Annotated in this window: 60 protein-coding genes (1 of these 60 only partly in view); 30 read left to right on the top strand and 30 right to left on the bottom strand. The window is 62.2% G+C overall.

Annotated features, from left to right (window positions below):
* Nucleotides 1-140, bottom strand: partial view of a helix-turn-helix transcriptional regulator gene (locus RIF72_RS05570; protein ID WP_309073864.1) — the start only. Its footprint begins 301 nt before the window's first position; the window shows 140 of its 441 coding nt (coding positions 1-140); it begins with the start codon at nucleotides 138-140; its stop codon lies off the left edge, out of view.
* A 26-nt stretch (nucleotides 141-166) separates the two neighbouring features.
* On the opposite strand from RIF72_RS05570, the gene RIF72_RS05565 reads away from it, so the two are divergent.
* From RIF72_RS05565 to RIF72_RS05550, 4 genes are all read left to right on the top strand, one after another.
* Complete coding sequence (locus RIF72_RS05565; RefSeq protein WP_309073863.1) at nucleotides 167-784, top strand: phospholipase; 618 nt, start codon at nucleotides 167-169, stop codon at nucleotides 782-784.
* 186 nt (nucleotides 785-970) lie between these two features.
* On the top strand, nucleotides 971-1,318 hold the full coding sequence (locus tag RIF72_RS05560) for a hypothetical protein (RefSeq protein ID WP_309073862.1): 348 nt from the start codon (nucleotides 971-973) through the stop codon (nucleotides 1,316-1,318).
* A 91-nt stretch (nucleotides 1,319-1,409) separates the two neighbouring features.
* Complete coding sequence (locus RIF72_RS05555) at nucleotides 1,410-2,141, top strand: HAD-IA family hydrolase (protein WP_309073861.1); 732 nt, start codon at nucleotides 1,410-1,412, stop codon at nucleotides 2,139-2,141.
* Between the two features lie 30 nt (nucleotides 2,142-2,171).
* Complete coding sequence (locus tag RIF72_RS05550; RefSeq protein WP_309073860.1) at nucleotides 2,172-4,526, top strand: glycosyl hydrolase family 65 protein; 2,355 nt, start codon at nucleotides 2,172-2,174, stop codon at nucleotides 4,524-4,526.
* A gap of 22 nt (nucleotides 4,527-4,548) precedes the next feature.
* Here the strand turns inward: RIF72_RS05550 and RIF72_RS05545 are convergent, their stop codons facing one another.
* Both RIF72_RS05545 and RIF72_RS05540 read right to left on the bottom strand, forming a co-directional pair.
* Complete coding sequence (locus RIF72_RS05545) at nucleotides 4,549-4,740, bottom strand: hypothetical protein (protein ID WP_309073859.1); 192 nt, start codon at nucleotides 4,738-4,740, stop codon at nucleotides 4,549-4,551.
* Nucleotides 4,741-5,019, bottom strand: a complete 279-nt coding sequence (locus RIF72_RS05540; RefSeq protein WP_309073858.1) for a hypothetical protein — start codon at nucleotides 5,017-5,019, stop codon at nucleotides 4,741-4,743.
* A gap of 263 nt (nucleotides 5,020-5,282) precedes the next feature.
* On the opposite strand from RIF72_RS05540, the gene RIF72_RS05535 reads away from it, so the two are divergent.
* Complete coding sequence (locus tag RIF72_RS05535) at nucleotides 5,283-5,618, top strand: hypothetical protein (protein ID WP_309073857.1); 336 nt, start codon at nucleotides 5,283-5,285, stop codon at nucleotides 5,616-5,618.
* A 96-nt stretch (nucleotides 5,619-5,714) separates the two neighbouring features.
* Here the strand turns inward: RIF72_RS05535 and RIF72_RS05530 are convergent, their stop codons facing one another.
* Both RIF72_RS05530 and RIF72_RS05525 read right to left on the bottom strand, forming a co-directional pair.
* Nucleotides 5,715-7,097 (bottom strand): HNH endonuclease, encoded by a 1,383-nt coding sequence (locus RIF72_RS05530; RefSeq protein ID WP_309073856.1) that lies wholly within the window; start codon nucleotides 7,095-7,097, stop codon nucleotides 5,715-5,717.
* Between the two features lie 90 nt (nucleotides 7,098-7,187).
* The gene (locus RIF72_RS05525; RefSeq protein ID WP_309073855.1) at nucleotides 7,188-7,979 is read right to left on the bottom strand and encodes a TspO/MBR family protein; all 792 of its coding nucleotides are present in this window, start codon (nucleotides 7,977-7,979) and stop codon (nucleotides 7,188-7,190) included.
* A gap of 111 nt (nucleotides 7,980-8,090) precedes the next feature.
* Between RIF72_RS05525 and RIF72_RS05520 the strand changes: the two genes are divergently transcribed.
* The gene (locus RIF72_RS05520; RefSeq protein ID WP_309073854.1) at nucleotides 8,091-8,630 is read left to right on the top strand and encodes a MarR family transcriptional regulator; all 540 of its coding nucleotides are present in this window, start codon (nucleotides 8,091-8,093) and stop codon (nucleotides 8,628-8,630) included.
* Here the strand turns inward: RIF72_RS05520 and RIF72_RS05515 are convergent.
* Genes RIF72_RS05515 through idi form a run of 6 tightly spaced genes read right to left on the bottom strand, consistent with a single transcriptional unit; the run spans nucleotide 8,625 to nucleotide 14,442 of the window.
* Entirely contained in the window at nucleotides 8,625-9,824 is a 1,200-nt protein-coding gene (locus tag RIF72_RS05515; RefSeq protein WP_309073853.1) for a prenyltransferase, read from the bottom strand. The genes RIF72_RS05520 and RIF72_RS05515 overlap by 6 nt on opposite strands.
* Nucleotides 9,821-10,171, bottom strand: coding sequence for a lycopene cyclase domain-containing protein (locus RIF72_RS05510; protein WP_309073852.1), 351 nt, complete (start codon nucleotides 10,169-10,171; stop codon nucleotides 9,821-9,823). The genes RIF72_RS05515 and RIF72_RS05510 overlap by 4 nt, the downstream gene beginning before the upstream one ends.
* Entirely contained in the window at nucleotides 10,171-11,823 is a 1,653-nt protein-coding gene (gene crtI / locus RIF72_RS05505) for a phytoene desaturase family protein (protein WP_309073851.1), read from the bottom strand. Before crtI ends, RIF72_RS05510 begins: the two co-directional genes overlap by 1 nt.
* The gene (locus RIF72_RS05500) at nucleotides 11,820-12,755 is read right to left on the bottom strand and encodes a squalene/phytoene synthase family protein (protein ID WP_309073850.1); all 936 of its coding nucleotides are present in this window, start codon (nucleotides 12,753-12,755) and stop codon (nucleotides 11,820-11,822) included. Before RIF72_RS05500 ends, crtI begins: the two co-directional genes overlap by 4 nt.
* Entirely contained in the window at nucleotides 12,752-13,891 is a 1,140-nt protein-coding gene (locus RIF72_RS05495) for a polyprenyl synthetase family protein (protein ID WP_309073849.1), read from the bottom strand. The genes RIF72_RS05500 and RIF72_RS05495 overlap by 4 nt, the downstream gene beginning before the upstream one ends.
* A complete protein-coding gene (gene idi, locus RIF72_RS05490; RefSeq protein WP_309073848.1) occupies nucleotides 13,888-14,442 on the bottom strand; it encodes an isopentenyl-diphosphate Delta-isomerase in 555 nt (184 codons plus the stop codon). Before idi ends, RIF72_RS05495 begins: the two co-directional genes overlap by 4 nt.
* Nucleotides 14,443-14,545: 103 nt before the next feature.
* Between idi and RIF72_RS05485 the strand changes: the two genes are divergently transcribed.
* On the top strand, nucleotides 14,546-15,133 hold the full coding sequence (locus RIF72_RS05485; RefSeq protein ID WP_309073847.1) for a MarR family transcriptional regulator: 588 nt from the start codon (nucleotides 14,546-14,548) through the stop codon (nucleotides 15,131-15,133).
* Nucleotides 15,134-15,155: 22 nt separating this feature from the next.
* Here the strand turns inward: RIF72_RS05485 and RIF72_RS05480 are convergent, their stop codons facing one another.
* Nucleotides 15,156-15,974 (bottom strand): CPBP family intramembrane glutamic endopeptidase, encoded by an 819-nt coding sequence (locus RIF72_RS05480; RefSeq protein WP_309073846.1) that lies wholly within the window; start codon nucleotides 15,972-15,974, stop codon nucleotides 15,156-15,158.
* A 174-nt stretch (nucleotides 15,975-16,148) separates the two neighbouring features.
* On the opposite strand from RIF72_RS05480, the gene RIF72_RS05475 reads away from it, so the two are divergent.
* The 3 genes from RIF72_RS05475 (at nucleotide 16,149) to RIF72_RS05465 (ending at nucleotide 19,984) form a co-directional block, all read left to right on the top strand.
* The gene (locus RIF72_RS05475; protein ID WP_309073845.1) at nucleotides 16,149-17,267 is read left to right on the top strand and encodes an EAL domain-containing protein; all 1,119 of its coding nucleotides are present in this window, start codon (nucleotides 16,149-16,151) and stop codon (nucleotides 17,265-17,267) included.
* Between the two features lie 115 nt (nucleotides 17,268-17,382).
* Nucleotides 17,383-18,687: a glycosyltransferase family 87 protein gene (locus RIF72_RS05470; RefSeq protein ID WP_309073844.1), complete on the top strand. Its 1,305-nt coding sequence runs from the start codon at nucleotides 17,383-17,385 to the stop codon at nucleotides 18,685-18,687.
* Between the two features lie 109 nt (nucleotides 18,688-18,796).
* Nucleotides 18,797-19,984: a glycosyltransferase 87 family protein gene (locus tag RIF72_RS05465; protein ID WP_309073843.1), complete on the top strand. Its 1,188-nt coding sequence runs from the start codon at nucleotides 18,797-18,799 to the stop codon at nucleotides 19,982-19,984.
* Between the two features lie 16 nt (nucleotides 19,985-20,000).
* On the opposite strand, the gene mptB is transcribed toward RIF72_RS05465, so the two are convergent.
* Both mptB and RIF72_RS05455 read right to left on the bottom strand, forming a co-directional pair.
* Entirely contained in the window at nucleotides 20,001-21,599 is a 1,599-nt protein-coding gene (mptB, locus tag RIF72_RS05460) for a polyprenol phosphomannose-dependent alpha 1,6 mannosyltransferase MptB (protein WP_309073842.1), read from the bottom strand.
* 175 nt (nucleotides 21,600-21,774) lie between these two features.
* Nucleotides 21,775-22,662 carry a GDSL-type esterase/lipase family protein gene (locus RIF72_RS05455; protein WP_309073841.1) on the bottom strand — a complete coding sequence of 296 codons (888 nt, stop codon included), beginning with the start codon at nucleotides 22,660-22,662 and terminating at the stop codon, nucleotides 21,775-21,777.
* A gap of 218 nt (nucleotides 22,663-22,880) precedes the next feature.
* Between RIF72_RS05455 and RIF72_RS05450 the strand changes: the two genes are divergently transcribed.
* Nucleotides 22,881-24,164 (top strand): MFS transporter, encoded by a 1,284-nt coding sequence (locus RIF72_RS05450; protein WP_309073840.1) that lies wholly within the window; start codon nucleotides 22,881-22,883, stop codon nucleotides 24,162-24,164.
* Between the two features lie 74 nt (nucleotides 24,165-24,238).
* Nucleotides 24,239-25,348: a DNA alkylation repair protein gene (locus RIF72_RS05445; protein WP_309073839.1), complete on the top strand. Its 1,110-nt coding sequence runs from the start codon at nucleotides 24,239-24,241 to the stop codon at nucleotides 25,346-25,348.
* A gap of 31 nt (nucleotides 25,349-25,379) precedes the next feature.
* Here RIF72_RS05445 and RIF72_RS05440 read toward each other — a convergent pair whose 3' ends face one another.
* A complete protein-coding gene (locus RIF72_RS05440) occupies nucleotides 25,380-26,207 on the bottom strand; it encodes a helix-turn-helix transcriptional regulator (protein WP_309073838.1) in 828 nt (275 codons plus the stop codon).
* Nucleotides 26,208-26,293: 86 nt separating this feature from the next.
* On the opposite strand from RIF72_RS05440, the gene ilvD reads away from it, so the two are divergent.
* Nucleotides 26,294-28,156 (top strand): dihydroxy-acid dehydratase, encoded by a 1,863-nt coding sequence (gene ilvD, locus RIF72_RS05435; protein WP_309073837.1) that lies wholly within the window; start codon nucleotides 26,294-26,296, stop codon nucleotides 28,154-28,156.
* Here the strand turns inward: ilvD and RIF72_RS05430 are convergent.
* The 3 genes from RIF72_RS05430 to RIF72_RS05420 all read right to left on the bottom strand — a co-directional run bounded on the left by RIF72_RS05430 (nucleotide 28,153) and on the right by RIF72_RS05420 (nucleotide 30,822).
* Nucleotides 28,153-29,961: a thiamine pyrophosphate-requiring protein gene (locus RIF72_RS05430; protein ID WP_309073836.1), complete on the bottom strand. Its 1,809-nt coding sequence runs from the start codon at nucleotides 29,959-29,961 to the stop codon at nucleotides 28,153-28,155. The genes ilvD and RIF72_RS05430 overlap by 4 nt on opposite strands.
* Before the next feature lie 88 nt (nucleotides 29,962-30,049).
* Nucleotides 30,050-30,547, bottom strand: a complete 498-nt coding sequence (locus RIF72_RS05425; protein WP_309073835.1) for a hypothetical protein — start codon at nucleotides 30,545-30,547, stop codon at nucleotides 30,050-30,052.
* Between the two features lie 65 nt (nucleotides 30,548-30,612).
* Nucleotides 30,613-30,822 (bottom strand): hypothetical protein, encoded by a 210-nt coding sequence (locus RIF72_RS05420; RefSeq protein ID WP_309073834.1) that lies wholly within the window; start codon nucleotides 30,820-30,822, stop codon nucleotides 30,613-30,615.
* 135 nt (nucleotides 30,823-30,957) lie between these two features.
* Here RIF72_RS05420 and RIF72_RS05415 point away from each other — a divergent pair, with 135 nt between their 5' ends.
* Complete coding sequence (locus RIF72_RS05415; RefSeq protein ID WP_309073833.1) at nucleotides 30,958-31,695, top strand: GAF and ANTAR domain-containing protein; 738 nt, start codon at nucleotides 30,958-30,960, stop codon at nucleotides 31,693-31,695.
* A gap of 415 nt (nucleotides 31,696-32,110) precedes the next feature.
* A complete protein-coding gene (locus RIF72_RS05410; RefSeq protein ID WP_309073832.1) occupies nucleotides 32,111-32,416 on the top strand; it encodes an META domain-containing protein in 306 nt (101 codons plus the stop codon).
* Here RIF72_RS05410 and RIF72_RS05405 read toward each other — a convergent pair whose 3' ends face one another.
* The 3 genes from RIF72_RS05405 to RIF72_RS05395 all read right to left on the bottom strand — a co-directional run bounded on the left by RIF72_RS05405 (nucleotide 32,417) and on the right by RIF72_RS05395 (nucleotide 34,460).
* Nucleotides 32,417-32,824 carry a DUF6855 family protein gene (locus RIF72_RS05405; protein WP_309073831.1) on the bottom strand — a complete coding sequence of 136 codons (408 nt, stop codon included), beginning with the start codon at nucleotides 32,822-32,824 and terminating at the stop codon, nucleotides 32,417-32,419.
* A gap of 30 nt (nucleotides 32,825-32,854) precedes the next feature.
* The gene (locus RIF72_RS05400) at nucleotides 32,855-34,159 is read right to left on the bottom strand and encodes an MFS transporter (protein WP_309073830.1); all 1,305 of its coding nucleotides are present in this window, start codon (nucleotides 34,157-34,159) and stop codon (nucleotides 32,855-32,857) included.
* A 136-nt stretch (nucleotides 34,160-34,295) separates the two neighbouring features.
* Nucleotides 34,296-34,460 (bottom strand): hypothetical protein, encoded by a 165-nt coding sequence (locus RIF72_RS05395; protein WP_309073829.1) that lies wholly within the window; start codon nucleotides 34,458-34,460, stop codon nucleotides 34,296-34,298.
* A gap of 199 nt (nucleotides 34,461-34,659) precedes the next feature.
* Here RIF72_RS05395 and RIF72_RS05390 point away from each other — a divergent pair, with 199 nt between their 5' ends.
* From RIF72_RS05390 to RIF72_RS05375, 4 genes are read left to right on the top strand one after another with little or no spacing between them, the layout of a single operon-like run.
* Complete coding sequence (locus RIF72_RS05390) at nucleotides 34,660-35,478, top strand: hypothetical protein (RefSeq protein WP_309073828.1); 819 nt, start codon at nucleotides 34,660-34,662, stop codon at nucleotides 35,476-35,478.
* Nucleotides 35,462-36,211 carry a 5-oxoprolinase subunit PxpA gene (locus RIF72_RS05385; protein ID WP_309073827.1) on the top strand — a complete coding sequence of 250 codons (750 nt, stop codon included), beginning with the start codon at nucleotides 35,462-35,464 and terminating at the stop codon, nucleotides 36,209-36,211. Before RIF72_RS05390 ends, RIF72_RS05385 begins: the two co-directional genes overlap by 17 nt.
* 21 nt (nucleotides 36,212-36,232) lie before the next feature.
* Complete coding sequence (locus RIF72_RS05380; RefSeq protein ID WP_309073826.1) at nucleotides 36,233-37,027, top strand: biotin-dependent carboxyltransferase family protein; 795 nt, start codon at nucleotides 36,233-36,235, stop codon at nucleotides 37,025-37,027.
* Nucleotides 37,028-37,079: 52 nt separating this feature from the next.
* Nucleotides 37,080-37,514 (top strand): hypothetical protein, encoded by a 435-nt coding sequence (locus tag RIF72_RS05375; protein WP_309073825.1) that lies wholly within the window; start codon nucleotides 37,080-37,082, stop codon nucleotides 37,512-37,514.
* 1 nt (nucleotide 37,515) lies between these two features.
* On the opposite strand, the gene RIF72_RS05370 is transcribed toward RIF72_RS05375, so the two are convergent.
* The 3 genes from RIF72_RS05370 to RIF72_RS05360 are packed head-to-tail and all read right to left on the bottom strand — an operon-like array spanning nucleotide 37,516 to nucleotide 40,157.
* A complete protein-coding gene (locus RIF72_RS05370) occupies nucleotides 37,516-38,325 on the bottom strand; it encodes an MBL fold metallo-hydrolase (RefSeq protein ID WP_309073824.1) in 810 nt (269 codons plus the stop codon).
* Between the two features lie 11 nt (nucleotides 38,326-38,336).
* Entirely contained in the window at nucleotides 38,337-38,765 is a 429-nt protein-coding gene (locus RIF72_RS05365; protein ID WP_309073823.1) for a VOC family protein, read from the bottom strand.
* Nucleotides 38,766-38,810: 45 nt separating this feature from the next.
* On the bottom strand, nucleotides 38,811-40,157 hold the full coding sequence (locus RIF72_RS05360) for a DUF445 domain-containing protein (RefSeq protein WP_309073822.1): 1,347 nt from the start codon (nucleotides 40,155-40,157) through the stop codon (nucleotides 38,811-38,813).
* A gap of 50 nt (nucleotides 40,158-40,207) precedes the next feature.
* Between RIF72_RS05360 and RIF72_RS05355 the strand changes: the two genes are divergently transcribed.
* From RIF72_RS05355 to RIF72_RS05340, 4 genes are all read left to right on the top strand, one after another.
* Entirely contained in the window at nucleotides 40,208-41,095 is an 888-nt protein-coding gene (locus RIF72_RS05355; RefSeq protein ID WP_309073821.1) for a glycerophosphodiester phosphodiesterase family protein, read from the top strand.
* 98 nt (nucleotides 41,096-41,193) lie between these two features.
* Nucleotides 41,194-41,628, top strand: a complete 435-nt coding sequence (locus RIF72_RS05350) for a hypothetical protein (RefSeq protein WP_309073820.1) — start codon at nucleotides 41,194-41,196, stop codon at nucleotides 41,626-41,628.
* Complete coding sequence (locus RIF72_RS05345; RefSeq protein ID WP_309073819.1) at nucleotides 41,625-42,383, top strand: AzlC family ABC transporter permease; 759 nt, start codon at nucleotides 41,625-41,627, stop codon at nucleotides 42,381-42,383. The genes RIF72_RS05350 and RIF72_RS05345 overlap by 4 nt, the downstream gene beginning before the upstream one ends.
* Nucleotides 42,380-42,691, top strand: coding sequence for an AzlD domain-containing protein (locus RIF72_RS05340; protein ID WP_309073818.1), 312 nt, complete (start codon nucleotides 42,380-42,382; stop codon nucleotides 42,689-42,691). Before RIF72_RS05345 ends, RIF72_RS05340 begins: the two co-directional genes overlap by 4 nt.
* Here RIF72_RS05340 and RIF72_RS05335 read toward each other — a convergent pair.
* Entirely contained in the window at nucleotides 42,688-43,317 is a 630-nt protein-coding gene (locus RIF72_RS05335; protein ID WP_309073817.1) for a helix-turn-helix domain-containing protein, read from the bottom strand. The genes RIF72_RS05340 and RIF72_RS05335 overlap by 4 nt on opposite strands.
* 92 nt (nucleotides 43,318-43,409) lie before the next feature.
* Between RIF72_RS05335 and RIF72_RS05330 the strand changes: the two genes are divergently transcribed.
* The 6 genes from RIF72_RS05330 (at nucleotide 43,410) to RIF72_RS05305 (ending at nucleotide 47,633) form a co-directional block, all read left to right on the top strand.
* Nucleotides 43,410-43,742, top strand: a complete 333-nt coding sequence (locus RIF72_RS05330) for a thiamine-binding protein (RefSeq protein ID WP_309073816.1) — start codon at nucleotides 43,410-43,412, stop codon at nucleotides 43,740-43,742.
* Between the two features lie 39 nt (nucleotides 43,743-43,781).
* The gene (locus tag RIF72_RS05325; RefSeq protein ID WP_309073815.1) at nucleotides 43,782-44,453 is read left to right on the top strand and encodes an O-methyltransferase; all 672 of its coding nucleotides are present in this window, start codon (nucleotides 43,782-43,784) and stop codon (nucleotides 44,451-44,453) included.
* Nucleotides 44,454-44,957 (top strand): GNAT family N-acetyltransferase, encoded by a 504-nt coding sequence (locus RIF72_RS05320; protein WP_309073814.1) that lies wholly within the window; start codon nucleotides 44,454-44,456, stop codon nucleotides 44,955-44,957.
* 145 nt (nucleotides 44,958-45,102) lie between these two features.
* The gene (locus tag RIF72_RS05315) at nucleotides 45,103-45,456 is read left to right on the top strand and encodes a hypothetical protein (RefSeq protein WP_309073813.1); all 354 of its coding nucleotides are present in this window, start codon (nucleotides 45,103-45,105) and stop codon (nucleotides 45,454-45,456) included.
* 2 nt (nucleotides 45,457-45,458) lie between these two features.
* Entirely contained in the window at nucleotides 45,459-46,664 is a 1,206-nt protein-coding gene (locus tag RIF72_RS05310) for a JmjC domain-containing protein (RefSeq protein ID WP_309073812.1), read from the top strand.
* Between the two features lie 114 nt (nucleotides 46,665-46,778).
* Nucleotides 46,779-47,633 (top strand): sucrase ferredoxin, encoded by an 855-nt coding sequence (locus RIF72_RS05305; protein ID WP_309073973.1) that lies wholly within the window; start codon nucleotides 46,779-46,781, stop codon nucleotides 47,631-47,633.
* Between the two features lie 32 nt (nucleotides 47,634-47,665).
* Here the strand turns inward: RIF72_RS05305 and RIF72_RS05300 are convergent, their stop codons facing one another.
* Nucleotides 47,666-47,851 carry a hypothetical protein gene (locus tag RIF72_RS05300; RefSeq protein WP_309073811.1) on the bottom strand — a complete coding sequence of 62 codons (186 nt, stop codon included), beginning with the start codon at nucleotides 47,849-47,851 and terminating at the stop codon, nucleotides 47,666-47,668.
* A 118-nt stretch (nucleotides 47,852-47,969) separates the two neighbouring features.
* Here RIF72_RS05300 and RIF72_RS05295 point away from each other — a divergent pair, with 118 nt between their 5' ends.
* Complete coding sequence (locus tag RIF72_RS05295; RefSeq protein ID WP_309073810.1) at nucleotides 47,970-48,890, top strand: fused MFS/spermidine synthase; 921 nt, start codon at nucleotides 47,970-47,972, stop codon at nucleotides 48,888-48,890.
* On the opposite strand, the gene RIF72_RS05290 is transcribed toward RIF72_RS05295, so the two are convergent.
* The 4 genes from RIF72_RS05290 to RIF72_RS05275 all read right to left on the bottom strand — a co-directional run.
* Nucleotides 48,873-50,627: an ABC transporter ATP-binding protein gene (locus tag RIF72_RS05290; RefSeq protein WP_309073809.1), complete on the bottom strand. Its 1,755-nt coding sequence runs from the start codon at nucleotides 50,625-50,627 to the stop codon at nucleotides 48,873-48,875. The two genes, RIF72_RS05295 and RIF72_RS05290, sit on opposite strands and share 18 nt — an antisense overlap.
* On the bottom strand, nucleotides 50,624-52,393 hold the full coding sequence (locus RIF72_RS05285) for an ABC transporter ATP-binding protein (protein WP_309073808.1): 1,770 nt from the start codon (nucleotides 52,391-52,393) through the stop codon (nucleotides 50,624-50,626). The genes RIF72_RS05290 and RIF72_RS05285 overlap by 4 nt, the downstream gene beginning before the upstream one ends.
* A 112-nt stretch (nucleotides 52,394-52,505) precedes the next feature.
* Nucleotides 52,506-53,402 carry an Ltp family lipoprotein gene (locus RIF72_RS05280; protein ID WP_309073807.1) on the bottom strand — a complete coding sequence of 299 codons (897 nt, stop codon included), beginning with the start codon at nucleotides 53,400-53,402 and terminating at the stop codon, nucleotides 52,506-52,508.
* A 251-nt stretch (nucleotides 53,403-53,653) separates the two neighbouring features.
* The coding region (locus RIF72_RS05275) for a LysR substrate-binding domain-containing protein (protein WP_309073806.1) at nucleotides 53,654-54,126 on the bottom strand (473 nt) is incomplete at its 5' end.

Raw genomic sequence — 54,126 nt, 5'->3', positions numbered from 1 at the left:
AATTGGCGGGAGAAATGCGCGGGGGACATCAGTGCGCCGGCTGCCATGGTGGGCACGTCCAGGGGACGCGCGTATTCGCGATCGATGAAGTCGCGGGCGCGCCGCAGATGGGCCAGGTTGGCCAGGTCCTGCGGAGTCATGGGCACAGTCTACTAGGCTCGTCCCCATGGAATCAGTGGTGTGGTCGAAGCCCGAAAACCAGCGCAAGGGCACGCCGTTGCTGGTGATGATGCACGGGTATGGCACCAGCGAGCAGCGTATGGTTGACCTATTTCCGCACCTTCCCGGCGAGTTCACTTGCGCGGCACTTCGCGGCCCCAAGATCATTGGTGACCACTACGGCTGGTTCCTGCTGGATTACTTCCTGACCAACGACTTCGCCGACGTCATTGCGTCCACCAACTCCGTGTTCAACTGGATCAACTCCGTCAAGGACCACCACAGCAGCGTCAGCTTGCTGGGCTATTCGCAGGGTATGGCCATGGCCAGCACGCTCCTCCGTCTGCGGCCCAACGTCTTTAAGGCAACCGTCGGCCTGTCCGGGTTCGTCCTGGACAACGATCTCCTGGCACTGAGTGAGTCCTTCGATGCTCCGCCACCCTTCTTCTGGGGGCGGGACAAGGCTGATCCCGTGATCAATGAATACGCCATAGCCCACACCGAGGAGTGGTTGAACGCCAACGTGGCACTGACGGCGCGGACCTATCCGGGGATGGGACATAGGATCGAACCTCCCGAATTGGTGGATGTGAGCGCGTTCCTGAAGTACTACGTCCTGGGTTAAGCCCCAAGGATTAGAAGGCATCCAGGCCTCGGAATCAAGCATTCCGCGAGATTCGCGTCACAATATCGGATTCGACTGCACTCTATTGAATGACAAAATTGTAAGCGCTTACACTTTTGGCTGTGTCCCCGTCCGGGCTCACGACAAGGCGTCAGACGAGGATGGAAAGGGTTAAGGCCGTCTTTCATGGTTAGGACTCAGAACCTCCGCACCAAGTCCAGCGTGGGCATGCGAAATGTTCCGTGGGACAATATAGGTATCGATGACGAACACGCAGCCTGGCAGGCTACCCAACACCTGCTGGGGCTGGGCCATTGGGACTTGGCCGTCCTCTCGAGCAATGAACACTCCGTTGTGACCGAGACTCCACGGTTCCGTGGCTTCAAGCGTGCGCTGGATGATCACCTCCAAGAACCTGTCCGTGATCGGCCTGGGCGATCCCCCATGAGCTGGTTCCTTGGCCTGAGCACCGTGGCGCAACCGTCGCCGACCAACGTGCCTTCGCAGCGAATCTGTTGTGTGAACGCCCGCTGAATACTGAAAACCCCCATCAACCCTCCAACCACCTGCTCGATACCAAGCTCATCGAACGCAAGACCACGCGCCACAAGCGCTGAACGGAACAATGCACATGACTGATCTTCGTAACGCCTGGACTGGCGCCTCAGCGATGTTGTTCGACCTCGACGGCGTGCTGACGCCCACTGCCGTGGTGCATGAGCAGGCGTGGCAGGAACTTTTCGACGGCTACCTGGCCGCAACGGGCCACCCCCAGGGCTACCAGGAGAGCGACTACTTCGATCACATCGATGGCAAGCCTCGCTTCGACGGCGTCCGTGATTTCCTGACATCCCGCGGCATTACGCTGCCCGAAGGCCCGGTTCATGACCACCCGGACAACGAGACCGTGCAGGGCCTGGGCAACCGCAAGAACGCGATTTTCAACGAGATCGTGAACTCCCGCGGCGTTGAGCCGTATGAGGGCTCGGTCAAGTTCATCAACGCCGCAGTGGAACTGGGTCTCAAGGTGGCGGTGGTGTCCTCCTCGAGAAACGCGCCTGCGGTTCTGAAGGCCGCCGGGCTCGACCACCACTTTGAGGTGGTCGTCGACGGTCAGGTTGCTGCCGGCGTCGGACTTCCCGGCAAGCCGGACCCGGCCACCTACGTCTATGGAGCAAGCCTGCTGGGCGTGCCTGTGGAGGAATGCATCGTGGTTGAGGACGCAGTGTCAGGCGTCCAGGCCGGCGCGGGTGCACCCTTTTACGCCGTAATCGGCGTGGACCGCGGGGCAGGCCGAAAAACCTTGCTCGACGCCGGCGCCACGCTGGTGGTGGACGACCTCAACGATCTTCTCTGACCCTACTTTTTCGAAGGACTTCAACAGCCCATGGCACTCATCAGCTCCGATCGGCTTCGCTTCCCCTGCGAGCCCTGGAAGCTCGTGGAGAATATCCACGTCCCCGGTGACGAGGGAACGCTGGAGACGCTGTTCGCGCTTGGCAACGGCCACCTTGGTATTCGTGGCTCGCATTCAACGGCCGGGGACGGCGAACTTCCTGGCACGTTCGTCAACGGCTTCCATGAGATTTGGGACATCAAGCACGCCGAGAATGCTTATGGTTTTGCCCGGACCGGCCAGCGGATTGTCTATGTGCCGGACGCGAACAACTTCACCGTCTCTATTGACGGCGAGGCCCTGAGCCTGGCCGAATCCACGGTGCTGGACTATCGCCGAAGCGTGGACTTTTCCACAGGCGTCTACGAGGAAAGCATCACCTGGGCCTGCCGTTCGGGCGCTACCGTCACCACGGTGGAGCGTCGCGCTGTAGGCTTCGACTCCCGCGGGTGTCTGGGCCTGGAACTGTCGCTGACAGCTGACCGCGACGTATCCGCGGACATCACCTCCGGCGTCGTCAACCGCCAGGACCAACCTGTTGAGGACCACTCGGTCCACGACCCCCGTCGCTCGGGCCGGCACGCTGGCCGGGTCCTGCTGCCGCTGCACCTCCAAGGCGCGGACGGCTCGCTTCGGCTGGCATGGGAAACGTCCGAGTCCCGCCAGCGCGTCGCCATGGCCGTGGACCATTGGATTTCGGCTGAAGGCCAGCCGTTCGAGACCTTGGTGGCGGAGGACGAATCGTCCGTCCGCTACGTTTTGGCCATTCACGACGGCGACACTTTCCGTTTGGAGAAGTCGGTCAGTTACGTGGTTGCCGGCTCCTCCGACGCTGAAGACCGTGGTGAAAGCCTTACGGCCGAAGCCGAAGCGAACCTGGTGTCCTTCTCAGACATCCTGGCCCAGAGCAAGGCCCACTACGACGAATACTGGACCACGGCGGACATCTCAATCGGAGGTCAGCCAGAGATGCAGCAGGCCGTGCGGTGGGGGTTGTTCCAGCTGGCGCAGGCCACTGCCCGGGCGGGAGTTGCGGGTATTCCGGCAAAGGGGGTAAGTGGTTCCGGCTACGAGGGCCACTACTTCTGGGACCAGGAGGTCTACCTCCTGCCATACCTGACCTACACCAATCCTTGCGGTGCACGGAAGGTGCTGGAGTCCCGGCATGCGATGCTGCCGGATGCGCGCGTCCGAGCCAAGGAACTCAGCGTGGACGGTGCTCTTTTCCCGTGGCGGACCATCAACGGCCTCGAAGCCAGCGCCTACTACGCAGCCGGTACTGCCCAGTTCCACATTGCCGCGGCCATCGCCTTCGCAGCCAACCGATACCAGTGGGCCAGCGGCGATGACACCTTCAGCGGCGAACTCGGTGCCGACCTGCTGATTGAGACAGCACGAATGTGGGCCTCGCTGGGCTTCTTCGGCAAGGACGGAATGTTCCACATCCACGGCGTCACCGGCCCGGATGAGTACACGGCGGTGGTTAACGACAACTTGTACACCAACGTCATGGCGCGCTTCAATCTGCGGGCAGCCGCCGCGCTGGAGCATGAAGGGATTGCCGAAACCGAGCGCATGGTGTGGCGGCAGGCGGCCGAGCGGATGTCGCTACCCTACGACCCTCACCTGGAGGTCTTCAGCCAGGACAACGACTTCATGACGCTGGAGCCGTGGGACTGGAACACACCCAAGTCCAAGTACCCGTTGCTGCTGAACTTCCACCCTTTGGTGATCTACCGGCACCAGGTCCTCAAGCAGGCTGACACCGTGCTGGCCATGTTCCTGCAGTGGCAGGATTTCACGGCCGAGGAAAAGCAGCGCGCTTTCGACTTCTACGATCCCATCACCACCGGCGACTCCACCCTATCCGCCTGTGTGCAGGGCATCATGGCGGCCGAGGTTGGGTACGGAGACGTTGCACTGAAGCACTTCACCGAGGCACTGTTCATTGACCTCGACAACTCCCATGGCAACACCATCGACGGCGTCCACATCGCCTCCACTGGCGGCATCTGGAGCTCCTTGGTGTGCGGTTTCGCAGGAATGCGGGACCAGGGCGAGGTGCTGCGCTTTGATCCTCGCCTGCCCTCGGAGTGGGACGGCCTGTCCTTCCGGCTCAAAGTGCAGGGACGCCTGCTGGCCGTGGATCTGTCACAGGGTTCCATTGCCCTGACGCTCGTATCCGGGCCGGATTACAGTGACGAGCCGCTGCGGATTGATGTGCGGGGTTACGACGTCACTGTTGGCGCGGAATCCGTGACTCTGCCGCTGGACACCGTACCCGTCCCGCCGCCGTCGATCTTCCCCAGCGTCTTCCCGACGGCGGGCCTTCCGATCATCCGCTAAGTCGCCGGTGCCGCGGCGCTGCTCAGGATGCCCGCGACGTGTGGTCCTCTATCAGGCCACTCGCCGCGATCTCCCGTAACGAGTAGATGGCCTTGGCTGCCGAGTCCTTGTCGTTGAAACAGATGGAGAGAGCGAGTTCCGTCCCGTCGCCATCGACGAGTCGAACCCGGCAATCACCTCCGGATTCTTCGAACAACTCAAAGTGGCCAGCCATCTATGCGGCGCCCCGTTCCGGGACGCCTGCGGGTGCCTTTGCCCCGGGTGTCCCTTGCGGAGCTGCGGCGTTTTGACGCCGTTCCAACTCGCAGTTGATCAGTTCCAACAGCGCTTGCGCCGGCTCTGACAGGTGGTGCGTGTCGGGGGAGCCCAGCTGGTCGCAGTGCAGGAGCACGTGGCGGATCCGTTCCAGTTCGCGTGATGGCACTAAAGGCCAGCGGTGAAACAACTGCCTGACGGCTATTGCTCCAAGAAGGGCATCGGGTTTGTTGGACACGCCATGGCTTCCATGGTTTGCGGCTGCTCTTCGTCGAGCAACGCTGGCCGCTGAAGGTGCGACCCCATGGGCCAGAAGAATCTCTGACTTGAGGGAATTGGGGGCCAAAGCGGACCTCCCTGAAGAGTGCGAAGGAAGCCGACTGCGTGACTATGAAACTAGCTTACAGAATGTGAGTTATGTCATGTCAATCGTTACGCGAGTTAACCGCCGTCGTCGGCGTGCGCAGATTGCTGACTAACCCGGATTGCTAGGCTGGAGTCATGACCCGCCGCCTTGCCGCCCTGACCGCCGTCCCCCTATTGTTGCTGCTCGTTGGCTGCGGAGCCGTGGAGGAAACAGCTACAAGTGCAGCCAGCGACGCCGCGTCGAAGGTGGCGACGGCCGCCGCCGATGAAGTGACCAAGCAAGCCTGCGCTGTAGTCCAGGACGGCTTGGTCAGCGTTCAGGACAAGCAACTGCTTGCGGGCTTGGTCTCGGCCGCCGGTGCTGCAGGCGTTCCCGCTGAAATCACGACCCCGTTGAACCGGATCGCGGAAGCCGGAGACGAGGTCCCGGCCGAGTCGGTTCAGGCCCTCAAGGACGCCTGCGCACAGTAGCGGGGCCGGGTGTATGTCGTGAAGAGCACTTCGGCGGCAACGATACCCAGAATCAATGCCGGCATTTCCTACGAATCCAAGCTACTCTCAACAAGCTCAATCGCTTCTCCGGCCGATGGCTTCGCTGGGGCCTTTTGTTGGTCCAGCCTGATGTCCTGGTAGGGGCGGGGGTCTGGACCGGTAGCGGTGACCGCTGGGAGTGCGGACTTCAATGGTGTGCACATCTTCGGCAAGCGGCTTACTCTTCCAGCCGGGGTTTTCTTTGGTGTGGTTGCAGGCTTCGCACAGCCCTGCTGCGTTATTCAGGGTGGTGGTTCCGCCTGAGTGCCACGGGACGATGTGATCGATGTGCCTGATGGGCGCGTCGCAGTAAGGGGTGCGGCAGATGTCGTCGCGGATCTCTATAAAGCGTCTGAGTCGTGGTGGGAAGAGCCGGGCTTTAGAGTCCATGCTCAGGAGCTCGCCCGTGGCGGGTGCGGTGTAGAGCCGGCGAAGCCACACAGCGAGCTCTGTATCCGGTGTTGTCGAGTGATCCGGGCCGGTTTGGTCTTCACTAAGGAGTTCTCTGGCCCATTCTGCGGGGACGATTCCGTAGCCCTGAAGCCGGACTGGTTCGCTGTCGCCTTGGAAGAGGGTGCGGTCGGTCATGACGAGGTCCAGGTTGATCCCTGAAATCCCGCCGGGCGTGCCGGTGATGCGTTCGACCAGGGTGTCGGCCATGACCTGACCGCGGGATTCTGCGTCCCCTCTGGAACGGGCCGAATCAGCAGTCCGGCAGAGAGCCGCGTAAACAGCCACGCCTTGGGCCACGGGAAGCAGGGCGGTCAGGTACGTCATCGCGTCAGGAGCAGGGCGCAGGCTCACGGTCCGCTCGGCTGCGGCACGGCTGGCACGCCCGGCCACCGACCGGGGATCCCGGCGGTAGGCGGCGGCTTTGGCGGCGGCAGTGATTGCCCGATCACCTGCCCCGTCGAACGTTCCGGTATCTGCGGCGAGCTCCTCATCCACTGCACAGCGGTCCTCAACAGAGAGGCACGCGGTCTCTTTCACCAGCAGCGTGGCCCGCCATTCGTTCAACTGGCCCGATTCCAACGCAGCCATGGTGTGTGGCATCTCCGTCACCAACGCCTGCGCGAGTCCGAGCAAGCGCGAACCACGGTTGGGTGATTCCCGCCGGGCCAACGCGACCTGGGCACCCGACCCGCTGCCACGCTCGGACGCAGGAAGGCCGGCTGCTTCCTGCTCCCGGCACTGGGCGAGATCGAAAGCAACAGCCGCCCGGGCCTGCAGGGCCACAATCGCCGATTTCAGGTTCTCCAGCCCGCGGATTTGGTCGATCAGCCCGGCACTATCGGCGGCCAAGCGGACAGCGCTCAGGAGCGAGAGGACATCCGAAACCCGGGGCCCATCCGGAAAGCCCACCGGAGCGCGACGAAGCACGACTGCATCAATTGCCTCGCCCTCCCGCATTTGCTCCATGCCCCCACTCTTCCAGGCAGCAGAGAGCGCAATAAGACCGCAATCCTCCTATGTGGAAAACCAACCAGCCCTGAATCCAGCGGACAAGCGCTAGCGACCCGCCAGCACCGCCCGCGTCCGCACTGTGATTGCAGCACCAAGCACCAGGGCAGCAGCGACAGCCGCTGCGATCGCCGTCGGGAATGACTCGGGTGCGTCGACGCTGCGGCCGACCGTAATCCACACGAGGCCCCACGCGATGGCGGCTGCCAGGGCGAGGCGCCCGTGGCCCTTGATTGCCAAGGCAACGCCCACGACGGCAACCACCACCAGAACGGCGACGGACCAGATTTCGGGACGGAGCCCGAACCCCCCAAACCCAGAGGCTTTCAAGGCAGCAGCGATGTTGGCGCACACGGCCACGCTGGTCCAGCCCAAGTACAACCCCAGGGTTCCATCAACAACAACAGCCTCAACCCATGAGCCGGCCGGGCTCTGGCTGTAGCGCAGGAAAGCCAGCACAAGGGTCATCAGCAACGCCAGGATCACCAGGACGCTAAGCAAGAGCCAGCCAGCCTGCACGGACAAGATCCATGCCGCATTAAGGATCATGGATGTGGCAACTATCCAGCCCAGCGACCGCTGCCGGATACTGGAACGCTGGGACGGTAACCATTGCCATACTGTGAACGCGGCAAGTCCGGTGTAAACCACAGACCAGATGGAGAAAGCCGGGGTCGCGGGAGCCAAAAGGGTCGAATCGGCGGCCAAAGCGCCGCCAGCCGCCTGCGCGATAGGCGTCCCGCCGAAGACGCCAACGCCGATCATCGAGCCAACGATGCAGACCGCCAAGCTCACGGTGACCGTGATCTGCCGGATAAGGTCTGAGCTTTTGTTCGCCATATGCTGAGCCTCTTTCCTTGTGGGATGTGCGGTGTCATGCATTCACGAGGTACGTGACCTAGTATCAAAATGCTAGTGAAACGAGCTTTACGCTTATCGAAGGAATATGGGATGGACTCGGAAGGCCACGCAAAAGGCTATTGGTACGGGAAAGACCCAGGCCAGAAGGCCATAGCCATTGATGTCCTGAACGCCTTGCGGGATTACCGCGCCTCCGAGCAAGCGATGCGGCGCAGGACCCGCTCGTCCATGGGAATGGGCGAGAAGGATCTGCTGGCTCTGCGCTACCTCTTCGAAGCCGAGGCCGCGGGCAAAGTGATGAAGCCGAAGGATTTGGGCGACAAACTCGGTATAACGTCGGCGTCCATGACCACCCTGATCGACCGTTTGGTGGAGTCCGGCCACATACGCCGCGAACCCCACCCCACCGATCGTCGGGCGTTGATCCTGAAGGCCACTCCGGGTTCGGACCAGGAAGTGCGGCACACCTTGGGCGGAATGCACCGCCGGATGCTGGACGCAGCGTGCGCCTTGAGCCCTGACGAGTCGCAGGTGGTGGTGAACTTCCTGCAGCACATGCGCGAAGCACTGGACACGATCGATGAAGATCCTGCAAAACCTGAGGCCCCCGAACAGACACCGCCTTCATGACGTGAGGCTCCACTGCAGGATAAAAATGAGCGTCACCAGGAATCCTGAACCGTAGTTGAGCCAGATGAACCGTCGCCATGCCACATTGGTGCGTGCCGCCGTCGTATCCGTGACGTTCCAGTAAGGGGCGCAGTTGACGATGTACGGGATGGCTATGACAGCCGCGAGCGGCCCGGGCCAGGGCGTAGCGAGCATCGCGGCGCCGGCAACAAGCCAAAGTCCGACGGCGAGCCTCACCGTCCGGCGGCCACCGATGACGGTTGCTATGGAGCCAATGCCGGCTTGCCGGTCGGGTTCGATGTCCTGGACGGCGCCGAAGGCGTGTGCGGCCATTCCCCACAGGAAGAAAGCAGCAAGCAGGATGACCAGTCCGGACGTCACGTTGGCACCGGCTAAGGCCAAGCCGACGACGGCGGGGCTGACGAAGTGCGTGCTCGACGTCAGCGAGTCCAAGACGGGGCGTTCCTTGAAGCGAAGTCCGGCGACCGAGTAAGCCACCACTGCGAATGAACTTACGGCCAGGCTGAGCCATGCGGCAGGCCCACCTGCGAACGCCAGTACCAGTAGGAACGGAATGTTGGTGATCGCCGCGAGCCACAGCATGGGCCGGTGAAGATGAGGCTGGAGGAGCGCGCCTTCGATGCCGCCCTTGCGTGGATTCTTGAGATCCGATTCATAATCAAAGACGTCATTGATGCCGTACATGGCCAGGTTGTACGGGATCAGGAAGTAAAAGGTCCCCACGATCAACACCCAGTCGACTTCGCGGGTGGTCAAGAGCATGGCCGCGGCAAAGGGGTAGGCAGTGTTGATCCAACTGACCGGACGTGACGCCAGCAGGGCCTGGGGGACGAGGCCTTTGAGGTTGGATGAACTGGAGTCTTTACGCTTGCGCGTCAGCCACATCCACAGGCCAGGCAACGCCACGACACCCGCCAGCGGATAAGCGAAATCCTCGATGGGGGCCAAGCCAATTTTGACGCCGAGGATGTGCGAAGCGTCGTAGTGGAAGAGTTCCATGCCGATCATGACGGAATCGAAAACAGCTGTGAGGACGGCCAGGGCCGCGAACGCGAGTCCTACGGCTTTCCAATGCTTGCCAGCCTCTCCGCGCCAGGCGCCATGACGAGCGAAGAGCACGCCGGCAACGGCTGCCGCGGCGATGAAGGCGAGCGCGAGCCATAGATACGTCATACGTTCTCACGCTCCCGCTCTGCCAGCCTCAGGGAGATCCGATCAAGCAGCCGCCGCGCACCTGTGTACAGGACCATCGTGCACAGCACCAGGAAAATCAGGAACACGGGTTCTTCGATGGGCAGCTCCGGTGCGAGCAACAACCCGGTGGCGATGGTGCCTTCCCCGCGCAGGAAGATCCCCAACCGGATTCCGGCCAGGTCCCACGCGAGAAGGAACACGAGCCCGACGGCGGTCACGATTGCCGCTGCTTTGGCATCCCGCCAGAAGAACAGGCGGAAGCGGTGGTCGAGCAGGAGCATGCAGGTGATGCCCAGCAGCAACGAGACCAAGTAGAGAACGCCCATCAGCCAATCCTGCTAGCTACAGGCCTCACAGTGGTAGGGCCGGTGCTGTGATCGCCGCGGATTCGCTTCAACACCAGCTCGGCACTGATGAGGCACATGGGCACACCAACGCCCGGTGCAGTGGTGGCGCCCGCGTAGTAGAGGCCGCGAACACGTTTGGACGAGTTCTGGGCCCGGAACATCGCGCTTTGCCGGAGGGTGTGTGCGGGGCCAAGCATGCCGCCCCGCCAAGAGTTGTAGTCTCGTGCGAAGTCGGCCGGTCCGATGGTGTGCCGGACCACCACGCGTTCGCGGAGATCCGGAATGTTGGCCCACTGGGCGATCTGGTCGATTGCGGCGTCGGCAGTCCGCTCGATCAGCACATCGCCGCTGCCATCGGGTCCACCCGCTCCCAGGGATGGGTCGGCGGGGATGGGAACCAGGACGAAAAGGTTCTCGTGGTGCTGTGGTGCGACACTGGCGTCGGTAGCACTGGGTTTGCAAACGTAAATGGACGCGGGATCAGGAATGCTGGGTTCTTCACCGAAGATTGAGGTGAAGTTTGCCTCCCAATCCCGGGTGAAGAACAAGGAGTGGTGAGGGAGGTCCGGCAGCGAACCCTTCACCCCCAACATCACCAGCACAGCTCCGGGCCCACTGGTGCGGCTCTGCCAGTATTTTTTGTTGTAGCTCCGGTCCCTAACGCCCAAGAGCTGGGTTTCGGTGTGGTACAGGTCGGCGCCGGAGACCACTTGGTCGGCAACGCTGTAGTGCTCTGCCCCGGAGTTGTCGCGCCACTTAACGCCGGTGACTTCCCGGCTGTCCTTGCCGGTGAGGCCAGCGGGAAGGTTCAGGCCGTCAAAGCGCCCCAGTTTCTTGGTGTGCGTGGCTTCGCGGGTGGTGATCTTGAGGGCTTCCGCGCCCGTGTGGATCCTGACCCCGGCGTCGAGCGCCAGTGCTTCGAGGCGCTCCACGAGGGCCCAAAAGCCGCCCATTGGGTACTGCACGCCGTCACCTAAGTCCAGGGCGCTCATCAAGTGGTACATCGCTGGAGCCGAAGAAGGGCTGGTACCCAGGAAAACCGCCGGGTAGCCAAGAACCTGTCGGAGCACCGGATGCCGGAATCGCTGGGAAACGTATTTATCAAGGGGTGTCAGAAGCAGCTGCGCGAGCTTGGGAAGGCTGCGCACAACCTGCGGTTGAAGCAGCGCCTGGAGCTTGGTGAACGGGTTGTAGAGGAAGAACCTTTCAGCCATTTCCGTAGTGTGGCGCGCCGAAGCGAGGTAGGACCTGAGCTGCTTGGAGCTGCCGGGCTCAACTCGCTCGAAAGTCTCCAAAACCTGGTCGCTGCCAAACGGGACGGTCAGCGGCTCCGGCCGCACGCCGTCGTGGTTTGGTTCGCTGAAGATGCGGTACGCAGGGCTGAGCGTGCGAAGGTCCAACTGTTCGGCGGTGCTGGTGCCAAGCAGATTGAAGAAGTGGTCGAAGACGCCGGGCATCAGGTACCAGGAAGGGCCGGTATCCCAGCGGAACCCGTCCCGCTCGAGGCTCCCGGCACGGCCGCCCACCCGATCACGCTGTTCGAGGAGCTGGACCTCGTGTCCTTCGTGGGCGAGGAGTGCCGCAGTGGCAAGCCCGGCGATACCACCGCCGATCACTACTGTCCGGGTCATCGGTGCAACTCCATCCAAGTAGAGGCGACAGCGCGGGCGGCGAGCCCGGCTTTCACGGCATCCGGTACACGGACCCGGGAGCGATAGAGCTCGTCCACCGTGGTCTGTTCGATTCTGTCCGTGAGAGCTTGGAACAGTGCCAGCGCGCTCCGGACAGCGGCCCTGGCGTCGTGCGGAAGCATGGGGATGACGGCGTTGGCGTCGGCTAGCTGCGCCCGAATGGTGCTGACCCAGCCCATGCGGTCGCGGTCCTCGAGATGATCTGAGGTGCCAAGGTAGCTGCGGCCCAGCCGGGTGGTGTCGTCCGCAAGATCCCGGAGGAAATTGATGTTCTGGAAAGCAGCGCCCAACCTGCTTGCGCCGTGCTCCAAAGCCGCAGCGTCGCCGTCGTCGATGTTCTCATCCCGCATGAAGACGCGCAGGCACATCAGCCCCACCACTTCGGCGGAACCGTGGACGTAGCCGTCGTGGGCATCGGCGTCGAAACGGAGGGGCGTCGGCTGTGTTGGGACCGACGACGCATTTCGCTCAAGAAAGTAAGTGCGCTCGCCGAGGTCCATGCGCATGGAGTCAAAGAACGGGTCGATGAGCGAGTCGTCGATGCCGGCGGTTCGGGCCGTCTGGGCGAATGCGTGGATGATGAGGTCGCTGCTGTAGCCGAGTTTGACGGCCCTGTGCGTCTCGTCAATGAAGTGGGTGAGGGCGTCGCACTGTTCCTGGTAGCTCAGGCCGGCCTCCGCCGTTACGCCGTCCACGAGTTCGTCGGCAACCCGTACCAGGGCGTAGATGTTGCGGACGTGCTGGCGGTGTCTGGATCCCAGCAGCCTGCATGCCAAGCCGAACGACGTGGAGTATGCGGAGATGACCTGGTTGGCGGCTCGCTCGGCCGTCCGGGTGAAATGCGTAAACGAGGTGTCAGTTGTGACGCTCATGATTGCCGTCCTTCAAGCTGTCCCGCGAGGTCAAGCAGGACGTTGCGTACGCTTGCCGGGATGGTGGTGGTCAGCTGGCTGTTGAATGCCTGCATTTGTTCCTCGATAAGGCCTTGGACGAATGCCTCGGCCCCGCAATCGCTGAGATGCCGGCGGACATGCTCGCCGTCGCCGACGCTGAGCTCAGGCATTCCGAAGAAGGGCTCGATGTCCGGCCAAGCGTGCGTAGTCCGAGCATGGGCGATGATGGCCGTCTCCTTGCCCTCGCGGAGGTCAGAAAAGGGATCCTTGCCGTGGCGGCGAGGATCCCCGAAAGTTGACAGGAGGTCGTCTTGAAGTTGGAAGGCGAGCCCCAGGTGCCGGCCGGCCGTTGCGAGCGAATTCTCGACGGCGAAGTCGGCACCAGCCAGCGTGGCGGCGGCACGCAGCGGAAGCTCGAAGGTGTAAGTGGCTGTTTTGTAGCCGCACATCACCAGGATGGTCTGGAGGTCCGGGGCAATGACGCCGTCACCGAGGCCCACATCCAGTTGTTCGCCGGCCACTGTCTCGTTGATGGTGTGTTCCAGGAGATCGAGGAGCCGCAGGCGAAGCTCGTGAGGGAGGTTCGCCCGGGCAAAGGACTGGTGCGTAGCCGCGAGGAGCATGTCGCCCATGAGTATTCCGCAGGTTTGGGCCCAGTGGAGGGGGCTCCCGGCGTGAATTCCATGAGCGCCGTCAGCGCCGTCACGTCCGTCCGTACGGGCGCTTGTGGAGGCTTCCGCGAGGAGGGAGCCGATCAGGTTGGGGTGCCCGCGTCGGACGAGGTCGCCGTCGATCACGTCATCGTGCAGCAGGAAGGCGTAGTGCAGGAGCTCAACGGCGGCGGCGATACTGATAGCGTTCTCGCGCTGTCGTGAGTCTGCAGAGCCGTACTGTTGATGCTGCTGGCAGAGTGCGTCGTACGTTTCCATGAGCAGCAGTGGCCGGACGAACTTGCCACCGAGGACGTTCTGGCCGGCGAGCGCCCACAGCCTGGCGAAGTCCGGGCCATAGGCGGTCGCTGCGCTGGCCCGCTTGCCGATCAGTCCGCTCAGTTCGTTTTCGATCGCGGTGCAGAGATCAGTGCGGCCACGTATGGCGCTTGAGGTGATGGTCATGCTTCGGCTCCAGCTTGGAGTGGCAACACTTTTGCCTCGAGGAGTTCCGGGAATTGAAGCCCGAGCCAAGGGCTGAAGGCGGAAGGCGTGTGTTCCAGAGCGTCGGCCAGCAGTGCGGGTGAGATCCACGCCCAGTCTGCAACCTCTGCGGGATTCGGCCTCAATACCCCGGTAATGCGGGCTATATACACTGGGCAGATTTCGTTTTCCACTATTCCCGACGGGTCTACCGCCCTGTATCGGAAGTGGGGAAGGACCAGTTCGACTCTGTTGGCGTCCACCCCGAGTTCGAACTGGGCGCGTCTCAGGACCGCATCCTCGGACTCTTCACCGGGGCCCGGGTGTCCGCAGAAGCTGTTGGTCCACACTCCGGGCCACGTTTTCTTCTCGGGTGAACGCCGGGTCAGGAGAACTTCTCCGTCGTCGTTGAGCAGGTAGCAGGAAAAGGCGAGGTGGAGGGGTGTGTCCAGTGTGTGGACTCCGGCCTTGGGAGCCTCGCCAATGGGCGCCCCGGAGTCATCAAGGAGGACCACCATCTCTGTCGCGTTCATGTTGCGCCTTCCTCCACACCCTGTTTCTGCCGGAAACCTGAATATTGCTAGACAAGCTAGAAGAAAGGCTACCATGTAGGAAGTTAGGTGTAACATACCAAACATGTCCAGTCCTGAAGAGATACCCGAAGAAGCCGGGACCCCGGTTTCCGCTGGAATCTATGACTTGGACGCCAACGATCCTCACCAGGAACTGGTGGATCGCTCCGACCTCTCCGAAGCGGATATCCAGCAAATAAGTAACCTCATGGCCGCGCTGGGAAGATTGCGCGAGGCCGAACAACGTCTCTCCGACGCCTCGCTTCGGTACATGAAACTCAACCGGTCGGACATGAGCGCCCTGCACTATCTGATTGTCTGCGCCAACCATGGAGTGATTGCCACGCCCGGTGCGATAGCCTCCCGGCTCAATATTTCGACGGCGTCAACCACCAAGCTGCTCGACCGGTTGGAGCGCGCAGGCCACGTCACTCGAGGCGCCCACCCCTCCGACCGCCGTGCGCTCGCCATCGCGATCACACCTGAAACGCACGAGGCCGCAATGAGGACCGTGGGGCGGCAGCAGGCCAAACGGTTCCTAGCGGCGGCCAGGCTGAGCCCTCCCGAGCGGGAATCGGTGATTCGGTTCCTTGATGACATGGCGCAGGAGATCGAAGTTGCAGATGAAGCGTGGGCCGGTTCGGGAGCTTAGGCCTGCAGGCAGTGGGATGCGACTAATACAGGAAGATCGGCAGCCAGTCCCGGTTGTGCGCGTGGACCAAAGCCAGGAACAAGACGAGGTCGAAGAGCAGGTGCACCGACACCACGTACGTGAATGACTTGGTGAGCTTGAACGTGTAGCCCTGCAGCAAAGCGAACGGGAACGTCAAGAGCGGCCCCCATGACTGGTAGCCGATCTCCCACAGGAATGACGAGAACACCACCGCCTGCAGGAGGTTGGCCAGCCAGTCCGGAAAATGTTGCCTGAGCAGCGTGAATGTGGTGCAGATGAAAAACAGTTCATCCCAGATGCCCACGGCGTTGACGCCAAGGAAGAGCCGCCAGAAGATATCGGGATCGGAAGCGTCCGGCCAATTTTGGTAAACACCGGTTCTGATCAGGTACACCGGCAGGATGAAATATCCCAGCGCGACCACGCCTATCAGATACAGCTTCGCCGCCAAGGGCCACTTGCGGCCGGTGTTCACGGGAAATTTGATGATGTCTTCGCGGTATACGAATCGCGACACCAGCCATGGCACCAGCACAGCCAGTGCCAGGGCGCCGCCCATGAGGGCCATGTGCTCTGTGCTCAGGTCGGCGTTCAGCGGTACCAAGCTGAAGATGGTCATACCTGCCGCGATCAACGCGAGGTGTCGCATCAGTCGGTGGTCGATGAAAGCCGCGGTGGCCACGCTCGCCACCAGCAGGCCATAGCCGAGCAGCTCATTGCCTATCGCAAAGAGCGGCACGCCGGACAAGGAAAGCAACGCCGCCGGCAGCAGCTTCCAACTGAGTGCAGTGCGCGGTGATTCCGTTGAAATGGATGTCACCCCTCCAGCATGTCAGGGCTTGCCGTCAGATAACACGTTTTCCCTCGTCAGGAGTCATCGCGGTGTCTCAAGCACTCCGATTCCTCTGTAAGATTCGTGACAAGGCCCACATGTTTTTGGTGGAGCCAAGGCATGGCTGGCTTAGCCAGTGGGGGACACACAAAGGAATAATTAATGGCTCAAGACGCGGGCTCTTTCAAACCGGAAAGCGGCAGCTCACCGAAGGGTGACGCCGCTGCGGCCGATGACGCTGTTGCGGCGCCGGCAAGCGAAGACATGACCATGCGCGAACAAGTGCTGGACATCATCGAATCCATCCTTGCCGACAGTGATGCCCGGAGCGAAGGCGCGAGGAACAACCTTCGCGCGTTGATTGAGGCGCGTCCCGACGACCCTGAGCGTGCCCTGCTGGAGCACTTGCTCGAGACCCGCAAGACGCCCGGCTCAGCGGCCAAGGTCCCGGTCCGGCGTGAGCCTGCAAGCCTGCACTTGGAGTCCGCGGACACAGCCCGGACTGTATCGGTTCCCGTCAGCCACGAAGTCCGCGAAGGCATCCAGTCGATCCTGGCGGACAAGCTCTTGCTGACAGCTTTCCAGCCGGTCCATGCACTGCCTGGCGGCGAGGTGGTGGGCGTGGAGGCGCTGACCAGGTTCGTCGGCGAGGATGGAGCCGGAGCAGATGTGTGGTTCAGCGAGGCTGCTGCAGCCGGTCTGGGCACGGAACTCGAAATTGCCGCGCTGCACTGCGCCCTGACGGCCGCGCACGATGTCCCGAACAACATGTCCGTGGCGCTGAACCTCACCCCTGCAACGTCCAGCGATCCCCGGGTGCGGAACCTTCTGGCTGCAGCAGCACTCGCCCCGGACAGGATCATTGTTGAATTGACGGGCAGCCTGGAATCCGTGGAAGGGCAGACAGGGGACGACGGCCTGGGTCCGCTGCGAACGCTGGGCCTTCGGCTGGCCATCAGTGCATCCGGAGCGGCTTTGGTCTCCATGGAACGGATCGAACAGCTGCGCCCCGACATCATCAAGCTGGACCGCCACTTGATTGAGGGAATCGAAAACAGTGACGGTCAGAAAATCCGAGCCAGGGCAATCGTGGAACTTGCGCGGGAGATCGGGGCGGACATCATTGCAGAAGGCATCGAAACCGCCGCCGAACTTGATGAAGTCACCGCGCTCAAGGTCACAGCAGCGCAAGGTTACCTCTTGGGCCGCCCCTCAGTTCACCCGTTGGATTGGTCCGCATGGAGCATACGGGCACAGACGGAAGCCCAGCCCACGGGCTAAGCAACTGCCGGGCATTTGGGTGACTCGCGTAAAGTAGCATGCGGGGGTTTTTCGGTCCCATGAAAATTGGGGATTGCTGAGGCAAGGACCCACCTAGCCAGGAAGTTCTTCGTTGATGGACAGTTTTTTCAGTATGCTCGCGGAAATTCGCGGTAAAACAATCCCAGCGAGGTTGGCGGCACGCATGAACTCCCCGCGGGGCCTTCTGTGGGGCTTCGTGGTGATTCACCTGGTGTTTCTGGTCTTCGCGGCAGTGCTCTCGTCGCGTGGCGAAGCCTTCAGCGACACCTTTATTTACCGCGACTGGGCGCTGGCAGGGTTCGACGACGCAAACTTGACCGGGGGACCAAGCCCTTGGGTTTACCCCATCCTGGCGTTGATTCCCATGGGTTTGGCAGCAGTTGCCGGTCCGGGCCCTTTCTTCTTCCTGTGGGTCCTGCTCACCACACTGCTGAACGGTTGGGCAGTGCTCAAACTCACTGACCGCGGCCGCCGGCAGGAAGCAATCCCGGCCGCCTGGTGGTGGCTGGTATTCGTCTTCCTCATGGGTTGGTTGGGCTTCGCCCGCGTCGACGGACTAACTGCCCCCATAGTTCTTGTGGCCCTTGTTTACGGAGTCACGCGGCCCTTCGTCGCGTCGGTCCTCCTTAGTGTCGCCACTTGGGTGAAGGTGTGGCCCGCTGCTGTGATGTTGGCGCTGTTCGCAGTGGTCAGGAAACGCCTGCACGTTGTGGCAGCAGGAATTGCGACGACGGCGGTTGTGGTTGCGCTGGCCGCGGCAGTTGGTGCCGTTCCCAAGTTGCTGAACTTCCTGACACAACAGGGAGATCGCGGCATGCAGCTGGAAGCGACCTTCACCACCCCATGGTTGTGGTTGTCTGTCCTCGGCGTCGGGGACTCCCGGATGTACATGAACACTGACATCAACTCCATGCAGGTGGACGGGCCCGGCACTGCGTTCATGTCAGTGCTGATGCAGCCGCTCCTGCTGCTGGCAGCGGCCGCCGTCGCCGGTTTGACCTTCTGGGCCCTGCACCAAGGCAAGCTCAACGGCGGAGTGGACCGGACAGAACTCCTGCTTTCCGGGTCGCTCACACTGGTGACCGCCTTCATAGTTTTCAACAAAGTGGGTTCACCGCAGTTCATGGTGTGGCTCGCACCGGCTGTAGCCGTGGGGCTGGCGCACAACTGGAAAGAGTGGCGCGTTCCGGCCACCATGCTGATAGTGATCGCAGTTGCCACCTACTTCATCTACCCGCTCTTCTACGATGCGTTGAGCCACAACAATCCTTGGATGGCCCTGGTCCTCACTATCCGCAACGTCCTGCTGGTGGTTCTCTTCTTCTGGTCGGCGCGTCGCTTGTATTCACTAGGACGTAAGCCCTCCGTGGTCGGCGCACCAGCTGGCAAGGAGCTCTAAGATTTCCGCGACGTTCTTCGACCAACTGGTCCGTATCCGCAGCCGTGTCCTGCCTCCGGCAGTTATAGCGTGGTTCGCCCGTCCCTCCAGCGTATGGTGGGGATTCGCCGTGGTGCATTTCTACTTCCTGTGCTGGATGGCATCCTTCTTCCTCAGCGGCAACACTTTCAGCGACACTGAGCAGTACCGTCAGTGGGCCATGGATGGCTACAACCCGGAGAACCTCGACGGGAAGATCAGCCCCTGGGTTTATCCCGTGCTGGCCCAGATTCCCATTTTCCTGGCGGGGATAGCCGGTCCGGACCTCTACTTGCTGATGTGGACCTTGCTGATCACGGCCCTCAACGCCCTGGGTCTCTGGTACCTGACGCGTGGCCCACGGCGGGTCACCGGGATCGCGCCAGCATGGTGGTGGCTGTTCTTCACGGTATTCATGGGGTACCTCAGCTTTGCCCGTGTTGAAGGCATCACCACCTCCATCGTTTTGATTGCCTTGATCTGCGCCGCCCAAAGACCCGTTGTTGCGTCCGTATTGTTGAGCATCGCAACGTGGATCAAAGTGTGGCCCGCAGCGGTGCTGGTACCCATCATCATCGCTTCCCGTAACCGGCTCCAGATGATCGCTGCCGGGGTGGGCGTCACCGCCGTCGTAGGTCTTGGAACCTACCTCGCTGGGGGCTTCAGCCACATCCTGGATTTCCTGATCAACCAGGGCGAGCGCGGCATGCAACTGGAAGCCACCTTCTCCACGCCCTGGGTGTGGCTGAGTGTCTTCAACATTGCCGGATCCAAAATGGCCGACAACACAGCCATTAACTCCACGGAGGTCTACGGACCCGGTGCCGAGGTCGCGGCGTTCCTGATGCAGCCGCTGCTGATCGTTGCAGCGATCGCGGCCGCCATCCTCCTGGTCCGTGCGCTGAATCGCGGAGCGGAGCGCGAGGAGCTGTTCCTCGAAGGCGCGTTGATGATGACTACGGCGTTCATCGTGTTCAACAAGGTAGGCTCGCCGCAGTTCATCATCTGGCTGGCTCCTGTGATCATTGCCGGCCTGACGCACGACTGGAACCGGTGGAAGGTGCCGGCCGCCCTGCTGATGGGGATCGCCATGACCACGTTCGTGATCTATCCGCTGTTTTACACCCCGCTCATCCACGCACACCCGATCATGGCTGCTGTGCTCACCACCCGGAATGTCCTGCTGGTGGTACTGCTGTGGTGGTCCGTGCAGCGGACGGTTGAACTGGGGCGGCGCGTGAACCGGGACGGCGCTCCGGCGGTTCCGAAAGCGCTTTAGAGTCCAGTCCAGCGCTTCAGCGAATATTCGGAGGGCGGTGGAGCAGGCGACGGTCAGTCTGCCCCACCCAGCGTGAAAGCTTGCCCTGGACCAGGAGCCTGCGGGTGTGGATGTCCAGAAACACCAGGTAGAAGGCGAACAGAAGCGCGATGGCGAAGGCCAACGAGGACAAGTCCACGGAGACCTCCACGAAAGACCACACTGACAACTGGTCTTGCGCACCGAACACCACAAAGAATGTGACGCCGACGTAGAGGCACCGCATCTGCCAGTCGTCCCTGATCCCCGTCACGGCCAGGAAGGGCACGAACCAGAGAATGTACCAGGGCTGAATGATGGGGGAGAGGAGCACGATCGCTGCGAAGGCAAGGGCCATGCGCCGTACAACGCGGGAATGGTCTCCGCGGAACATCAGCACGAGGACCAGGACCACTGCGCCCCACTTCATGGCCGCTCGCAGGACGTCCGCCATCGCATTGCCGGGCAGGCCCAGGGCGTTGCCGAGGAACTCAATTTGTTGGCCCAGGAATCCAGACGGTGAGTAGCCCGTGAACCCGGGAGTGGGGTCCGTGATGGCCCATGCCCAACCCAGGCCCAAGCCATAAGGGATGCCGCTGATCACCAGGATGGCGAAACTGATGCTCGCGGTCGCGGCCCAAATACCAAACTTGCGCGGCCAAGACGCCCCGGCACCGGCCCACATCAGTCCAATGAAGGGCAGCAACAAGACGGTGGCCGGTTTGATTCCAATGGAAAGTGTGACCAGCAGGATGCCCAGTAACGGCCGCTTAGTGGCCGCAAAATAGGTTCCCGCGACGGCGAAGCCCACCATGATGGCGTCGTTGTGGGCGCTGGCGACGAAACTGATGAGGAAGAGTGGGTTGGCCACGGCAATCCAGAGCGCCCGGGCACCATTGATCCCGTGAAGCTCGGCGAGCTTGGGAACATAGACAACGCACAGCAGCACCCCGCCAGCGGCCAAGAGCCGGAAGAGCAAGACTGACACGTCCGGCTGGGCGCCCGTAATGGCAACCACTGCGTGGGCCATCCACAAGAAGTAAGGCCCATAAGGAGTACGCGCTTCCGCCCAAGCCGGGTCCGCGCCCAAGGCGAACCAGTTGTTCAAAGCCGAGATGCCGACGTCGTAAGGGTCTTGCCCTTCCATCATCAGGCGGCCCTGGCCTATATACGCATAGACGTCACGCGAATACACGGGCACAGCGAACAGCAAAGGAAGGGACCACGCGCCGATCGCCGCAACTATCGGTTTGAGCGAATTCCCTTCCCAGCTGCCCATTCGTTGGCCCAACCTCAGCCAGGACCGAACCAGCAACATGGCCCCCACGGTCAGGAGGACAGCGGAGATAGTCACGCCCCAGCCTTCAGTGCGGAGTGCGATGACTATGGGGTGGCGGATCATGGGGGATCCGTTGGCAATCCATCCGATCCCAATGGAACCTGCGAACATGAACAGGGATCCGAGGAAGCCCTGCAGGATGGCGGGATACGCTACTGGCTTCGTCTCGGGAACTGCTGCCTTCGGGGCCTTTGTAGTGATGGGGTTCGTGATTGCTGGAGTCCCGGGATGCGGGCCGGGGGTACTGCCTGCCGTCATGACTGGTCGGTTCCCCCACTCACGGTATGGCGCTCCTAAAAAATAAAACGCGGATTGATGCCGAAGGGCTTGTACTTGCGGCAAGTGAAATTTTAGCGTCGATCGAGCCAACACCACCACAGGCGCGGCAAAGGGTGACGGACTCCATAGCGACGCCACGGGGTGGTCGCCGCGTTCATGCCTGATCCGGGATGTGCCGCGGGTCGTGGGCGATATATGCTCCGGGAAGCATGCCAGCTCCGAAGACAGGGCCGGGCTCCGGTCGTTTCGGTTGGTGTCCGTCGCCCCCGTTTCGCTGCGTCAGGCGACGAACCACCCATGGAAAGAGATGTTCGCGAGCCCAGACGATGTCTCCCACCCGCGCCTCACGCCAGCTGCGCTCGGGTAGGGGTTTGGGCGTCAAAGGCTCCAGGGAGTGCGGAATGTTGAGGGTATCGAGCACCATGATGGCAATGGTGTGTTGACCGAGTGGGGAGAAATGTAGCCTGTCCGGATCCCACATCCGGTGATCCGTAAGTTGGCGCAGTGCCCAGAGATCGGCGATCACGGCATCATGGCGGGCGGCGACCACCCGGATGTTCTCGTTATAGATAGCTACCTTGCCGCGGGTCCGGCCCAGCACAGGCGTCGCGCCCCAGTCCGGGCCGGTAAAGAGCACGATTGTGGCACCGGTCGGGGCCAGCCTTTCGACGCCTGCGTCCAACTCGAGGGCAAGCTTGTCCGGATCGCTCCTATGGAAGAGCAGGTCATTGCCGCCGGCGTTGAGGGTAACGAGGTCAGGTTGAAGCTCGATTGCCGGTCCCAGCTGCTCTTCAAGAATCTGGTGGAGCAGCCGTCCGCTGATGGCCAGGTTCGCGTAGGCGAAATCCTCATGATCGGTGCTCAATTCTTCCGCAACCCGGTCCGCCCAGCCGCGGAGGCCGCCGGGACTCCTCGCTTCAGGATCCCCCAAACCTTCCGTGAACGAGTCGCCCAAAGCCACATAGCGGCTCCAGGGGTGCAGGCCAGCCCCGAAGCTACCGGAACCACCCTGCGCCAAACCGCTGGCACCGGGAGCGTTCATGCCTCCATAGTGCGCCGAATTGTGGATTTTTTGTACAGCGGCTGCCCTATGGAGGGTACTTCCTTATGCGAAAGCGGCCCGCAGATTGAATATATCAATTTGAAGAACCACAATGCTAAGATACTTCGCATCAAGAAAATGAGCACTTATGCACCTCGATGGTTCCCCGATGGCATACCCCGCTTCGACTTCGAAGCCCTCACAACTAAGGATGTCCGATGGACACGATGAGCGAACCCAAGATGCAGGATGAAATCAAACCGAACTGGTGGGTACTTTGCCTGGCATTTGCCGCTGTAGTGCTCGATGGATACGACACAGTGGCACTAGGAGTGTCCATTCCGTCGATGTCCAAGGAATGGGGAGTTGAGCCCGCCCATTTCACCCCGGCCCTCGCATTTACCAGTGCCGGGGTGGCTCTCGGTTACATGGCGGTAGGACGCTTAGTAGCAAAAATGGGCACTCGGAATGTCATCTTTTTCGCCGTCGTGCTCTTCACGATTGGTTCACTGCTGACAGCGTGGACGGGTTCAATAGTGGAGCTGACGATCTTTCGTTTCGTGACAGGGTTGGGTTTGGGGGCCGTGTTGCCTGCGGCTGTCTCACATGCGACCGCCGTCAATCCTTCGCGTTTTCGCCAATCGATTGCGGTGGTCGTGATGACAGGGATTTCATTTGGGGCCCTCATTGCTGGACTCGCCGGCGGTGTTGTTACTAATACGCTCGGGTGGGGATGGGTTTTCATTTTCGGCGCCATCGCCTCAGGAGTACTGCTGCCGTTCCTGTGGATCGGCCTATCGGGCAAACACGCGTCGATCACTCCCATCGATCCGTCAGAGGCCAAGCACCACGCCTCGGTAGCCCGTCTTTTTGATGGCCCTGTACGGAGCAGAACGCTTCTGCTGTGGTCTTTCTCATTCCTTATTTTCGCCGTTTACTACGTGTTCTCCTCGTGGCTGCCCACCCTGCTTACGAGCTACGGTTTCGGCCTTGGTCTGGCGCCCTTGGGATCAGCGGCGTTGGGCATAGGAAGCATCGTTGGCGCCGGTGTGCTGATTCTGGGATCACGCCGACGCCGGATGACGTCAGTCTTGGCCGCGACTTCAGCAGCAGCAGTCGCGTTCCTCGTCATTTCCGCATTCCTCGGTCCAGACAAGGCTATGTTGCTGATTGTCTTCGGTGGCGTTGGTCTTGGGCTCCAAGCTGGCATGATCGGCCAGGCGGCTGTTGCCGTAACCCTGTACCCTCAAGCAACTGTGACCGCCGGGGTGGGGTGGGCAGCTTCACTGGGGCGACTCGGATCGATAGTGGGCCCGGTATTCGGTGGCATTCTCATCGGCCTTAGCGTGGACACCGGCACCATAGTTCTCGCAGTGTGTATACCGGTGATCGTGGCTCTGGTTTTGGTGCTGATCCTAGGGCGGATTACAGCCGGAAAGGCTACAGCTCCCGAACCATCCCAGCTCGACAAACAACCCCTTACGTCCCCGCCTGCGGGCTAGTACAAGGGTGGCCAGACCGCTCTCGTTGTCACTCCAATCGCCTACCATGGCAACACTGGCGAAGGAGAAAATACATGGGCGCGATGGATGAGCTGATCAATTCCAGTGTTGTAACCGAACTGCGATCCATCCTCATGGGCGCCGAGCCCGGAGTTGAACTGCCGACATTGGAGCGCTCACGTAGCTCTCTCGCCGGGCAACGCCTCCGGCAGCGGGTTGATATTGTCAGGGACGCGCTCCTTGAGGACATGCCGGCCGGCTACTCGGCCGTTCACAGGATCATGCTTGATGCTCTCGATGACCCTCGTTTTACGGGATGGATGGTCTGGCCGGCCACCGAAGTCGTGACCGGCAGGGCACTGCAATCGGGGTCGCTCGCCGACTTCGACGCCGCTCTCACGGTCTTGTCCCGCCTGACCGAGAGGCTCACGGGAGAGTTTGCTGTCCGTGACCTTATAGCTGCGCGGCCGGAACGAGCTATCGCGACCATGCAAACCTGGACCAATCACGACGACGAAAACGTCCGCCGTCTTGCCACCGAAGGCTCTCGTGCCTACCTGCCGTGGGCCAAAAGGGTTCCTTGGCTGGTGGCTAATCCAACAGCAACGCAGGGGATCCTGGAGGCCACCTACCGGGATCCCACCGAATATGTTCGACGATCCGCAGCGAACCATCTTAACGACCTGAGCCGGATCGATCCGCAGCTGGTGATAGCCACTGCGCTCCGTTGGTCAAAGAAACCTGATGACACCACTCCCAAGGTGATCCGCCATGGACTCAGGACACTGGTCAAACAGGGCAATCCGGAAGCACTCGCCCTCCTGGGTTACTCGGGTGGCAAACTCGTGGTCAGGGAGCCTCGAATCCTCCACACTTCAGTGGCATGGGACGGAACCGTGGAATTTTCCGCCGAGGTGGTGAATGAAGGCCCCCAGCCCGCTAAAGCAGCTATTGATTATTCCATCGGTTTCCAGCGGGCCAACGGCACGGTAACGGCTAAGACTTTCAAGCTCACGTCCCGACAGCTTGCGCCAGGTGAGGCCGTCACTGTCACAAAGACACATTCTTTCCGCCCAATCACAACCCGGTCTTATTACCCAGGGCAGCACTACGTAGTAGTCCAGGCAAACGGTCTCGCGTCGGTGCCGGCGAACTTCGTCCTGAACAAGAGGGAGCCCAGCTAAAGGCAAGCCCCGCCGGGTCCCCGGATGTACATCAGATCCCCATCAACCTCCGCATCTGCTCCCCGGCGTCGCTGCCCGGGGCAGGCGTGTAGACCACAATATGGAGGTCCGGCCGGTCCGAGGGCGAAACCTGATGGTGTTCCATGTGCAGGACGCCGACTGCGGGGTGTTGGAACTGCCGCTCGCGGGATTCGAAGCCGAGGATGTCGTATCGGTCCCAGCTTTCCTGGAATTCAGGGCTGGCTTCCTTGAGCCGTCCTACTTGGTACTCCACATCCGGGTCTCCCAGGCGCTGCCCGGTTTCGGCCCGGAACTCGGCCAAAAAGCGCTTGCTGGTGACGTCCCAGTCGGGGAGCAGGTCGCGGATGTAGGGATCAGTGAAGACCAGCCACAAAAGGTTCCTATCGGCGGCGTCGAACGTTCCAATGTTTGGGTACAGCGCCTCGTAGGCGCGATTCCACCCGGCGATGCCCCAGTCCGGGGACAATGCGTAGGAGGGGTTGGGGTCCAACGCGTCCAGGAGTCGCTGAACATGGGCGGGAGCATCGGCCGCTACGGGTCCCTTGGGCGGTGCGGACGAATAGCCACCCAGAGACAGCACGTAGCTCAGCCCGGTGTCCGAAAGATGCAGGGTGCGGGCTACGGCTTCCAACACCTGGCGGGACGGACTGATGTCCCGGCCCTGCTCAAGCCAGGTGTACCAAGTAACGCTGACCCCGGAGAGGAATGCTATCTCTTCCCTTCGGAGGCCGCGCTCGCGGGAACGTCCCACCGGGGGCAGGCCGTAGTCCGACCGCAGCGCTTGGGTGCGGCGGGTCCTGAGGAAGAGTCCCAGTTCCTTGCGTCTCTCATCTTTCACGGACTCAACACTATTACTCTGGTACTTTCACTACTAGTAGCAGCACCGTCTTCCGCCAGCTGTAGAACAACAGCAGGATGGTACACATGCCTGCACTTCGCTCCAGAACAGTCACCCACGGCCGCAACATGGCCGGAGCCCGCGCACTGCTGCGCGCCTCCGGCGTCGCCAACACCGACATCGGCAAGCCGATCATCGCTGTGGCCAACTCCTTCACTGAATTTGTTCCCGGCCACACCCATTTGGCTCCCGTGGGCCGGATCGTCTCCGACGCCATCCTCGCCGCCGGCGCTGTTCCGCGCGAATTCAACACCATCGCCGTGGACGACGGTATCGCCATGGGTCACTCCGGCATGCTCTACTCATTGCCGTCCCGCGACCTGATTGCCGATTCCGTTGAGTACATGGTCAACGCACACTGCGCTGACGCCCTGGTCTGCATCTCCAACTGCGACAAGATCACGCCCGGCATGCTCATGGCCGCGCTGCGCCTGAACATCCCCGTGGTGTTTGTCTCCGGAGGCCCGATGGAGGCCGGACGCGTGACCCTGACGGACGGCTCTGTGCGCTCCCTGGACTTGGTGAACGCTATTGCCGACGCGGTGGACGAATCCATCTCCGATGAAGACATCAACCTCATCGAAGAGAACGCCTGCCCCACCTGCGGCTCCTGCTCGGGCATGTTCACCGCCAACTCCATGAACTGCCTCGCCGAAGCAATCGGCCTGGCCCTGCCGGGCAACGGCTCCGTGCTCGCGACCCACACCGCCCGCAAGGCGCTGTACGAGAAAGCCGGCGCCACCGTCGTCGAGCTCGTGAAGCGCTACTACGACGGCGACGACGACTCCGTCCTGCCGCGCTCCATCGCCACCGCCGAGGCCTTTGACAACGCCATGGCCCTGGACATCTCCATGGGCGGCTCCACCAACACCATCCTGCACCTGTTGGCCGCAGCCCAGGAGGCGGGCGTGGAGTACGGCTTGGCCGAGATGGACGCCAAGTCCCGCCAGGTGCCCTGCCTGGCCAAGGTGGCTCCGAACGTCGCCGGAGACAAGACGTACTACATGGAGGACGTGCATCGCGCCGGTGGCATCCCCGCCCTGCTGGGTGAGCTGAACCGCGGCGGCCTCCTGCACAAGAACGTCCACTCGGTGCACTCCAATGACCTGGACGGTTGGCTGGACGACTGGGACATCCGTGGCGGCAAGGCAACCGACGAGGCAAAAGAACTGTGGCACGCAGCCCCAGGTGGAGTCCGTTCCTCCACCGCTTTCTCGCAGTCGAACCAGTGGACCTCCCTGGATACCGACGCTGCGGGCGGCTGCATCCGTTCCGTGGAGCATGCCTTCTCCAAGGACGGCGGCCTGGCTGTGCTGCGCGGCAACGTCGCAGTGGACGGCGCCGTGGTGAAGACCGCAGGCGTGGACGAGTCCATCTGGACCTTCGAAGGCCCCGCAGTTGTGTGCGAGTCGCAGGATGAGGCCGTGGAAAAGATCCTGAACAAGACCATCAAGGAAGGCGACGTGGTGGTCATCCGCTACGAAGGCCCCAGGGGCGGCCCGGGCATGCAGGAAATGCTGTACCCGACCTCGTTCCTCAAGGGTCGCGGCCTGGGCAAGAAGTGCGCCCTCATCACGGACGGCCGCTTCTCCGGCGGTACCTCAGGCCTGTCGATCGGGCACATTTCGCCTGAGGCAGCCTCCGGCGGAGCTATCGCCCTGGTGGAGAACGGCGACATTATCAGCATCGACATCACCCAGCGCTCGCTCCAGTTGCAGGTCTCGGACGAGATCCTCGCCGAACGCCGCGAAAAGCTTGAAGTGAACGGCGGGTACAAGCCGAAGGACCGCGAACGCCACGTTTCGCCCGCGTTGCGCGCCTATGCCGCCATGGCACTGTCCGCGGACAAGGGCGCCGTCCGCGACGTCTCGTTGGTGGAAAACCTCTAGGGCGCATTGCGGCGGAGTTGGGACTCACCCTCCGCGTACATGTCCAGCAGGCTTCGTGCATGCTCACCTTCCGAGCCTTCTTCCGCCAGAGCCGAGCGCATGCCTTCTAGCTTCTCTGCTCCGGCAGGGAAGGGTGGGAGCAGCGGGATGTTCGGATCCGTCAGGACTTCGATGACGGCGGGGCGGTCCACGGAGAGTGCGTAGTCCCACGCATCGCCGAGCTTGGCGGGGTCTTCCACCCGAATTCCCGCCAAGCCCAGGAGCTCCGCATAGGCCGCGTAAGGGAAATCGGGGATTTCCTGGCTGGCGGGGAACCTCGGCTCTGCCTCTGTTTCGCGCTGCTCCCAGGAGACCTCGGCGAGGTCTCGGTTGTTGAAAACGCACACCACAAACCGAGGATCCGCCCAGTCTCGCCACCGGTGCGCCACCGTGATCAGCTCGGCGACACCGAGCATTTGCATGCCACCGTCTCCGGCAAGTGCCACCAACGGCTGGTCCGGGCGGGCCAGTTTCGCCGCTAATCCGTACGGGATGGCGCACCCCATGCTGGCGAGCGTGCCGCTCAGGTGGGCGGGCACTCCGGGCGGAAGGATCAGTTGGCGCGCGTACCAGTAAACGCAACTGCCGACGTCGATACTCAATTGAGCGTTGTCCGGGAGCCTGCCGTTGAGCTCGCGGACCACGAGTTCCGGATTCACAGGTTCGGCGGGAATGTTGGCACGTTCTTCTGAAAGCTGCCGCCACGCGCGGACCTGCTCTTCGACGTCGGCACGCCACGCTGAGCGCGATGGCTGGTGTTTACCGTCAAGGCGTTTAATCAGCTCGCTTAGGGTTTCGGCCGCGTCGCCCACGAGGCCCACCTCAACGGGGTAGCGGTTGGCGATTTTCCGGCCGTCGATGTCGATTTGCACAGCTTTGGCGGTGCCCGGCTTTGGATAGAACTCGGTCCAAGGGTCGTTGGATCCGATGATGAGCAGGGTGTCACAGTTCTCGAGGAGAAATGCGCTGGAAGTGGTGCCAAGGTGGCCCATGGTGCCCACGGCATAGGGGAGTGTCTCGTCAACGTAAGGCTTGCCGAGCAAGCTGGTGGTGATGCCGGCGTCGAGTTTTTCGGCGATTGCCACAACCTCTTCTGGGGCTCCCTTGGCACCCTGCCCAACGAATAACGCGATCCGTTCACCCTTGGAGAGGATGTCCGCGGCGGCGTCGAGTTCTTCGTCCCGGGGCATGACGCGTGCCGGATGCCAGATCGGAGCAGTGACCACGATTCCGTGTTCGTGCTCAAGCTCGGGGGCTTCAGCTGCCTGGATGTCGTGGGGGACGATCACGACGCAGGGCGATCTCGTCTCGAGGGCAGTGCGGAATGCGCGGTCGATCAGCATGGGGACTTGCTCGGGTGAACTGGCCAGCTGGTCGAACTGGGCGGCGACGTCTTTGAAGAGCGTCAGCAGATCAATTTCCTGCATGTAGGCCGAGCCCAGAACTGTGGTGCTCTGCTGCCCGATGATCGCCACCACCGGGACGCTGTCCATCTTGGCGTCGTAGAGACCGTTCAAAAGATGGACGGCGCCGGGGCCTTGAGTGGACGTCACGACTCCGACGCCGCCCGTGTACTTGCTATGTCCTACGGCCATGAAGGCCGCTGCTTCTTCGTGCCTCGCCTGGACAAATCCGATCTGGTCCTGGGAGCGACGGAGGGCGCCCATAAAGCCGTTGATGCCATCGCCGCTATATCCGAAAACCCTGTCCACGCCCCAGGCTTGGAGTCGTTCCACTATGAGGTCTGAAACCGTCCGCTGCGTCATGCTTGGCTCCTGTCAGTAGTCGAATCACTGCCTGCGACCATAGTAAGCATGCTTAGCTATGCGGCACGCGGGCGCTTTCTGTTCTGCTTCAGCGCAATATCTCCACTAACGCCACCCACGAAAAAACCACTGCGCCGATCAGGGCGATGATCGTTCCAACCGCCACAATCACCAAGCCCGCCGGCAGTGACAATACGGTGAGCACGCCACCCACTGCATAAATGACCAGAGGGAAAACGAACGACGCAATGTGCTGTCCGTCCCAGCGGTGCGGGTGGCCGGGGGTGTCATCGTCCAGGATGGCGCGGGCGGCCAGGAAAGCGATCACCCCGCCTGCGAGCGTTCCGAGCAAAACCTCGACGCCGAAAGCCCAGAGGTCTTGGCCGGGAATGAGTGCCGCGCATGCCAGGACCACGCCGAGGATGAGTGCGGAGATGGCAGCGCCGGCCCGTGCAGCAAGGCCCCGCGACTCGGCGATCTGTTTGATATTCACGGATAATGCGACGATAAGCAGCCCGCCAAGGGCTGCGCCGGCACCGGCGATCGCCACATTGAACTCGGCCCACGATTCCAATCCGGATTCCATGGGCTCAGGGTAGCCAAGCCGTGGTGGTGCGTGGAAGGTTTACCGGGGCCGTTGGTGCTGTTTGCTCAAAGTGCGGCGTCGACGCCCAGATCCTCGAGGGCCCATGACAGGATCCGAAGATCGAAGGGATGCCGTTCCTGGACTTCAAAGATGTAGGCATCGAGTTCAAATATGGGCGCATTTCCGCCATGAGCCCAGTACCTGATCCAGAGGTCTTCGAGATCGATGGTCCGGTGCCGTATGAGGTTTCGCGCTGTTCGACGTGGATCTTCCATGGTGGGTATCCCGTTGCAAGCGGCGGGTCGCTCTCGAAGTGAACTAATCAGGTTACTTACGGTTGAACTGTACCCTCTGCTCGGCTTCCTGGGCAATGGGTGACGGGAAGCCGAAGTGTTCCTACGATTAGGCTCATGGAACCCACCGGAAATGCCGAACACATCAGAACCCTGCACGAGCTGGTGGTCGGTAGCTCCGACATCCACGGAATTCTTAACGGCGTTACCAGCTTTGCTTGCGACGCGATGAGCAAGGTAGCCGGTGAAAACATCGACTGCGCCCTGACGTTGCGCCGTCGCAAACGAACCGCCACTGTTGCAGGCAGCAGTGAGAGGGCCGTGTATCTGGACAAAATTGAACAGGAACTCAGACAGGGCCCCTGCCTTGAAGCTTTGGACCTTGGCCGAATGGTGCTGTTGGCAGATGTTGCCACTGACACCAACTGGCCGTTATACAGCAAGGCCTTGGCGGCCGAAGGAGTCCACAGCGCCTTGGGCGTGCCCATGGACCTGGGAGAGACATCTGAAGCAGTCATCAACTTTTTCGCCCCCACAGCGGGAACCTTCACGGATGCGGTCGTTGCTGAAGCTGCAGCTTTCGCCGATGTGGCCGGCAGTACGTTGCGCTTGGCCATCAGGATCGAAACCGTAGAGCAGCTCAATGCGGACCTGAAAACGGCGATGTCATCCAGAACGGTCATTGACCTTGCCTGCGGCGTCATCATGGCCCAGAATCGTTGCAGCCAGGACGAGGCATTCAATGTGTTGACCAAAGCTTCAAGCCATCGAAACCAAAAACTCCATGCGGTCGCGTCAGAGATCATTGCCAACCTTAGTGGCAGCAGTGACAACCAGCTGCGCTTTGACGACTGAGCTTTTCGGGCTCCTTCTGTTGCAACGCAATAATTCTCAAAACCTCGCGTCACGTTTCTGCAGGTCAAAGCACATATCCAGTGCCCATGTCGTTTGAAACGCGTACTGCGCCGTTGCCCTTTTCGGCCGCGTTGCGATTCATCGACGGAGTTAGCAGTGATGGGTGTGGCGGGTTCTGGGGCCCGCCCGGGGCGCCATCACTGCGTAAACCGGGCTAGTGCGGTCGGTCGTCTGAGTCGCGACCGACCGCACGACCCGGGGGGATGGGCGCCATCAGACGTTTGCGGGCAGTTCGTCCGAACTCTGGTGGATTCCGGAGGAGTGAACCTAGACTGACCGCATAGCGCAGACCCAGACTCGCACCGTCCGCGTTATTTCCCTTGCATTCGTTGGGGCCGCCCTGTTGGCAGGCTGCATGGGAAGCGGCACCAGTCCTTTCGTCGGTGTCTGGGGCGACACCAGCGACCCCAAGCAACCGTCCCTGGAGCTGAAATCGGATGGTAACGCGACCGGAACTGATGGCTGTAACAGGCTCACGGGTTCTTGGAAAGAGGACGGCAAGACCATCGCTTTCGGGGGGCTTGCTTCCACCCGCATGGCCTGCGAAGGCGTCGACACGTGGCTGGCCAACGCATCCACGGCAAGAATTCAGGAAGACGGGAAGTTAGCGGTATTCGGTCAAAGCGGGGATGAGATCGGTACGCTCGCTGCCGGCAGGTAGCTACTTCGTGATTGCCCGCATGGTGTTGTTTCGCTTTTCGTGGGTGAGCTCAGCCAAACCCAACGCCTCAAGCAACGGCGGCATGTACATGCCAAACCGGCCACGGTAGCCCTTACGCAGTCCGTACCAACCGCCTACGGGGTTGTCCTCGCTGCGACCCCAAGCCTCTACGGTCCCAGGAGAAGCGTCCTTGCCTTCGTCGGCGGCACCGAGGGATACCCAATCGCCCTGCTCCACGAGCCATGCGTGCAGGTCCTCAATGGCACGCAGCTGGTACAGCAGCTTGGTGGAACCTACCTGGCAAACAAGGGCAGGGGGATCGGCGGCCTCGTCCTTGTACATTGTGTAGTCGGACGAGCCTGGGGGAGTGGTGAGCTGCCAGGGATCGTCTTTGGTGCCAGCGGCCATGGGTAAGTCCTTCCTGAGATAGTGCACACGCTACACAGAGTCAGGCTGCGTGTCTGCAGATTCCGTATTCACAGTGCCGGAGGCCAGGGGGTTCTCGATCTCATCGGTCATCATGCGTGCCGCGAACAGCGCCACGAATGCCATGACGGGGCACGCCAAGCCGCCAACGAAAAATATGACCCAGATGGGGACAACCTCGGCGATCGGGCCGGCGAGAGCCATGGACACCGGCATCAGGGCCAGCGAAACGAAGAAGTCCAAACTGGAGATCCGCCCCAACATATGCCGTGGCACCCGTCGTTGCAGCAACGTTCCCCAGATGACAGTTCCGATCCCCTCTGTGACCCCGAAGATGAGCATAGCGACGCCGAGCATCCAGAAGCTGTCCATGAAACCAATGGCGGCAACCGGGAGGCTCCCCAAACCCCATGTCACTACCATCACGGTCAGATAGCGGCGGGGAAGGCGCAAAGACGCCGTTGCCAGTGCAGCTATTGCACTACCGACGCCCATGATGGCCAGGAGGAAGCCGAACATTCTCGAGTCGCCGCCCAATTGGTCCTGGACAACGAAGGGAAGCAATACCTCAATGGGTCCGATGAGGAACAGCACTGACAGGCAAGCCCAGATCAGGGTCCAGAGAAGCCATGGTGTGCGGATGGTGTAGCTGAATCCTTCCCGGAGGTCCTTAAAGAGGGAGGCCTTTGCCGGCGGCTCACCCGTCCCGGGAATGGTTGAACCGAGCGTCTGGCGGCTAAGGAAGTTCACGATCCCGAACGCCAGCAGATGACAAACGGCCACACCGGCGACAGCATGCGCCGGGGACAGCGCTGCTACAAGGATCCCTGCGAGGGCAGGGCCTGCTGCCTGCTGCAAAACCGGTCGCACTGTGCCTTCCAAGCCATTCGCTGCCAGGAGATCGTCCGCAGGCAGGATTCGCGGCAGGATAGCCGAGTATGCAGGGAAGAAGAAGGCTTGCCCCACACCAAGAGTGAACGCGCCGATGGCGAGGTGCCACAGTTGAAGGACATTGAACATGGCAAGCCCTGTGATGGTGGCGATGACTGCCAGGTTAGCGCCCTCCACAGCGATGATCAGGAGCCTCTGCGGGAGCCTGTCTGCCGCGATGCCGCCCGCCAGTACGAAACCCACGAGTCCGATGCTGGCTGCGGTGGCAACCAAGGACAATTCCAACGGGCCGCCACCAAGGTGGATCACCTCGTAGACCATCGCCACTGCCCACATGCCGGATCCGAAGATGGAGATGGACAGCGCAGAGATCAAGACCCGGAATTCCCGGTGCGCAAAGGGACGCAGCGCTCTCAACGCGGCCATCCCACTAGCCTAGACCTGCGCAATGACGCTGTGGAAGGCGCGTTGGAACTGTGGCTGGCATCCCGTTGGCGGGGATTCCGGTGAACGGAACGAAGTCCGGGAGGAAGTCCGGAACGAAGTCCGGGAGGAAGCTAAGTCATGAAGCGCCCGACGGCGGGGCGTCGTCGTCGATGTCCGGACCTTCCGCAGCGTCCTGGCTGTGGATGCCGGTATCGTGCGAGACCCAGCCTTCCGTTGCGCCCTCCGCCGGAGCGTCGGTGTGGTGCCGGATGGCATGCTCAGTCTTGTCTGTCGCCTTCATTACGGATACTCCCTGTCCTGGCTTGGACTGCTTCCGTGAATGCATCCCAGTCTACGCCGCAGGACTCCCGTTTTGGGGTCAGCTCTGCGCGGAAAACTGTCCACATAAGGCATTAAGCGGGTCTGGCAAGGCGGGGGCGTGGCATAGGCTGAAGCCAGCAGTTCCCCGTGAAACGACTAACTGCCAAGGAGAGGTGAAGATGCCCAAGCGCCCCAACCCGGCGGTGAAGATCGCCCAGGAAACAGCCCACAACGCAGTGTTTGACGCCGAAGGCAACGCCAAGCCCGGCGTGCACAACGTGCTGCTCAAGGCTGTCGAAGTCCAGCGACCCCTGGTCCTGGCCAACCTTCGCAGGCTCCAACGCAGGCACCCCAACGATTCACCGGCGCAGCTTGCCGCCAAACTCGAGCGCCACTACCTACTGGCCATTTCCGGTGGGGGTGCAGCAGTGGGCGCTACCGCCGTCGTGCCTGGAATTGGAACCGCGGCATCGCTGGGACTTTCCGCGCTCGCAACCGTGGGCTTCCTCGAGACCACCGCACTTTATGCTTCGTCCCTGGCTGAGCTCCACGGCATCCGGCTGACTGACCCTGTGCGTGCACAAACCATGGTCATGGCCATCATGCTGGGAGAGGAAGGCACCTCCATGTTGGGCGCGCTGAGCGGGCAATCGCTGGGACGCGGTAAGGGCGTGACCAACGCATGGGGCCGGACGCTTACAAAAAAGATTCCCGGGAGTGGATTCGGGGTCATTCGCGACTCCATCCAGCGTGCTTTCCTGAAAAACCTCCTCAAACGCCAAGGTACCGCGTTTCTTGGCCGTGCCCTGCCGTTCGGAGTGGGCGCCGTGGTAGGTGGTGCGGGCAACCTGATGATGGGCCGTGCCGTGGTGTTTACCGCAAAGGAAGCTTTCGGCCCGCTGCCGGACACTATCCCGGGCGAACTGCTCGCGAACGCACCGAAGAACGTCTTGAACAACACGACGCTGGAAGGCGGTAACGGTGGATCTGAACGCTGACTTGGGGGAGTCTTTCGGCTCCTGGTCCATGGGAGACGACGCCTCGATGTTCCGCATAGTGAGCAGCGCCAACGTGGCCTGCGGCTTCCACGCCGGTGATCCCCTCACAATGCTGGACAGCTGCCGTGCCGCGTTCGAACTGGATGTCCGCGTCGGCGCCCATGTTGGTTACAGGGACCTGGCGGGCTTCGGCCGGCGCTCCCTGGACATGTCCTTTGACGAGTTGTTCGGCGACGTTCTCTACCAGCTTGGAGCCCTCGACGGCATGGCCCATGCGGTGGGAGCTTCGGTGGACTACGTGAAGCCCCACGGTGCGCTCTACAACAGGATCGTCCGGGACGCTGAGCAGGCAGAAGCCGTGGTGGCTGCCGTCCACGCTTACGATCCCGGGCTCCCGGTCTTGGGTTTGCCCGGCTCGGCGTGGCTGACGCTTGCTGAGGAATCCGGGCACCCTGTGTTCCGGGAAGCTTTCGTGGACCGCGCCTACCTGGCCGACGGAACACTGGTACCACGCGCCCAGGAAGGCGCCGTGCTGCATGACCCGGAGGCCGTTGTGGCCCAGGCCGTGCGTCTTGCAACGCGCAAGGAAGTGCTGGCCATCGACGGAACCGTGGTGCCAGTGCAAGCAGATTCATTGTGCATCCACGGCGATACGCCCGGTGCGGTGAACATGGCTGCTGCCGTTCGGGAGGGCCTTGAACAGGCCGGTGTTCAGATTGAAGCGTTCGCATAACTTAGTCGGCGGGGAGGCCCGATGGGTGCGGTAGTAGTGGAGCCGGGATCAACGACGCTGGTTCTCGGCCCTGATCAAGTACTGGACCGTGCGTCCATGCACATGGCCAACGCCCTGCTGGGTAACCCGGACTCCGCGGCCGGACTCGAGGTGCTGTTGGGTGGGCTGAAACTGCGGTTCGTCACGGGGTCGGCCGTGGCGGTCACCGGTGCCGAAGGCATGGTGACCCTCAACGGCAACGAACTGCCCTTCAATAAGGCTGTACGGGTGGCGCCCGGCGCTGTGCTTGAGTTCGGCCCGGCCCTCTTTGGTCTCCGATACTACGTGGGTGTCCAAGGTGGAGTTTCGGCACGAACAGAACCATTGCGCGCTGGTATGGCGCTGACATTTGGGCGAGCGCACGGGCACGGTTTCCCTGAGATGACGAGCCCTGCCCGGCGTGCTCCGGACCCGGAACGTCCCATGGTTGCCAGGGTTTCGCGCGGTCCGCAGGCCCTGAATTACGACGCCGGCACGTGGCTTCGGCTGACCAGCGAACCGTGGATTCTCTCGCCCGAGTCGGACCGGATAGGTGCGCGTTTGGAGGGCAGGCCGCTTAATGTTGCAGCGGCCCCTGAGGGTGCCGGTGGTGAAGCACCCCGGCCCCAGCCGCTGGTTTCAGGCTCCGTCCTGTTGCCGACGTCGGGCCTTCCGGTTATCGCGTTGGCCGGTCATCCGGATACGGCCGTTTCGCCGGTGATCGCAGTGGTCCGGGACGAGGACCTGGACCTCATCGGTCAAGCAAGGCCTGGCCAGATGGTGCACCTGCTGGGCTGAACGGGAGAAGAGTTCTACGCTGTACCTGTTCACACCTCGAAGAGAGGCTGCCATGGCACAGGATCCAAAACCCCAGTTAGAGCAACTGAACATCCTCATCGGCGAATGGGAAACGTCCGTCCCGGGATTGGATGTCCCCGGCCGGACCACTTTTGAATGGCTGGAAAGCGGGGGCTTCCTGATCCAGCGCTCCATGGTGGAGCGGCCCGAGTATCCCAATGCGGTCAGCATCATAGGTGCCACCGGCTCGGATGGTGCCTTCCAGCAGCACTACTTCGACTCCCGCGGCGTCGCACGGATCTACGACATGACGCTTAAGGACAACGTGTGGACCCTTTTTCGCGATGGGCCCGACTGGCCACAGCGCTTTGTTGGCCGCTTCAGTACGGACGGCAACGTCATCCATGCACGCTTGGAACGGGGAAGCTACCCTGGTGGTCCCTTGGAACACGACTTTGACATGGTGTACACCCGTATCCGGGCCTGAACTACTGCGTTCCTCTTTCGGCCAGCCGCTGGAGTTGCCATGAATGCACGTCCGCCAGCCAGTCCAAGGGAGCCGACGGGCCGACTCGAGGGTCCTCGGGGTCACGGCCGTCCTGAAGTGCCTGAACGTACGCGCGATCCATGGCAATGCGGTTGCGCAACTGCTCACCGTCACCCACGGAACCATGGCCGGGGACCACAGCAACAACTTCGCCAGCCACGGTCTCCAACTGCTCCAAGGCTTCAAGATAGTCATTGAGCGGATCCGCTGCCTCCAGGTCGAGGAACGGCATGAGGATGTCAGAAAGCATGTCGCCCGCGACGAGGACGCCGGATTCTCCAACCAAGAGCGCTGCGTGGCCTGGAGCGTGGGCTTGGTGCTCCAGAATGCGGACGGTGGGTCCATCCCATGGAATATCCGTGATGCCAGCAGGTAAGCCGGTGATGAGTCCGAGCAGGTCCATGGGGATGTCCCCGGCGTACTCCGGGGGCAAACCCTCAGCTACTTGCTCCCTCCAATCCGCCTGGGACAGGACATCCCGGACGGATGCCGCGCAACGGGCTGTGCCATGACGCGGCGGATCGCCAAAGTCCGGGTGCCACAGCACGTGGTCCCAATCAGGATGCGTGGAGAAACCTGCCACGACGGGTTGGCCCAATTCGCGAAGGTCGCGTGCCGTGTCAGCCATTTCCTTGACCGTGATGCCGGGATCGATCAGCAACACACCGTCCCGGCCCTGCACCACAGTGCAGTTGCTCTGGATGAATTCGCTCTCGTGAACCAGAACACCTTCAGCAATTTGCTTCAGCATGGACACGCCCCCTAAAGCTTCTGCGCCAGCATGACCAGGATGCCGCTGGGGCCGCGAAGATACGTCAGCTTGTAAACGTCCTGGTAGTTCGCCACACCACGCAGCGGATGGCAACCGTGCTTTGCAGCGATCTCAAGGGCATGGTCGATGTCGTCAACTGAGAAGGCGACGCGATGCATTCCGATCTCGTTGGGAAGAGTTGGGTTCGTCTCGATAGCGTCAGGGTGGAGGTATTCGAAGAGCTCAAGTTGACCATTGCCATCAGGAGTTTGGAGCACCGCAATTTTGGCGTGGTTGCCGTCCAGCCCAACGGCAGTATCGGCCCACTCGCCGCTGACCGTGTCCCTGCCTAGCACCGCGAGGCCGAGATCCGTGAAGAAGGCGATTGCTTCCTCAAGATCGCGAACCGCTATACCGACGTTCTCAAGTTTGATAGGCATGCGTTGAAGCTACCAAGGCGGATCGGTTAGCTCTAGTGCTGCCCGTTAACCAAACAGCAGATGCGCCACCGTGAAGATCGCCAACCCGGCCAATGCACCCACCACTGTTCCGTTGATGCGGATGTACTGGAGGTCTTTGCCCACCTGAAGCTCGATCTTCTGGGACGTTTCCTCGGCATCCCAGCGGGCTACGGTGTCCGAGATGACCCCGGCGATGTCCGAACGGTACGTATTCACCAAGTAGCCCGCAGCGTCACCGATCCAAGTGTTGACCTTGCCGGCCAGTTCGTCGTCGTTGAGCAGGCGTGTGCCGAAGTCCCGGACGGCGCTCTTGAACCGCTGGCTCAATTCGCTGTCGGGATCGTCGACGGCGTTGAGCAGCGCAGTTTTGACCGTTCCCCACGTGCGTGACGCCAGTTCGCGGACCTCAGGATCACCGAGGATCTGGGCCTTGATGGATTCCGCACGCTCGATCATGGCGGGGTCGTGCTGCAAGTCCTGAGCCAGGTCCGTCAGGTAAGCGTCGATCGACTGCCGCACCTGGTGGTTTTGGTCCGCCTGTACTGCGCGAACAAACTTGGACAGTTCTACGTAGACGCGGTCACCCACGAGGCCGTCAACGAACGTCGGTACCCACAGGGGAGAGCGATCCGAGACGAGCCTGTTTACCGTTGCGTGGTTTGCATCCACCCAGTCGGCTGCCCGGTCAACCAGTAGGTCAACCAAGGTGTGGTGGTGGCCGTCGGCGAAGATCCGTTCGGCCATCCTGCCCACGGGTGGCCCCCAGGGTGGTGTGAGGAGGTGCTTGCGGACCATGCCCTCGATCACGGCCTGAACGTCGTCGTCGTTCAATACTGTGAAGGCGCCGCGAATCACTGCGCCGCCTTCCTTGGCCACGCGCTCGGCACCGCCGGGTGCTGATAACCAGCGCCCGGCCTTGCGTGCAATATCGATGCTTGCCAGTTTCTCCTGCACAACCTCCTGGGACAGGAAGTTGCTCTCTACGAAGTCGCTGAGTGATTCCCCAATCTGGTCCTTGCGACGCGGAATGATGGCCGTGTGCGGGATCTTCAGGCCCATGGGGTACTTGAACAGCGCAGTGACAGCGAACCAGTCTGCCAGCGCCCCCACCATGCCGCCTTCGGCTGCGGCCCGGACGTATTCGAGCCACGGGTATTGCTTTTGGAACGCGAACGCCACGGTGAAGATCACCGCCATTGCGATCAGCAGTGCCAAGGCCAACCGTTTCATCCGGAGCAACGCGGCTGCTTTTTCCATATCTCCCGCGGAGGGAGCGACGCCGGCGGATGCCCCTCGTGCGGGTGCGGCGCCGGCAGTGGGAGCGGGGTTGGTGACGTCTTCGGTTGGGATTTGTTCAGAGTTCACCTGCATTAGCCCAGCGTAGCCCCCGAGCGTTCAGCGGGGTGGGCTAACGTGTCTGCATGACTAGCGACGACTTCGCCCCGAGCCGACCCAAGGTCTACGCCCACCGCGGCGCCAGTGCCGCCTTCGCCGAGCACACCCGCGCTGCCTATCTAAAGGCCCTTGCCGATGGCGCCGACGGTGTTGAATGCGATGTCCACCTGACCCGGGACCAGCATGTGGTGCTGCTGCACGATGCGAACCTGGACCGGACATCCACGGGCACTGGCCCGGTTGGTGAGCACACCCTGGAACAGCTCCGGGCCTTGGACTTCTCATCGTGGAAGGGCGCCCGCATACCGGATGACTACGGGGGAGTAGCTGACCAGTTCCTTACCTTGCCGGAGTTGCTGGATATTCTCCGCGCAGCCGGGCGCGACGTTGGGCTGGCCATCGAGCTCAAGCACCCCAGCCCGTACGGACTGAAATTGGAGGACCGTGTCCTTGCCCTGCTGGAAGAGGAGGGCTGGACGCCTGGGGAATCCCGACTGGAAAACATCCAGATCTCCTTTATGAGCTTTGACACTGACTCCGTTCAGCGTTTGCTGCAGACCGTTCCCAAGGAGTACATCTGCCAATTGGTGGACGACTTCACCGTGAAAGAGATCCGGCAGGAGCTCGGCCTCGGTTTCCTGACGGGCGGCGCGGTGGCGAACGTGATGCGGGCGACTCAGCTGGAGGCCGAACGCGTCCTCGATGCAGGCGAAGTAACTATCGCCGGCCCCGGTATCGACTACGTGAGGGAGCACGCGCGCAACGTTCAGCGTTGGTTGGAGTCTGGCCGCATCTTCCGGGTGTGGACCGTTGACTCGGAGAAGGACGTCGCACTGTGCCAAGGACTGGGCATCCACGAAATCACCACCAACAAGCCAGCCCAGGTGCTCGCGCAGTTGATGGTATCCAACTAAGTAACAGATCAGGTCGTTCTCAGCGCTCATAACGGCCTGATCTGCGACTTACTTGGGACTCGCTTTGGGGGCAACCTCGCTTGTGATTGAGTGGTCTCATGTCTTTTCGCTGGTCAGCACACGCAACCCAAACCGCTTCCGCAGTAGCTTTGAGCGCACTGCTCCTGGCCAGCGCCGCCAAGCACTTCCGCACTCCCAAGTTCTATTACCCGGTTGTTCCGGACTACCTGTGCCGCAAGGATGAGCCCGGGAGCCGTCCGAACGGTCCCTTGGCAGTTATGTCCCGAGAGGAATGGGTTGCATCATCGGGCCTGCTCGAGGTGGCTGCCGCCGTCGGACTTTTGATCCCTGCCACCCGTAGGGTTGCCGCGGACGCTACTACGGCAATGTTTACTGCATTCCTTGCGGGGCATATAGATGCTATCCGACGTGCCTACGGTCCCAAGGGCACAGTGGCGGAACGCCGCATTTACACGGTTCGCCTGCCTCTTCAGGCTCCGCTCATCCTGTGGTCCTGGAGCCTCAGGAAATGAGCACCAGTTCTGCCCCGATGAAACTCAGAGAGTCTCCGGCGTTCAAGATCGCCCTGTCCCTCAGCATTGCAACGGGACTTTACGGCGTGTCATTCGGTGCGTTGGCCGTGGCGTCCGGGTTCGATTTCTGGCAGACGATGGTGTTGAGCTTGCTGCTGTTCAGCGGAGGTTCGCAGTTTGCCTTCATCGGCGTAGTCGCTGGCGGCGGTTCGGGAGTGGCAGCCATGACGGCCAGTGCATTACTGGGTTTGCGTAATGGCATCTATGGCATGCAGATCAACGCCATGCTTCGCCCTGGAGGTTGGAAGCGGTACGTATCGGCGCACGTAACCATCGATGAATCAACCGCGACGGCGTCCGGTCAGTCCGATCCCGACGAGCAGCGCCGCGGGTTCTGGACAGCCGGCATTGGCATATTCATTCTGTGGAATATCTTCACGGCCATTGGTGCTCTAGCTGGCGACGCAATGGGCGATCCCAAGCAATGGGGCTTGGACGGCGCTGCGGTAGCAGCTTTCCTGGCCCTGCTGTGGCCGAGATTGAAAGGCCGCGAACCTTGGGCAATCGCCGCAGCCTGTGCGCTGGCCACCATCCTGGCCGTGCCGTTCGTTGCCTCTGGTGTTCCCATCCTCGTGGCGGCAGTCGTGGCGGGCGTCATCGGCTGGTTCAGCCATGCGCGCCTGGACGAAGGACTGGAACCGGACGTGGATCCGTATGCAGAGAAGCACCAGCGTGAACACGGAGGCAAGAAATGAACCTCTGGGTTTGGATCCTCATCGCCTGTGCGCTGGCGTATTTGACCAAGCTGGTGGGCTACTTCGTCCCCGCCAAACTGCTGGAAAACCCGCGCATCATGCATATCGCAGGAACCATGACCATTGGACTGCTGGCATCCTTGACGGTTGTGAATGCCGTGGCTTCCGGGCAAGGCCTGGTTCTCGATGCCCGCATCGGCGCCTTGGTGGCCGCCGCCGTCGCGCTTTGGCTTCGCGCGCCGTTCCTCGTGGTAGTGATTTCGGGTGCAGGAGCCGCAGCATTGCTGCGGCTCCTGGGCTGGGGCTAGACAGCCTCGGTGAACGTCACGCCCGGGATGCCCGACTGATCGGGGAGCGGCCGCGAGGGGCGCTCGGACCGGATGGCATCCTCAATCAACGCCACGGGACGCTTCCAGGCCTCGGATCCAGGTTCCATGGTGTCCACCGCGCCGATCAGCATGGCCAGCAGCCTGACCATGTCCTCGATGGTGATATCGCGCCGCAGAGTGCCTTGGCTTTGCCCGCGCTTGAGCAGGAACTCCATGGATCCGATGAGGCCGCCGGTGATGCCCATGAGGAGGCCGCGCCGGCCCGCGACCGCGTCGAGGAGGTTCGCGTCATCGCTGGCAACCTTCATCACTGCGTCGATGACGTTGATGAGGCCCTCCGCGGCGTCCATGCCGTCAGCCGCGGCGGCGGCAACCGGGTCCACATGGAGGCGTAGCTGCCGCGACAGTGCCGCAAGCACCAACTGTTCTTTGTCCGAGAAGTTGCGGAACAGCGTTGCGGGGCCAACTCCAGCGGTGGCGGCGATGGTCTGAAGGGGTACTTCGGGGCCGTGTTCCCGGAAGCACTGCCGGGCGGCGGTGATGATTTTGTCCACATTACGTGCGGCGTCTGCCCTGAGGGGCTTGCGTTCAGAGGGCTGTTCCATGCTTGTCAGGGTAGCAATGGAGCCCTCCCGGTCCCTTGTTACGCGGGAGTAGGTTGTTATGTGACAAACCGGCACGTGAAACACTGGATTTCATGTTGCTTGCATTCTCAGTCGCCCCTTCGGGCCAGCCCGCTTCCGCCACCAACGGGGGACCTACCCCCGATGCCTCTGTTCACGACGCCGTCGCTGCCGCCGTGAAGGTCGTCCGCGAGTCCGGACTGCCGAACCAGACGGATTCAATGTTCACCACCATCGAAGGCGAATGGGATGAGGTTTTCGACGTCGTCAAACGCGCCACTGAGGCTGTCGGCCGGTACGGCAGCCGCGTCTCGCTGGTGATCAAGGCTGACATCCGTCCCGGATACAGGGGTGAGCTGACCGGCAAGGTGGAGCGCTTGGAAGAAGCCATTTCCGCCACGGACTAGATCTTTCCCCGGAGGTGCAGCGAGTGCCAGACTGGGGCAATGATTGAACACGTGACCGAGCCTGGTTGGGTCGACGTCGAGCATTACCTGACTGACGTCGTCGTGCGTCCTGATCCGGTCCATAAGCGCGCCGTGACTTCCGCCGCTGAAGCGGGGATGCCTGCCATAGAAGTAGCCCCCAACGCCGGCAAGTTGCTACGGATGCTGGTTCAAATGTCGGGGGCCAGGCGAGTCCTCGAAATTGGAACGCTTGCGGGAGTCAGCAGCATATGGATGGCCCAGGGACTGCCCGACGACGGCAGGATAGTTACGTGCGAATTCCTCCAAAAGCATGCCGACGTGGCGCGCGCCAATTTGGATGCTGCCGGAGTGGGGCACAAGGTGGACATTCGTGTTGGTGCTGCGCTGGACACCCTGCCGACCTTGGCTGGCCAGGAATCATTCGACTTCGTATTCATCGACGCCGACAAGGAAAATGACGCGAACTACCTCGACTGGGCTATTCGACTCGGCCACCCGGGAACGGTGATCGTGGTGGATAACGTCATTTGGGATGGGGCCATCCTGGAGCCCGGGCGGGATGAGGTCAACGCACCAGGCATTGTGGCCATGCTGGAAAATATGGGGCAGGATTCACGGCTCGATGCCACCGCCATCCAAACTGTGGGCAGTAAGGGTTGGGACGGTTTTGCGATAGCGAGGGTGCGATAAGTGGATTTCACGATTCGTCCGGCAACGGTGGATGATGCCGAGGCCATGGCCCTCATGCATGTTCAGTCGTGGAAGGAGAGTTACGGGCATCTGCTGCCTCCGGCGTTCTTCGAGAAACAGGAAGCGGCGCTGCCCGACCGCATCGAGCGGTACCGGTCCTTCATCGCCGCGGGCCACACCCGGATGTTGGCCCACGATCCCGACGGTTATCTGGTGGGCCTCGGCGCAGCTGGTCGCGGACAGGACGAGGACGGTCCCTGCGACGTTGAGTTGTTCATGCTCTACACCCTGGAACGCATCCATGGCAGGGGAGTGGGCCAGGCCTTGGTGGAGGCCCTGATCGGCGATGGGCCAGCGTACTTGTGGGTTCTTGACGACAATCCCCGGGCCCGGGCTTTTTATCGTCGCAACGGTTTTGTGCCGGACGGCAAACGACAGCTCTGCGACCCATCCTGGTACTCGCTGCCGGAACACAGAATGGTGCGCCCTGCCGTCGGGCCTTAGCGGAATCCCAACGCTCGCGAGCTGTTCCCACAGCTGACTCATGTCGATATGGTGATCACGAACCGTGTCGATGAAGATCGTCCGGTTTGGAATCAGGTTCCGATATCCGGAGCCTGAGTACGCCATTTGATTCTCGGGAGGAAGCATGACCATTCCAGAGCAGGATCCAAGCGAGCAGGAAGGCCCGGCAGACGGTGGCGCCGCGGGCGTCCCGGGAGCCCACGACGGCGGCGCTGATGGTGGCGCTGATGGTGGTGCCGACGGCGGTGCTGAAGGCCCTGCCGACGGTGGCGCGGCAGGCGTCCCGGGAGCCCACGACGGCGGCGCTGATGGTGGCGCTGATGGTGGCGCCGACGGCGGTGCTGAAGGCCCTGCCGACGGTGGCGCGGCAGGCGTCCCGGGAGCCCACGACGGCGGCGCTGATGGTGGTGCCGACGGCGGTGCTGATGGTGGCGCCGACGGCGGTGCTGATGGTGGCGCCGGGCAACAAGGTAGCTAAGTTTGAGCACTACCAGTACTGATTTCCAGGACCCCGGCACGGTGAAGGAAGCCGGGGTCTTGGAAAGACGCCTGATCGACATCGGCCAAGAGAGATTCGCCAGCGAGGTCTGGGGGCGCACTGCGCTACTCACGCGTGGTGCCAGCGATTTCTCCGATCTATTCTCGGCCAACGCGGTTGACGAGCTGATTTCGCGCCGGGGTCTGCGGACACCCTTCCTGCGCATGGCCAAGGGTGGCGCCACTCTTCCCGAATCCTCCTACACCTCTCCGGCAGGCGTTGGTGCCACCATCTCTGACCAGCTGGACGACACTCAGCTTTGGCGCAGGTTCGGTGACGGAGCCACCCTCGTGCTGCAGGCGCTGCATCGCACGTGGGAGCCCGTGCGTAACTTCAGCACAAAGTTAACCACCGAGCTCGGACATCCTGTGCAGGCCAACGCTTACATCACCCCGCCCCAAAACCGCGGTTTCGACGATCACTACGATGTCCACGACGTCTTCGTCCTGCAGATCGAGGGGACCAAGCGCTGGATCATCCATGAGCCGGTCCACGTGGACCCACTGCGTAGCCAGCCTTGGACGGATCGCCGCTCCGCCGTCGCCGAGGCCGCTCAGGGTGAGCCTTATATTGACACCGTCCTGGAGCCCGGCGATGTCCTCTACCTGCCACGTGGTTGGTTGCATGCAGCCCAGGCTCAGGGGAAGGTCTCGATTCATCTCACTTTGGGAATACACAGCTGGACCCACCATGCGCTGGCCGAGCACCTCGCGCAGGCCGCACTTGCGGCACTATGCGACGATCCCGGGATGCGACGGTCCTTGCCAATGGGCGTGGATGGTCCCGAAGGGGAGATCGCCGCGGTCCGTGAACGTCTCGCCGCCGCCATCATGGAGGCTGATACCACTTCCCTTTTCCAGCGCGCACGGCGGGGACAGGGACGCCCGGCACCGCTTGGCCCGGTGGCCCAGCTCGCCGCCGTCGAGGACCTTGGCCCGGGGTCGCTGGTGCGGCTTCGGGATGCACTTGAAGCCCGGTTTGAGGGTTCACGCTTGACTACCCGCGTCGGTTGGCTCGACTTCCCGGAGCTGGATCTGCCGTCCGTGCGGCGCCTACTCGACGGCGAGGCTCACCTCGCCGGTGATCTCGGCGTTGAACTTGTGGAAAGGCTGTTGCGCGCAGGAGTTCTCGTCCCCGTTGAACAGTGATGTCGGCGTGAACTGCGACACTGACGTGAACTGCGACCCTGAACCGTGACGTCCCCAATTGCCGCAACGGAGCGCTTCTTCTGCGCCGAAAGTGCCCGGGTGCGGGGTGACTCGATGGCAGGTACGGCGTCACCGGGCTTGGTTTGGGTTCTCATAGAGTATCCGGGCGCCTGGCCGCCCAACGGCTTCGAGGGCCTTGATCTTGACGCCGGGACGAAGGCCCTGGTCATCTCTGCCGCGCAGACGGCGAATGCACGGATCCTCCTTGTGCGGCGTCCTGGCCCCCGGCGGCTCGGTGCCCGCCGACGCCATGGTCCGGCCAATTGGGCCGTTCTCCGCCACCAAAGCTCCGGCGCCTATCAACAGCTATGGGGAATATGGGAGCGAGATGAGGACCTTGCGAAGATCGCCTCAGCACTGGAATCTCCCGGAGAGTCGGGTTTTCCACCCGTTATCCTGGTCTGCGCTCATGGTCAGCATGACGCCTGCTGCGCAGTGCGGGGACGGCCCGTGGGGCGTGCGCTCAGTGAGCGATGGCCGGAGTTGGTGTGGGAGTGCTCCCACATCGGCGGTGACAGGTTCGCGGCCAACGCCGTCATCGCTCCCGACGGCGTCTATTACGGAGGACTCGACGCCGGGTCCTCCGTCACCACTGTTGAGGATCACCTCGCGGACAGCATCCGGGCAGAATATTTGCGCGGATATACAGATCTCCTCCCACCACAGCAGGCCGCCGTCGTGGCCGTGCTTGAACGGTTCGGCCCTGCCGGTCGGCATGATTATGTGGTCACGGAGACCCTGCGTGAGGGCGAGTACTGGCGGATTCACATCACCGGCAAGCCGCCCCACCCGGCGCATATCGATGTGGAATTGCGGGCCCGCCGCACGCCACTGCGTCAACTAACCTGCCGGGCGCCTACGGAGGGCTCGGTGATAGTGTACGAACCCACTTCCGTCCGCAGAACCTGACATCTGCGGACCGCAGCACGAGCTGCCGAGCCTTAGCGCGGCTCTGGATCTTCAGGTTGATCCATTTCCAGCGGCGAAACATCCAGCGGTGAACCTTCCAGCGGTGAATCGAGGAGACCCGGTGGCTTGGGGACGCGAGCGAGTAGCAGGCAGACCACCGTCAGCCATGCGACTGCGACCGTCAAAACCTCCGCCCAAACCGATGCTCCGAGTTCCATGTAGAGATCATATTGCCCTTGAGGGCAAAACGGTAAGTAGCCTTACTTTTGATGTGACCGTTCGGAGTAATGTGGCGCTCCACTAGGCTTAAGGCATGACTCAGGCAGGGCGGAAGTAGTGGCAAAACGCGGCAAGGCCAACAGGTCCCAGAGGTCGACGGCGGGGGTCGTCGAGGTGCCAACCGGCACCCGCCCTGATGGTCCGGTCGCGGGGGTTTACTACATCGATACCGGCGACTGCGAGCTGCTGCAGGACCAAGACAACTCCAATGGCTGGCTTCTCAGAATCAACGGCGTTATGAGCTCGCACATTGACCTGGCTGACCCGCTGTTCCTGGATTTTGAGTACATGCGGTGGATCGCTGCCTTGGTGGAATCGCGCTGGCCGCGGGAGCAGAAGCCGAAGCTGCGTGGCCTTCATCTTGGTGGGGGAGCTTGCTCAATGGCCCGCTACTTCCACGCGGCCTACCCTGAAGCGCGGCAGGTAGTTGTTGAACTCGACGGCAAGCTGGCGGACTACGTGCGCGGCTGGTTCGATCTACCCAAGGCGCCCTTGCTGCGGATCCGCGTCGGCGAAGCCCGGCAAGTCACTGAATCCCTTACTCCGGACAGCCGCGACCTCATCATCCGCGACGTCTTCGCCGGAGCCTTCACGCCCCGTGCGCTGACCACGCGGCAGTTCACAGCGCACGCAGATTCGGTTCTCGCCCCTGACGGACTGTATGTGGTGAACTCGGGCGATGCTCCGGACCTCAAAAACGCCCGGGCTGACGCCGCCACCATCGCAGATACCTTCGAGCACACCATGATCATTGCCGATCCCGCCATGTTGAAGGGGCGCCGCTACGGCAACATGATCATGGCAGGCAGTCATGCGCCCTTCGGCGATGACCCCACGTTGGCCCGCAAACTACTGGGTGGAGGCGTTCCTGCGCATATTTGGGATGACGCCAAAGTGCGGGCATTCGCCAAGGGAATCCCGGTACGGCATGACCCGCCGGCCGAGCCCTTGGTTGAAGCTTCAGTTCCGGCTCAGTGAACTGTTCCAGGCTTCCCACAGGCGTGCGTAGCGGCCGCCGTCGGACAGCAGTTCCTGGTGCGCACCCGACTCGACAATCCGCCCGTGCTCCATGACCACCACGGTGTCCGCCGCTGCTGCCTGGGACAACCGGTGCGCGATTACCACGGAGGTTCGGCCGGCCAAGGCAGCTTCCGCAGCTTGGTCGAGCATGGCGGCGGACCCGGTTCCTGCTTCTGCAGTGGCTTCGTCGAGCACTGCAATGGGCGGGTCCTTGAGCATCAGCCGAGCCAAGGCCAGCTGTTGCGCCTGCTCAGGTGTGAGCTGATGCCCGCCGGCGCCTACGGAAGTCTCCAAGCCGTCGTCGAGCGTTTCAACCCAAGCAGCCCCTACAGCCTGCAGGGCGCGTATGAGTTCCCCGGCAGAAGCGCCGGGCTTGGCGAGCCTGAGGTCCTCGGCGAGGGTGCCCGAGAAAACGTGCACTTCCTGGCTGACCATGGCAATGCGCTGATGCAGGTCCGTCGGGGAAGCGGCGGCCGAGTCCAGCCCGCCCACCCAGGGTGTCCCGCTGCCGGGGTGCTCCAAACCCATGATGATTTTGGCCAACGTGGTCTTGCCCGCGCCGGAAGTACCAACAATCGCCACCCTCTCGCCCGAGCCGACCGTGAGGGAGACTCCCTTGAGGGCTGGCCGCTGGCCCGGGTAAGCAAAGGTGACATTGTCCAGGACGATGCCGGCATCAGAGGCAGCAGGCGAGGCCGAGGCAATATTTGGCCCCGCGGACATCGTCAGGCCGAACATGCGCCCCAACCCGGCTGCGGCTTTCTGGAGCTCATCGAACTGCCCCAGAACCAGCCCGATGGGATCGAACAGCCGGTAGAAGTACAGTGCCGCTGCCGTGGCCGCGCCGATGGTGACGACGCCTTCGGCATGGAGCCAGAAACCCACCACCAGAACCGCGGACAGTCCGATCAGTTCCGCAAGGTTGAGGCGGTTGTAGAACCGGGTCAGATAACCCACCCCGCGCAGCGAATGGCTGATGTTCTCGTGCGAGCCTGCTGCCACAAGATCCGCATGGCGTGACCCGAGGCCCAAGGCCACAACAGAGCGCGAGCCATGGACGGTCTCGATGATCTGCTCGGTTCGATTAGCCTCGGTGATCCTGACCGTCCGATAAATGGGCGCTGTTCGCTTGAGGAACCAGCGAAGGGTAAAGATCTGCAACGGGGCAGCAACCAGCACGGCCACCGCGAAGCGCCAGTCGATGACGCCCAAGCCCAGCAAGGTCACCCCGATGGTGAAAGCTGCGCTGGTGAACGCTGGCAGCACCCCGGAGATTGCCTCACTGACTGCTTCAACATCCCCGGACACCCGGGCCACGACGTCGCCGATGCCCGCCTTTTCCAGCTGTGCCAGAGGCTTCCGGACGGCTGCCGCGAACACCTCCTCGCGCAGCCCGGCGAGCGCTTCCTCGCAGATCCGGGCCAAGAGGTTCTGCCCCAGGATGCCCAGCAGGGCACCTAGGCCGCCGGCCACCAACAACCCGATTGCCAGCCACAGCAGGGACATGACGTCCCCTCCCGATGCTGCGATGTTGACCATGATGCCCAGAAGTGCCGGGGCAGCCAAGCCGCAGCAGGATGCCGCCAGCAAAACCAAGATGGTCAGGGTGAGCCTGCCGGGGCGTTGCGCCAGCAGGCGCCACATTGCTTTCCTGGTTTCGCGAGGGGTGGCAATGGGCAGGATTTCCGAGGTCACGATCCCACCACCTCTCGGTAGCCGGCCGACGTGGCGAGAAGTTCCCGGTGCGTGCCGGTTTCCGGTGGCCCTTCGGGTCCGCCCATAACCACCCGATCGCAGATGGCCAGCAGCGTGGGGCTCGTGGTGACGAGCACTAGAGCCTTGTCCGGGAAGTTCCGCAGACCGTCCGCGATGACGGCTTCGGTGGCAGTGTCGACGGCGGTGGTCGGGTCATGCAGGACCAACACGGGTTGCTGCTGGTGCAGCGAGCGGCCAAGAACCAGCCGCTGGCGCTGGCCACCTGAGAGGCTTTGGCCGTGCCCGGTCAGGACGGTCTCGGTGCCTTCCGGAAGTTGCGACACGAAATCCTCGACGGCGGCAGCCGCCATGGCCCGTTCCGTCAGTTCGGCGTCGGATACTGCCATATTTTCGCGGACGCTACCGCTGAAGAGGACCCCATCGTGGTTGTCAGCGAAGACCCTTGAACGGACGTGAAGGGGGTCCAGGTCTGCGACGTCGTGGCCATCGATGGACACGAGGCCGCGAGGTGCGGGGATGCGGAAGCCCAACGTGTCCACCAACTGCCGTGCTTGTGTGCTGTCTGGAAGGACGACACCCACGATTTCTCCGGCGGAGGCTGTGAAGGGCGGGAAATCAATGCCCAAAGCACCCGGCCGGAGCTCCAGCAGCGGTGCCGGTTCGCCCGGTGAAGTGGCTGTCGAAACTGAGTCCATTGCCGTCGTCGAGCGTTCCTCAGCTCCCGGTGCCGGCACTGCCTCGGGTTCTTCCAGCAACACTGCGATGCGTGCGGCGGAGGCGCGTTTGCGGGCGAGTTCCACGCTGACGAATCCGAGCCCGGTCATGGGTCCCTGAACGAATTGTGCCACTCCAACAACGGCCACCAGCTGCCCCACCGTGATGCTGCCTTGGAGTGCGAACCACGCTGCGAAGAAGGCGATTCCGGCCAGGAACGCTGCGGACAGGGCTGTGCTCGCGCCAGTGTAAGCGGACTTGGCGCGAATGGCCTTCAGGGCGGACGTCAGTGATACCCGGCTTTCGGCGCGATAGCGCGCGATGGCAGCGTCCTCTGCACCGAGCCCTTTCAGGGGGCGGGAGCCGGTGACGAAATCCGTGGCCAAAGCGCCGGCGCGAGCTGCCGTGGACTGCTCCACGTCGCTCCGGTTTTCGAGCGGTTTGGTGAGCCGGTGCATCACCAGCAGCATGAGCGGGGTTGCGAGGAGAACGGCAAGGCCCAAAGGAACCGAGATGAGGAGGAGGGTGACGGCTGAGGTAATCACACCAGCCGCTGCAGCAAGGCCGCCGCTGATCAGCCAGGACAGCCCGGCAACCCTGTCGGCGTCGGAAGAAGCGATGGCCACGATTTCGCCTGGGGCTCGTCGGGCCGCCATGCCGCGGGGGTGAAGTGTTCGCTCCACTACTAGTTGGCGGAGATCATGCGAGCCGTAGTTGAAGGAGCGCTCGGTGGCCAAGGTGCCGAAGCGCCACGAGAGAGCCAGTACAACGAACACCACAGCCAAGGCGCCGAGCCACCCCAGGAGGGCGCCGGCGTCGTTCGGTTCAATGGCGTTGTCCACCGCGGCACCAATGGTTGCCGGCACCAAAGCCTCGCTGACCTGATGCAGGGAGAGTCCGGCGCAGCCCGCCAACAGCAGCTTCCAGCGACCGTTGGCGAACAACGTGAAGCTGAAGAGCCGGGAGACCTTCCAGGGTGCTTGTCTATTTCGCCCGGGCGGGCTGGGCGGAAGGGCAGGACTGGAGGGCATGCTTACCATAGTAAGGCTCACCTAACTTCAAGAAGGCCATATGACCCGCCACCTCGGCGAACACAGGATGTCTCCCCGGGTGGGCGGCAAGCCTGTAGCCCGCCCCGGGTCGCTACAGACCCGTCTGGCTCACTCCATACTCCGCCTGCTCGGGTGTGAAACCTTCAAAGAGCAATTGGTCGACCAGCCCGGAATGTGAAAATGAGCTGAAGTCCAAGTAGTTCTTGGCTTTTTTGGCTGCTTGCTCATTCCAGTCGACCTTCACCCTTTCCGCGGCCCACGTGGCATCCTCGGTCGAGTACTTCTCGAACTCGAGTTGTTTGATGAGGCCCGTGAGTGAGAAGGCGCTGAAATCGAGGTAATCATTGGCCTTCCGGAGTGCGTTCTGTTGGCTGATGGTCCCGGCTGCAGCCTTCGCCGCTGCGTCGGCCGCAACCTTCGCGGCTGCGTCGGCGTCCGCCTTTGCTTTCGCGGCTGCGTCGGCGTCGGCTTTGGCTTTCACCGCTGCCTCAGCATCCGCTGCAGCCTTCGAAGCATCGGCGTCGGCTTTAGCTTTAGCGGACGCAGACGCGGCAGCTGGGTCCTGTGTCTGTGAAGAAGCTACGGGGGCTGCCGCTGATTCCTTCGCTGTGGAAACGGCGGGCGCTGATGTAGTCGCCGATCCAACGCGGGTGGCATTGAAAATAATGCTCAAGAGGACGAAAGCGCCCGTGACGATCAAAGCCACTTTCTTGTGCTGCTGGTACCCCTCGAGCGGCCGACCTTGCTTGTCGCGGGTTTGGTTCGCTAGCACCAGGATGAGATCAATGAGGGCCCATATGCCCAAACCTCCGATGGTAAACAGTTTGAGCAGGCCGGTTCCGACCTTGCCCAGATAGAACCGGTCTACGCCAAAGACACCGAGGAGAAGGGACAGCAACCATGTCACAAGGAATGACTTGTTGCTTTGCGGTGGTTGTCCGTGGGCCTGGGATGGAGGGTATGCGGTGGGGTAGGGGCTTTGGCTCATGAGAGTCCCTTCATAGGACACCTGACCGACGTGTGCTGCGAAGCGCGCGGAGTGGGTGTGGTGATAGGACGCCTGATGAGGAGGCGGCATTGATCGCAAGCGCAAGAAACCTGCACCGATTGTTTGCTGGAAACGTGATCACTTCCCCCCCAAAAGCGTCACGAGCGTCATTGCCCGTAGACGGATGCTACACGTTGTCTGACGGAATGGAACCCCCCAGATGTCACCGGGCGAACTGCCACCTCGGCGCGCTACTCAGCGCCGAGCAGCTCCTCCCGCCGCTGCTCCGTCTCCTCCCGCAAAGCCTGCACGACGGCGGCTACCGCAGGGCGGCGCATGGAGTCCGGGCGGAGGACCATCCAATAGGGGAGAAGCTCCGCGAAGTCGGACGGCAGGAGGCGCACCAGGTCAGCGTGCCGGTCGGCCATGAAGCAGGGCAGGAAGCCCACGCCGGCACCGGCTCTGGTAGCTTCCACATGCACAAAAACGTTGGTGGAACTCAGGCCATCACGCATGGTAGGGACCAGCCTGCGGGGAGCATCCAGGTCATCCACCTGCAGCATGGAGTCCACAAAATAGACCAGTTGGTGCTGTGTGAGTTCCTCAATGCTGGAAGGCGTGCCGTTGTCCGCCAGATAAGCGCGCGAGGCATACATCCCCAGCCGGTACTCGCCCAGCCGGACCGCTTCGGCGCGATGAACCTGCGGCGTCCCCACCACCACTT

The organism is Paenarthrobacter sp., assembly GCF_031180005.1.
Classification (GTDB): Bacteria; Actinomycetota; Actinomycetes; order Actinomycetales; family Micrococcaceae; genus Arthrobacter.
The sequence above is the reverse complement of the archived record's forward strand: the minus strand, read 5'-3'. Positions and strand labels throughout refer to the sequence as shown.

What these genes read in the sequence shown, in the direction of transcription:
- RIF72_RS05425 (WP_309073835.1), bottom strand. Translation starts at nt 30,547, where the DNA reads ATGGAATCCGGATTGGAATCGTGGGCCGAGTTCAATGTGGCGATCGCC.
- RIF72_RS05365 (WP_309073823.1), bottom strand. Translation starts at nt 38,765, where the DNA reads ATGCCTATCAAACTTGAGAACGTCGGTATAGCGGTTCGCGATCTTGAG.
- RIF72_RS05495 (WP_309073849.1), bottom strand. Translation starts at nt 13,891, where the DNA reads ATGACCATCACCTCAAGCGCCATACGTGGCCGCACTGATCTCTGCACC.
- RIF72_RS05330 (WP_309073816.1), top strand. Translation starts at nt 43,410, where the DNA reads ATGTTGCTTGCATTCTCAGTCGCCCCTTCGGGCCAGCCCGCTTCCGCC.
- RIF72_RS05410 (WP_309073832.1), top strand. Translation starts at nt 32,111, where the DNA reads ATGGGAAGCGGCACCAGTCCTTTCGTCGGTGTCTGGGGCGACACCAGC.
- crtI (WP_309073851.1), bottom strand. Translation starts at nt 11,823, where the DNA reads ATGACCCGGACAGTAGTGATCGGCGGTGGTATCGCCGGGCTTGCCACT.
- RIF72_RS05315 (WP_309073813.1), top strand. Translation starts at nt 45,103, where the DNA reads ATGACCATTCCAGAGCAGGATCCAAGCGAGCAGGAAGGCCCGGCAGAC.
- RIF72_RS05370 (WP_309073824.1), bottom strand. Translation starts at nt 38,325, where the DNA reads ATGCTGAAGCAAATTGCTGAAGGTGTTCTGGTTCACGAGAGCGAATTC.
- RIF72_RS05560 (WP_309073862.1), top strand. Translation starts at nt 971, where the DNA reads ATGGTTAGGACTCAGAACCTCCGCACCAAGTCCAGCGTGGGCATGCGA.
- RIF72_RS05335 (WP_309073817.1), bottom strand. Translation starts at nt 43,317, where the DNA reads ATGGAACAGCCCTCTGAACGCAAGCCCCTCAGGGCAGACGCCGCACGT.
- RIF72_RS05375 (WP_309073825.1), top strand. Translation starts at nt 37,080, where the DNA reads ATGGCACAGGATCCAAAACCCCAGTTAGAGCAACTGAACATCCTCATC.
- RIF72_RS05510 (WP_309073852.1), bottom strand. Translation starts at nt 10,171, where the DNA reads ATGGGCGTTCTCTACTTGGTCTCGTTGCTGCTGGGCATCACCTGCATG.
- ilvD (WP_309073837.1), top strand. Translation starts at nt 26,294, where the DNA reads ATGCCTGCACTTCGCTCCAGAACAGTCACCCACGGCCGCAACATGGCC.
- RIF72_RS05450 (WP_309073840.1), top strand. Translation starts at nt 22,881, where the DNA reads ATGGACACGATGAGCGAACCCAAGATGCAGGATGAAATCAAACCGAAC.
- RIF72_RS05525 (WP_309073855.1), bottom strand. Translation starts at nt 7,979, where the DNA reads ATGGCGAACAAAAGCTCAGACCTTATCCGGCAGATCACGGTCACCGTG.
- RIF72_RS05530 (WP_309073856.1), bottom strand. Translation starts at nt 7,097, where the DNA reads ATGGAGCAAATGCGGGAGGGCGAGGCAATTGATGCAGTCGTGCTTCGT.
- RIF72_RS05305 (WP_309073973.1), top strand. Translation starts at nt 46,779, where the DNA reads ATGGCAGGTACGGCGTCACCGGGCTTGGTTTGGGTTCTCATAGAGTAT.
- RIF72_RS05535 (WP_309073857.1), top strand. Translation starts at nt 5,283, where the DNA reads ATGACCCGCCGCCTTGCCGCCCTGACCGCCGTCCCCCTATTGTTGCTG.
- RIF72_RS05405 (WP_309073831.1), bottom strand. Translation starts at nt 32,824, where the DNA reads ATGGCCGCTGGCACCAAAGACGATCCCTGGCAGCTCACCACTCCCCCA.
- RIF72_RS05445 (WP_309073839.1), top strand. Translation starts at nt 24,239, where the DNA reads ATGGGCGCGATGGATGAGCTGATCAATTCCAGTGTTGTAACCGAACTG.
- RIF72_RS05555 (WP_309073861.1), top strand. Translation starts at nt 1,410, where the DNA reads ATGCACATGACTGATCTTCGTAACGCCTGGACTGGCGCCTCAGCGATG.
- RIF72_RS05485 (WP_309073847.1), top strand. Translation starts at nt 14,546, where the DNA reads ATGTCCAGTCCTGAAGAGATACCCGAAGAAGCCGGGACCCCGGTTTCC.
- RIF72_RS05520 (WP_309073854.1), top strand. Translation starts at nt 8,091, where the DNA reads ATGGACTCGGAAGGCCACGCAAAAGGCTATTGGTACGGGAAAGACCCA.
- RIF72_RS05545 (WP_309073859.1), bottom strand. Translation starts at nt 4,740, where the DNA reads ATGGCTGGCCACTTTGAGTTGTTCGAAGAATCCGGAGGTGATTGCCGG.
- RIF72_RS05340 (WP_309073818.1), top strand. Translation starts at nt 42,380, where the DNA reads ATGAACCTCTGGGTTTGGATCCTCATCGCCTGTGCGCTGGCGTATTTG.
- RIF72_RS05420 (WP_309073834.1), bottom strand. Translation starts at nt 30,822, where the DNA reads ATGGAAGATCCACGTCGAACAGCGCGAAACCTCATACGGCACCGGACC.
- RIF72_RS05300 (WP_309073811.1), bottom strand. Translation starts at nt 47,851, where the DNA reads ATGGAACTCGGAGCATCGGTTTGGGCGGAGGTTTTGACGGTCGCAGTC.
- RIF72_RS05345 (WP_309073819.1), top strand. Translation starts at nt 41,625, where the DNA reads ATGAGCACCAGTTCTGCCCCGATGAAACTCAGAGAGTCTCCGGCGTTC.
- RIF72_RS05390 (WP_309073828.1), top strand. Translation starts at nt 34,660, where the DNA reads ATGCCCAAGCGCCCCAACCCGGCGGTGAAGATCGCCCAGGAAACAGCC.
- RIF72_RS05475 (WP_309073845.1), top strand. Translation starts at nt 16,149, where the DNA reads ATGGCTCAAGACGCGGGCTCTTTCAAACCGGAAAGCGGCAGCTCACCG.
- RIF72_RS05400 (WP_309073830.1), bottom strand. Translation starts at nt 34,159, where the DNA reads ATGGCCGCGTTGAGAGCGCTGCGTCCCTTTGCGCACCGGGAATTCCGG.
- RIF72_RS05430 (WP_309073836.1), bottom strand. Translation starts at nt 29,961, where the DNA reads ATGACGCAGCGGACGGTTTCAGACCTCATAGTGGAACGACTCCAAGCC.
- RIF72_RS05470 (WP_309073844.1), top strand. Translation starts at nt 17,383, where the DNA reads ATGGACAGTTTTTTCAGTATGCTCGCGGAAATTCGCGGTAAAACAATC.
- RIF72_RS05515 (WP_309073853.1), bottom strand. Translation starts at nt 9,824, where the DNA reads ATGACGTATCTATGGCTCGCGCTCGCCTTCATCGCCGCGGCAGCCGTT.
- RIF72_RS05565 (WP_309073863.1), top strand. Translation starts at nt 167, where the DNA reads ATGGAATCAGTGGTGTGGTCGAAGCCCGAAAACCAGCGCAAGGGCACG.
- RIF72_RS05550 (WP_309073860.1), top strand. Translation starts at nt 2,172, where the DNA reads ATGGCACTCATCAGCTCCGATCGGCTTCGCTTCCCCTGCGAGCCCTGG.
- RIF72_RS05380 (WP_309073826.1), top strand. Translation starts at nt 36,233, where the DNA reads ATGGGTGCGGTAGTAGTGGAGCCGGGATCAACGACGCTGGTTCTCGGC.
- RIF72_RS05455 (WP_309073841.1), bottom strand. Translation starts at nt 22,662, where the DNA reads ATGAACGCTCCCGGTGCCAGCGGTTTGGCGCAGGGTGGTTCCGGTAGC.
- RIF72_RS05355 (WP_309073821.1), top strand. Translation starts at nt 40,208, where the DNA reads ATGACTAGCGACGACTTCGCCCCGAGCCGACCCAAGGTCTACGCCCAC.
- idi (WP_309073848.1), bottom strand. Translation starts at nt 14,442, where the DNA reads ATGAACGCGACAGAGATGGTGGTCCTCCTTGATGACTCCGGGGCGCCC.
- RIF72_RS05280 (WP_309073807.1), bottom strand. Translation starts at nt 53,402, where the DNA reads ATGAGCCAAAGCCCCTACCCCACCGCATACCCTCCATCCCAGGCCCAC.
- RIF72_RS05350 (WP_309073820.1), top strand. Translation starts at nt 41,194, where the DNA reads ATGTCTTTTCGCTGGTCAGCACACGCAACCCAAACCGCTTCCGCAGTA.
- RIF72_RS05415 (WP_309073833.1), top strand. Translation starts at nt 30,958, where the DNA reads ATGGAACCCACCGGAAATGCCGAACACATCAGAACCCTGCACGAGCTG.
- RIF72_RS05395 (WP_309073829.1), bottom strand. Translation starts at nt 34,460, where the DNA reads ATGAAGGCGACAGACAAGACTGAGCATGCCATCCGGCACCACACCGAC.
- RIF72_RS05360 (WP_309073822.1), bottom strand. Translation starts at nt 40,157, where the DNA reads ATGCAGGTGAACTCTGAACAAATCCCAACCGAAGACGTCACCAACCCC.
- RIF72_RS05500 (WP_309073850.1), bottom strand. Translation starts at nt 12,755, where the DNA reads ATGAGCGTCACAACTGACACCTCGTTTACGCATTTCACCCGGACGGCC.
- RIF72_RS05325 (WP_309073815.1), top strand. Translation starts at nt 43,782, where the DNA reads ATGATTGAACACGTGACCGAGCCTGGTTGGGTCGACGTCGAGCATTAC.
- RIF72_RS05285 (WP_309073808.1), bottom strand. Translation starts at nt 52,393, where the DNA reads ATGCCCTCCAGTCCTGCCCTTCCGCCCAGCCCGCCCGGGCGAAATAGA.
- mptB (WP_309073842.1), bottom strand. Translation starts at nt 21,599, where the DNA reads ATGACGGCAGGCAGTACCCCCGGCCCGCATCCCGGGACTCCAGCAATC.